Annotated in this window: 50 protein-coding genes, 2 tRNA genes, 1 pseudogene and 1 riboswitch (1 of these 54 only partly in view); of the genes and pseudogenes, 26 read left to right on the top strand and 27 right to left on the bottom strand. The window is 53.2% G+C overall.

Annotated elements, in window-relative coordinates:
• From hcp to TDIS_RS02335, 9 genes are all read left to right on the top strand, one after another.
• Window positions 1-1163, top strand: the 3' portion of a protein-coding gene (gene hcp / locus TDIS_RS02375) for a hydroxylamine reductase (RefSeq protein ID WP_068668931.1). 451 nt of this gene lie to the left of the window's left edge; the window shows 1163 of its 1614 coding nt (coding positions 452-1614); the start codon falls outside the window, past its left edge; its stop codon occupies window positions 1161-1163.
• An 84-nt stretch (window positions 1164-1247) separates the two neighbouring features.
• Window positions 1248-1334: transfer RNA gene (locus TDIS_RS02370), tRNA-Leu, on the top strand.
• 136 nt (window positions 1335-1470) lie between these two features.
• Entirely contained in the window at window positions 1471-2712 is a 1242-nt protein-coding gene (locus TDIS_RS02365; RefSeq protein ID WP_068668929.1) for an OmpP1/FadL family transporter, read from the top strand.
• A 5-nt stretch (window positions 2713-2717) separates the two neighbouring features.
• On the top strand, window positions 2718-4472 hold the full coding sequence (locus TDIS_RS02360) for an AMP-dependent synthetase/ligase (RefSeq protein ID WP_068668927.1): 1755 nt from the start codon (window positions 2718-2720) through the stop codon (window positions 4470-4472).
• A gap of 4 nt (window positions 4473-4476) precedes the next feature.
• The gene (locus TDIS_RS02355) at window positions 4477-5502 is read left to right on the top strand and encodes an aspartate-semialdehyde dehydrogenase (RefSeq protein WP_068668925.1); all 1026 of its coding nucleotides are present in this window, start codon (window positions 4477-4479) and stop codon (window positions 5500-5502) included.
• Window positions 5499-6611 (top strand): SPL family radical SAM protein, encoded by a 1113-nt coding sequence (locus TDIS_RS02350; protein WP_244147465.1) that lies wholly within the window; start codon window positions 5499-5501, stop codon window positions 6609-6611. The genes TDIS_RS02355 and TDIS_RS02350 overlap by 4 nt, the downstream gene beginning before the upstream one ends.
• Window positions 6599-6895: a hypothetical protein gene (locus TDIS_RS02345; protein ID WP_068668921.1), complete on the top strand. Its 297-nt coding sequence runs from the start codon at window positions 6599-6601 to the stop codon at window positions 6893-6895. The genes TDIS_RS02350 and TDIS_RS02345 overlap by 13 nt, the downstream gene beginning before the upstream one ends.
• Window positions 6896-6958: 63 nt before the next feature.
• Window positions 6959-8263, top strand: coding sequence for a cytochrome c3 family protein (locus TDIS_RS02340; RefSeq protein ID WP_068668919.1), 1305 nt, complete (start codon window positions 6959-6961; stop codon window positions 8261-8263).
• The gene (locus TDIS_RS02335) at window positions 8244-9404 is read left to right on the top strand and encodes a class I SAM-dependent rRNA methyltransferase (RefSeq protein WP_084270910.1); all 1161 of its coding nucleotides are present in this window, start codon (window positions 8244-8246) and stop codon (window positions 9402-9404) included. The genes TDIS_RS02340 and TDIS_RS02335 overlap by 20 nt, the downstream gene beginning before the upstream one ends.
• 1 nt (window position 9405) lies before the next feature.
• On the opposite strand, the gene TDIS_RS02330 is transcribed toward TDIS_RS02335, so the two are convergent.
• Window positions 9406-10569 (bottom strand): P-loop NTPase, encoded by a 1164-nt coding sequence (locus TDIS_RS02330; RefSeq protein WP_068668917.1) that lies wholly within the window; start codon window positions 10567-10569, stop codon window positions 9406-9408.
• A gap of 17 nt (window positions 10570-10586) precedes the next feature.
• Window positions 10587-10928 carry a DsrE family protein gene (locus TDIS_RS02325; RefSeq protein WP_068668915.1) on the bottom strand — a complete coding sequence of 114 codons (342 nt, stop codon included), beginning with the start codon at window positions 10926-10928 and terminating at the stop codon, window positions 10587-10589.
• Window positions 10929-10993: 65 nt separating this feature from the next.
• Here TDIS_RS02325 and holA point away from each other — a divergent pair, with 65 nt between their 5' ends.
• Window positions 10994-12115, top strand: a complete 1122-nt coding sequence (holA, locus tag TDIS_RS02320; protein WP_068668913.1) for a DNA polymerase III subunit delta — start codon at window positions 10994-10996, stop codon at window positions 12113-12115.
• Here the strand turns inward: holA and TDIS_RS02315 are convergent.
• The 3 genes from TDIS_RS02315 to TDIS_RS02305 are packed head-to-tail and all read right to left on the bottom strand — an operon-like array spanning window position 12042 to window position 14246.
• On the bottom strand, window positions 12042-12956 hold the full coding sequence (locus tag TDIS_RS02315; protein WP_068668911.1) for a ParB/RepB/Spo0J family partition protein: 915 nt from the start codon (window positions 12954-12956) through the stop codon (window positions 12042-12044). The two genes, holA and TDIS_RS02315, sit on opposite strands and share 74 nt — an antisense overlap.
• Entirely contained in the window at window positions 12956-13849 is an 894-nt protein-coding gene (locus TDIS_RS02310; RefSeq protein ID WP_068668908.1) for a phosphoribosylaminoimidazolesuccinocarboxamide synthase, read from the bottom strand. Before TDIS_RS02310 ends, TDIS_RS02315 begins: the two co-directional genes overlap by 1 nt.
• 4 nt (window positions 13850-13853) lie before the next feature.
• Entirely contained in the window at window positions 13854-14246 is a 393-nt protein-coding gene (locus TDIS_RS02305; protein WP_244147464.1) for a Rho termination factor N-terminal domain-containing protein, read from the bottom strand.
• A gap of 81 nt (window positions 14247-14327) precedes the next feature.
• On the opposite strand from TDIS_RS02305, the gene TDIS_RS02300 reads away from it, so the two are divergent.
• Window positions 14328-14630: a DUF2250 domain-containing protein gene (locus TDIS_RS02300; protein ID WP_068668906.1), complete on the top strand. Its 303-nt coding sequence runs from the start codon at window positions 14328-14330 to the stop codon at window positions 14628-14630.
• On the top strand, window positions 14627-17017 hold the full coding sequence (gene lon / locus TDIS_RS02295; RefSeq protein ID WP_068668904.1) for an endopeptidase La: 2391 nt from the start codon (window positions 14627-14629) through the stop codon (window positions 17015-17017). The genes TDIS_RS02300 and lon overlap by 4 nt, the downstream gene beginning before the upstream one ends.
• Window positions 17018-17077: 60 nt before the next feature.
• On the opposite strand, the gene hemB is transcribed toward lon, so the two are convergent.
• A complete protein-coding gene (gene hemB, locus TDIS_RS02290; protein WP_068668902.1) occupies window positions 17078-18055 on the bottom strand; it encodes a porphobilinogen synthase in 978 nt (325 codons plus the stop codon).
• 219 nt (window positions 18056-18274) lie between these two features.
• On the opposite strand from hemB, the gene TDIS_RS11450 reads away from it, so the two are divergent.
• From TDIS_RS11450 to TDIS_RS02255, 7 genes are all read left to right on the top strand, one after another.
• Window positions 18275-18409 (top strand): hypothetical protein, encoded by a 135-nt coding sequence (locus TDIS_RS11450; protein ID WP_279614530.1) that lies wholly within the window; start codon window positions 18275-18277, stop codon window positions 18407-18409.
• Between the two features lie 140 nt (window positions 18410-18549).
• Window positions 18550-19158: a type II secretion system protein gene (locus TDIS_RS02280; protein WP_068668898.1), complete on the top strand. Its 609-nt coding sequence runs from the start codon at window positions 18550-18552 to the stop codon at window positions 19156-19158.
• A 146-nt stretch (window positions 19159-19304) separates the two neighbouring features.
• On the top strand, window positions 19305-19934 hold the full coding sequence (locus TDIS_RS02275) for a hypothetical protein (protein WP_068668896.1): 630 nt from the start codon (window positions 19305-19307) through the stop codon (window positions 19932-19934).
• Between the two features lies 1 nt (window position 19935).
• A complete protein-coding gene (locus tag TDIS_RS02270) occupies window positions 19936-21873 on the top strand; it encodes an aconitate hydratase (protein ID WP_068668894.1) in 1938 nt (645 codons plus the stop codon).
• A 290-nt stretch (window positions 21874-22163) separates the two neighbouring features.
• A complete protein-coding gene (locus TDIS_RS02265) occupies window positions 22164-24830 on the top strand; it encodes a UPF0182 family membrane protein (protein ID WP_068668892.1) in 2667 nt (888 codons plus the stop codon).
• Window positions 24827-25690: a lytic murein transglycosylase gene (locus tag TDIS_RS02260; RefSeq protein ID WP_153303729.1), complete on the top strand. Its 864-nt coding sequence runs from the start codon at window positions 24827-24829 to the stop codon at window positions 25688-25690. The genes TDIS_RS02265 and TDIS_RS02260 overlap by 4 nt, the downstream gene beginning before the upstream one ends.
• A gap of 7 nt (window positions 25691-25697) precedes the next feature.
• Entirely contained in the window at window positions 25698-26831 is a 1134-nt protein-coding gene (locus tag TDIS_RS02255; protein WP_068668888.1) for a M24 family metallopeptidase, read from the top strand.
• Window positions 26832-26927: 96 nt separating this feature from the next.
• On the opposite strand, the gene def is transcribed toward TDIS_RS02255, so the two are convergent.
• From def to TDIS_RS02235, 4 genes are read right to left on the bottom strand one after another with little or no spacing between them, the layout of a single operon-like run.
• Window positions 26928-27446, bottom strand: coding sequence for a peptide deformylase (gene def / locus TDIS_RS02250; protein ID WP_068668886.1), 519 nt, complete (start codon window positions 27444-27446; stop codon window positions 26928-26930).
• Entirely contained in the window at window positions 27425-28363 is a 939-nt protein-coding gene (locus TDIS_RS02245) for a branched-chain amino acid ABC transporter permease (protein WP_068668884.1), read from the bottom strand. The genes def and TDIS_RS02245 overlap by 22 nt, the downstream gene beginning before the upstream one ends.
• Before the next feature lie 4 nt (window positions 28364-28367).
• Complete coding sequence (locus TDIS_RS02240) at window positions 28368-29243, bottom strand: branched-chain amino acid ABC transporter permease (protein WP_068668882.1); 876 nt, start codon at window positions 29241-29243, stop codon at window positions 28368-28370.
• A gap of 12 nt (window positions 29244-29255) precedes the next feature.
• Window positions 29256-30401, bottom strand: coding sequence for an ABC transporter substrate-binding protein (locus tag TDIS_RS02235; RefSeq protein WP_068668880.1), 1146 nt, complete (start codon window positions 30399-30401; stop codon window positions 29256-29258).
• Between the two features lie 160 nt (window positions 30402-30561).
• On the opposite strand from TDIS_RS02235, the gene iorA reads away from it, so the two are divergent.
• Together iorA and TDIS_RS02225 are read left to right on the top strand one after the other, a co-directional pair.
• The gene (gene iorA, locus TDIS_RS02230; protein ID WP_068668878.1) at window positions 30562-32244 is read left to right on the top strand and encodes an indolepyruvate ferredoxin oxidoreductase subunit alpha; all 1683 of its coding nucleotides are present in this window, start codon (window positions 30562-30564) and stop codon (window positions 32242-32244) included.
• A 13-nt stretch (window positions 32245-32257) separates the two neighbouring features.
• Entirely contained in the window at window positions 32258-32848 is a 591-nt protein-coding gene (locus TDIS_RS02225) for an indolepyruvate oxidoreductase subunit beta (protein WP_068668876.1), read from the top strand.
• A 1-nt stretch (window position 32849) separates the two neighbouring features.
• Here the strand turns inward: TDIS_RS02225 and TDIS_RS02220 are convergent, their stop codons facing one another.
• The 7 genes from TDIS_RS02220 to TDIS_RS02190 are packed head-to-tail and all read right to left on the bottom strand — an operon-like array spanning window position 32850 to window position 39495.
• On the bottom strand, window positions 32850-34115 hold the full coding sequence (locus tag TDIS_RS02220) for a phenylacetate--CoA ligase family protein (protein ID WP_068668874.1): 1266 nt from the start codon (window positions 34113-34115) through the stop codon (window positions 32850-32852).
• Between the two features lie 2 nt (window positions 34116-34117).
• Window positions 34118-35305, bottom strand: a complete 1188-nt coding sequence (locus TDIS_RS02215) for a pyridoxal phosphate-dependent aminotransferase (protein ID WP_068668872.1) — start codon at window positions 35303-35305, stop codon at window positions 34118-34120.
• On the bottom strand, window positions 35302-36024 hold the full coding sequence (locus TDIS_RS02210; protein WP_068668870.1) for an ABC transporter permease: 723 nt from the start codon (window positions 36022-36024) through the stop codon (window positions 35302-35304). Before TDIS_RS02210 ends, TDIS_RS02215 begins: the two co-directional genes overlap by 4 nt.
• Window position 36025: 1 nt before the next feature.
• On the bottom strand, window positions 36026-37054 hold the full coding sequence (locus TDIS_RS02205; RefSeq protein WP_068668868.1) for a histone deacetylase family protein: 1029 nt from the start codon (window positions 37052-37054) through the stop codon (window positions 36026-36028).
• Window positions 37051-37689 (bottom strand): MarC family protein, encoded by a 639-nt coding sequence (locus TDIS_RS02200; RefSeq protein WP_161939456.1) that lies wholly within the window; start codon window positions 37687-37689, stop codon window positions 37051-37053. Before TDIS_RS02200 ends, TDIS_RS02205 begins: the two co-directional genes overlap by 4 nt.
• The gene (locus TDIS_RS02195; RefSeq protein ID WP_068668866.1) at window positions 37682-38554 is read right to left on the bottom strand and encodes a lysylphosphatidylglycerol synthase transmembrane domain-containing protein; all 873 of its coding nucleotides are present in this window, start codon (window positions 38552-38554) and stop codon (window positions 37682-37684) included. Before TDIS_RS02195 ends, TDIS_RS02200 begins: the two co-directional genes overlap by 8 nt.
• Entirely contained in the window at window positions 38551-39495 is a 945-nt protein-coding gene (locus TDIS_RS02190; RefSeq protein WP_068668864.1) for a glycosyltransferase family 2 protein, read from the bottom strand. The genes TDIS_RS02195 and TDIS_RS02190 overlap by 4 nt, the downstream gene beginning before the upstream one ends.
• A 108-nt stretch (window positions 39496-39603) precedes the next feature.
• On the opposite strand from TDIS_RS02190, the gene rbr reads away from it, so the two are divergent.
• From rbr to TDIS_RS02170, 4 genes are all read left to right on the top strand, one after another.
• A complete protein-coding gene (gene rbr / locus TDIS_RS02185; RefSeq protein WP_068668862.1) occupies window positions 39604-40179 on the top strand; it encodes a rubrerythrin in 576 nt (191 codons plus the stop codon).
• A gap of 50 nt (window positions 40180-40229) precedes the next feature.
• Window positions 40230-40305 (top strand) — tRNA-Ala (locus TDIS_RS02180).
• Between the two features lie 301 nt (window positions 40306-40606).
• Complete coding sequence (locus TDIS_RS02175; protein WP_068668860.1) at window positions 40607-41293, top strand: haloacid dehalogenase type II; 687 nt, start codon at window positions 40607-40609, stop codon at window positions 41291-41293.
• A gap of 19 nt (window positions 41294-41312) precedes the next feature.
• Window positions 41313-42086 (top strand): prenyltransferase/squalene oxidase repeat-containing protein, encoded by a 774-nt coding sequence (locus tag TDIS_RS02170; RefSeq protein WP_068668859.1) that lies wholly within the window; start codon window positions 41313-41315, stop codon window positions 42084-42086.
• Here TDIS_RS02170 and TDIS_RS02165 read toward each other — a convergent pair.
• The 3 genes from TDIS_RS02165 to TDIS_RS02155 form a co-directional block, all read right to left on the bottom strand.
• Window positions 42070-42864: an ABC transporter permease gene (locus TDIS_RS02165; RefSeq protein ID WP_068668857.1), complete on the bottom strand. Its 795-nt coding sequence runs from the start codon at window positions 42862-42864 to the stop codon at window positions 42070-42072. The two genes, TDIS_RS02170 and TDIS_RS02165, sit on opposite strands and share 17 nt — an antisense overlap.
• Complete coding sequence (locus TDIS_RS02160; protein ID WP_068668855.1) at window positions 42851-43597, bottom strand: ABC transporter ATP-binding protein; 747 nt, start codon at window positions 43595-43597, stop codon at window positions 42851-42853. Before TDIS_RS02160 ends, TDIS_RS02165 begins: the two co-directional genes overlap by 14 nt.
• 186 nt (window positions 43598-43783) lie before the next feature.
• Window positions 43784-45223 carry a WD40 repeat domain-containing protein gene (locus TDIS_RS02155; RefSeq protein WP_068668853.1) on the bottom strand — a complete coding sequence of 480 codons (1440 nt, stop codon included), beginning with the start codon at window positions 45221-45223 and terminating at the stop codon, window positions 43784-43786.
• A 66-nt stretch (window positions 45224-45289) separates the two neighbouring features.
• Between TDIS_RS02155 and TDIS_RS02150 the strand changes: the two genes are divergently transcribed.
• Entirely contained in the window at window positions 45290-46147 is an 858-nt protein-coding gene (locus TDIS_RS02150) for an MBL fold metallo-hydrolase (RefSeq protein ID WP_068668851.1), read from the top strand.
• Window positions 46148-46151: 4 nt separating this feature from the next.
• On the opposite strand, the gene TDIS_RS02145 is transcribed toward TDIS_RS02150, so the two are convergent.
• The 7 genes and pseudogenes from TDIS_RS02145 to TDIS_RS02115 form a co-directional block, all read right to left on the bottom strand.
• Complete coding sequence (locus tag TDIS_RS02145; RefSeq protein ID WP_068668849.1) at window positions 46152-46988, bottom strand: energy-coupling factor transporter transmembrane component T family protein; 837 nt, start codon at window positions 46986-46988, stop codon at window positions 46152-46154.
• On the bottom strand, window positions 46985-48355 hold the full coding sequence (locus TDIS_RS02140) for an ABC transporter ATP-binding protein (RefSeq protein WP_068668847.1): 1371 nt from the start codon (window positions 48353-48355) through the stop codon (window positions 46985-46987). Before TDIS_RS02140 ends, TDIS_RS02145 begins: the two co-directional genes overlap by 4 nt.
• Window positions 48352-50115 (bottom strand): hypothetical protein, encoded by a 1764-nt coding sequence (locus TDIS_RS02135; protein WP_153303727.1) that lies wholly within the window; start codon window positions 50113-50115, stop codon window positions 48352-48354. Before TDIS_RS02135 ends, TDIS_RS02140 begins: the two co-directional genes overlap by 4 nt.
• Window positions 50112-51308, bottom strand: coding sequence for an adenosylcobinamide amidohydrolase (locus TDIS_RS02130; protein ID WP_068668843.1), 1197 nt, complete (start codon window positions 51306-51308; stop codon window positions 50112-50114). The genes TDIS_RS02135 and TDIS_RS02130 overlap by 4 nt, the downstream gene beginning before the upstream one ends.
• Window positions 51305-52981, bottom strand: a complete 1677-nt coding sequence (locus tag TDIS_RS11370) for a cobaltochelatase subunit CobN (protein WP_153303726.1) — start codon at window positions 52979-52981, stop codon at window positions 51305-51307. The genes TDIS_RS02130 and TDIS_RS11370 overlap by 4 nt, the downstream gene beginning before the upstream one ends.
• Window positions 52982-53048: 67 nt before the next feature.
• Window positions 53049-54785 (bottom strand): annotated as a pseudogene (locus TDIS_RS10775) (cobaltochelatase subunit CobN); the annotation flags it as partial.
• A gap of 215 nt (window positions 54786-55000) precedes the next feature.
• Window positions 55001-56920: a TonB-dependent receptor plug domain-containing protein gene (locus TDIS_RS02115; protein WP_068668839.1), complete on the bottom strand. Its 1920-nt coding sequence runs from the start codon at window positions 56918-56920 to the stop codon at window positions 55001-55003.
• 139 nt (window positions 56921-57059) lie between these two features.
• Window positions 57060-57381: riboswitch (cobalamin riboswitch) on the bottom strand.
• Window positions 57382-57459 lie beyond the last annotated feature (78 nt).

Genomic DNA, 57459 nt, shown 5'->3' with positions numbered 1-57459 from the left:
TTGCGGCCTATGCCTATCATTCGGCCAGGCTCGGAAAGGAGGACGACGAGGTTTACCGCTATATGAAAGAGGCCTTGGTCAAACTTTACCGTGACGATCTTACCCTTGAAGATTGGGTAAATATGGCTCTTGAGGCCGGAAAGATCAATTTGCGCGTGATGGAGCTTCTTGATGCCGGAAACACCGAAACCTTTGGTCATCCCGTGCCCACCAAGGTGCCCTTGGGCCATAAGGCCGGAAAGGCCATTCTGGTTTCCGGACACGATCTCAAAGACCTCTATGAGCTTCTCAAGCAGACCGAGGGCAAGGGCATCTATGTTTACACCCACGGTGAGATGCTTCCGGCTCACGGATATCCTGAGCTCAAGAAGTTCAAGCATCTTTATGGTCACTACGGGACCGCCTGGCAGAACCAACAAAAGGAGTTTGCGGAGTTCCCTGGTCCTATTGTTATGACCACTAATTGTCTCATGCCGCCTAAGGAGAGCTACAAGGACCGGGTCTTTACCCTTGGGCCGGTAGGTTTTCCGGGGGTAAAGCACATACCGAACGAGGATTTTTCTCCAGTAATTGAGATGGCCCAAAAGATGCCTGGCTTCACCGAGGATCTGACCGGAAAAGAGGTTATGACCGGTTTCGCTCGCAATGCCGTTCTTTCCGTGGCGGACAAGATTGTCGAAGCCGTAAAGAGCGGGGCCATCCGGCACTTCTTCCTAGTGGGTGGTTGTGATGGAGCCAAGCCTGTACGGAACTACTACACCGAGTTCGTGGAGAAGGTCCCTAAGGACTGTGTGGTGCTCACGCTTGCCTGCGGTAAGTTCCGTTTCTTTGACAAGGATCTGGGAGACATCGGTGGCATCCCGCGGCTCCTTGATATCGGCCAGTGTAATGACGCTTACAGTGCCGTGCAGATTGCGCTGGCCCTGGCTAAGGCCTTCAACGTAGACGTAAACCAATTGCCTCTTTCTCTTATCATTTCCTGGTACGAGCAGAAGGCCGTGGCCATCCTGCTGACGCTCCTTTACCTTGGAATTAAGAACATCAAGCTCGGCCCTAGTGTGCCGGCTTTTCTAACCCCAAACGTTTTGAACTTCTTGGCCGAAAAGTACAACCTCGCGCCTATCTCTACTCCCGAAGAAGACCTCAAGGCCATCTTGGGTTAAGTTCGTTGGGGGCCGGAAGGATTCCGGCCCCCCAATTTTTATACTCTTGACGAGCCACGGCTCTCGGTTTATGTAATTAGTAACGCCGAGGTGGTGGAATTGGTAGACACGCTGTCTTGAGGGGGCAGTGGGCGTAAGCCCGTGCGGGTTCGAGTCCCGCCCTCGGCACCATCTCTAAAGCACCATTCTCTAAAATAGTTCCTCTCTTTATAAACTTTCCAAGTTAATCCTCTCTCCTCTCTAAACTCTTGTCTTTTCTCAGTTTTTCGGGTATCTGGGATAGGATTTCAAGGGAGGAGGTTTGGTTATGCGTAAACGTCTTATGATTCTACTAATGCTTTGGATAAGTTGTACGGGAAGTCTCTGGGCGGCAGGTTTTCAACTTTTTAACGAGGGGTCAGCCCGGGTGATGGGGCTTGGGGCGGCGGTGACCGGTAGGACCGATATGGTAGAGGCCGTCTGGTATAACCCCTCGGCTACGGCCTTCTTTAAGGACCCGGAGGTCATGACTGGTCTGGCTCTGGTCATGCCCTCCGTGGAGTTTGAGAGCGACAGCGGGCGAGACTACGAGATGACCGACATGGTGCATCCCCTGCCTTTCCTTTACGCCGCATATCCCTTGAACGACCGGTTTACCCTGAACTTTTCCTTCAACGTCCCCTACGGGCTTACTACTGACTGGGACGGCGACTGGGAGGGGCGCTACGAGGCGGTCTATACTAGCCTACGTTGTTATTTTTTCACGCCTTCGATAGCGGTAAAGCTGACGGATCGCCTTTCTTTTGGTTTTGGGGCCCAGGTGGTTTACGCAGATGCGGAATTGAGGAAATACCTCGTTCCTGGGACACCAATTAAAACCAAACTCACCGGAGATGATTGGGCTGCGGGTTGGTTGGTTTCTCTCACTTATAAAATTCGTGAAGACACTGCGATAGGAATTATTTATCGTTCGCAAATAAATTTACATCTTGAAGGAGACGCTAAATACTACAATACAGAGGGTATTTTCTTAGGTCCTCTTCCTGCTTCCAGCCTTTTCATTAATGGCGATGGAGAAGTGCTGCTTGACCTTCCGGATACCCTTTCGGTGGGGATCACCACCCGCGTCATTCCCCGTTTGACTTTAAGCTTTGATCTTTTATGGAGCGGTTGGAGCACCTATGACCAACTCAAATTCAAATACGAATATGAACCCGGGGAATTTCCTGCTAAACCAGGTTCCATAATCCAGCCCAAAGACTGGGACGACGTGCTGGCGGTGCGGTTCGGGGTGGAGTATGCCCTGAGCGACACCTGGACTCTCCGCTTCGGCTACGTCTATGATCCCTCGCCCATTGACGACGACACCCGCGGGGCCGAGCTTCCCACCGACGACCGGCAGCTTTTTAACTTCGGTATGGGCTACCGGAAAGGGAACTTGGGGGTGAACTTCGCTTACACTTATCTTACCATGGAGGACTCCCATCCCGGAGAGGAGACCTCCTATCTCCGTGGTACTTATGAGGGCGAGGCCCACATCGTGGCCTTCGACCTGAGCTACAGGTTCTAGGGACGATGCGGACGCTTAAAGTCTTTCGGGAACACCGGGGTATTGCCTCCATACCGGAGGTCTTTTTCAAATCTGTGAAGGATTACGGGCCCCGTCCGGCACTTTCGGTCTTTCGGGACGGGGCCTATCAACATTTGACCTACGACGAGCTAGGGCATCGGGTGAGGTGGCTTTCCTCGGGCCTAATGGCCCTTGGGCTTTCTCGGGGTGACCGTTGTGCTATTTTGGGGCCGAATTCCCCGGAATGGGCCCTGGCCTATCTCTCGATTCTTTCGGCCGGGGGAATCTGTGTGCCCACGGATTCCCTTCTCAAAGGCTTCGAGTTCCGCCACATCTTCGAGGAGGCCGGGGTCAAGTTCATTTTCGTGGCTCCGAAGTTCCTTGAGACCGTGCTCGAGATAGACGAGGAACTCGGAATTTTCAAAAAGATCATCCTTTTTGAAAAAGTTTCCGGCGATTATCCCAAAAAGGTTACCTTCCTACCGGAGGTGATGGAAAAAGGCCGGAAACATCCCAAAGAACTGCGCTTTCCGAAGCTGGAGGAGGTAGCCGCCATCATTTACACCTCCGGAACTACCGGCAAGGCCAAAGGGGTCATGTTGACCCACCGGAATATCATCTCCGATGTGGCAGCCTGCTATCAGAGCCTGCCCTTCGATCATCGGGATCGGTTCCTTTCGGTGCTTCCCATGCATCACACTTTCGAGTGTACGGCCGGGTTTCTCCTTCCCCTTTATGCCGGCTGCCACATTACCTTTGCGCGAAGTTTAAAATCTCGGGATATCCTGGCGGATCTGAAGGCCTGCCAGGCCACGGTCATGCTAGGGGTTCCTCTGCTTTTTCAAAAGATGTATGAAGGTCTTGAGAGGGCCATCGCCAAGGCCCCTTTACTGAAAAAGGCCCTGTTTCGTTCTCTTATGCGTATGGTGCGGGCTTCGGAAAGGTTCGGACGGGAGGAAGAAGCCGGAAAGCTTCTTTTTCGCAGCCTCAGGGAGAAAGCTGGGCTCGGAAATATCCGCTTTTTCGTTTCCGGGGGAGCCCCGCTTCCTCCGCATCTTCCGAAGGCCTTTCGCAGATTGGGATTGAAGCTCCTTCAGGGCTATGGCCTTACGGAGGCCAGTCCGGTGCTTACGGTGAACCCTCCGGAGGCCCCCAAGGATGAAAGTGTGGGGCTTCCTCTTCCAGGGGTGGAGGTCAAGATCCGGAATCCGAACGAGGAAGGCGTAGGGGAGCTCTGTTTCTACGGTCCCATGATCATGAAGGGCTATTACGAGAACCCAGAGGCCACTAGAGCTACCTTTGATGAGGAGGGTTTTTTGCAGACGGGGGATCTGGGATATATTGATGCTGAGGGCTATGTCCACATCTGCGGTCGGGCGAAAAATCTGATTGTGACCCCGGCGGGCAAAAACGTTTATCCCGAGGAGGTGGAGGCCGAGCTTGACAAGAGTCCCTACATCCTTGAAAGTATGGTTTTTGGTTTTCCGAAAAACGGAGGAGAAGAGGTCTGGGCGGTGATCGTGCCGGACTATGAGACCATTGAGCGGGAGTTTCACGGAAAACGCCTTAGCGAGGCCGATGTGGAAAGGCTTATCGCCCGGGAGGTTCGTTCTCGGATGAACCGGCTTGCGGATTACAAAAGGGTCAAAAAATTCATCATTCAGGATGAGGAACTGCCCAAGACCTCAACCCGCAAGATCAAAAGACACCTTGTCATCCCAAGACTTATATCCGATTTCGAGAAACGGGAAAGGAGGTAGGACGATGGCCAAGGAATTCAACGTCGCGGTGGTGGGGGCCACGGGAGCCGTGGGCCGGATGATGATTCGGGTCCTAGAGGAAAGAAACTTCCCGGTGAAAAACCTTAGGCTCTTTGCCTCGGAGAGATCTCGGGGGCAAAAACTGAAGTTTCGGGGGGAAGAGATCCCGGTGGAAGTCCTCTCTGAGACCCCGAATTTCAAGGGGATTGACATCGCCCTTTTTTCGGCCGGTGGAAGCCGCAGCCTGGAGTATGCCCCCCGTTTTGCCGCGGACGGAGCGGTGGTGGTGGATAACTCCAGTGCCTGGCGCATGGATCCCGAAGTGCCGCTGGTGGTTCCGGAGGTCAATCCGCATGCCGTAGCCGGCTACAAGAACAAGGGTATCATCGCCAACCCCAACTGTTCTACCATTCAAATGGTGGTGCCGCTAAAACCCCTCCATGACTATGGTCGCATCAAGCGTATCGTGGTTTCCACCTATCAGGCGGTCTCCGGGGCCGGACAGAAGGCCATAGACGAGCTCACCGCCCAGGTCAGGGCCTGGTGCGCCGGGGAGACTCTTCCTGAGCCCAAGGCCTTTCCTCACCAGATCGCCTTCAACTGTCTGCCCCACATAGATGTCTTCCTTGATAACGGCTACACCAAGGAAGAGATGAAGATGGTAAATGAAACCAAAAAAATCATGGAGGACGAGAATATAAGGGTTACGGCCACCACGGTGCGGGTGCCGGTCTTTTTCGGGCATGCCGAGGCCGTGAACATCGAGACCGAAAAGAAGATCACGCCGGAGAAGGCTCGGGAGCTTCTTTCAAACTTTCCGGGGGTGGTGGTCGTAGACGATCCCGAGAACAAGGCCTATCCTCTGCAGATCCAGGTGGCCGGAAGAGATGAGGTCTTCGTGGGGCGCATTCGGGAGGACGAGTCTATCGAGAGTGGTCTCAACCTCTGGATCGTGGCGGACAACCTGCGCAAGGGGGCGGCCACCAACGCCGTACAGATTGCCGAAATCCTGGCCCAGGAATATCTGTGATCTCGGAAATTTTCGTAGAGGAGGGGGCCCTCGGTTACGAGCTCACCCGGGAGGTCCTCTCCCGGGCCAAAGGCTTACCGGTAGAAGTCATCCCTTCCTATAAGGATTATCCCTTTCCCTTTAAACCCTGGCCGGAGCTTCTATCCTGGGGGAAAAATAGGCTTTTCATTTTGCGCTATGCGGGCAAGTTTTTCCGTGCCTGTCCGGGGACCACGGCTTATCTCTGCTGCGGTTACCTGATTTTTCACTTCGGGGAAGGTTGCCCGCTGGACTGTTCCTACTGCATCCTGCAGGCCTACCTCAATCGTCCCGGACTTAAACTCTGGGCCAATCTTTTTGAGGATGGACTTCCAGAGCTTAGGGAAGCCTTCGGTTCTGCCAGGGCTTCTGGTCGAATCCTCCGGATAGGCACCGGGGAGTTTGCGGACAGCTTAGCCCTTGAGCCTTATTGTGGGGTGGCCGAAAAACTCGTACGTTTCTGGGTGGAAGAGGATCCTCCGGCAGTCCTCGAACTTAAGACCAAAGTGGCTCCTGCCGATGAATGGCTAGCCAATCTCCCTCGCACTTCCAAAGTCGTCTTTGCCTGGTCGGTAAATACCAGAAGGATGACCGAGGAAGAGGAGATCGGGGCCGCCAGGCTTGAGGAGCGTCTTCGGTCCGCCCAGAAGGCCGCGGAGCTCGGTTTTGCGGTGGCCTTCCATTTCGATCCCATTGTGCTCTTCCCAGAGACGATCGAGGCCTATCTCGAAGTGGTGGAGGCCATCTTTGAGGCCGTGCCGGCGGAAAGGATCGTCTGGATAAGTCTGGGGACCTTGAGATACATAAAGGAACTCAAGGAAATCGCCGAGGAGCGTTTCCCGAAGACCAGGATCTATGCCGGTGAATTTGTGACCGGACTCGATGGCAAGAGTCGTTATTTTCGTCCCCTAAGGGTGGCCGCGTATCGAGCCCTCTATCAAAGGATAAGGGATTTCTCCTCCGAGGTGTGTGTATATCTCTGCATGGAAAGCCCGGAGGTCTGGCAGGAGGCCTTCGGTTTCACACCACAGGAGCTGGGGGGGCTTCCGCGGATGCTCGATGAGGCTGCTCGTAGGGTTTGCGGGCTTTAGCCCTCTTCAGCCGGAGGAAGGTTGGCGTAAAGCTCGGAGAGCTTGATTCCCGTATTCAGACATTCCAACCGCACTCGGTCTTCAAGATCCGTATAAAGCTCCTCATCCCAGTCGCGAGATCGGCGATAGACCAGAACTTCAGGCCGATCTTGGGAGAGGATCAGGTACTCCTTGAGGCTTGGAATTTGCGTATAAATAAAAAACTTTTAGACGCAGATATTCCTCTACCGAGAAAGGACCGGGCAGAATTTTCCCTTCATATCCGGGAAAGATGGCTTCCATAAATTCACTTTATACGTCCGAGAGAGAGAAGGCAACTCATAGATTTTGAGGTATGATTAGTTACTATGTGGCTTCTGGTGCTGATCTTTTTTGTTCTACAAACCGGGGGTTTGGGTTGGGCTTCCTCCGGGTGTATCAAATGTCATCCGGTAAAACTGGATACGGCCCATTCTTTTCCTTGCGTCCGTTGTCACTCTGGGAACGATAAAGCTTCCCGAAAAGAGACCGCTCACCAGGGGCTGGTTTCCAAGCCGGCCCATCCCTCAAACTGGATGGCGGCCTGCGGAAAGTGCCATGGGCAGGAAATCGCCTCTCTGGAACATTCCCGGCACTACACCCTCTCCGGGGTGGTTAACAACGTCCTTATGGCCTTCGGTCTTCCACAGGTAAAAGACTTTATCGAGATACCTGAACCTGATCGGATCAAGACCAAAAGCGATCTTCTCTACGATCTTATGCGGCGCCGTTGTCTCAAGTGCCATCTATTTTACGAGGGAGAGGACTATCCCGAGGCCAGGCGGGGGACGGGCTGTGCGGCTTGCCATTTACCCTATGCCGGAGGGGAGCTTGTAGATCACCGCTTTGGGAAACCTTCTCCTCGCAACTGTCTGCACTGCCATTACGGAAATCGGGTGGGCTGGGACTATTACGGCTTTTTCGCTCATGATCTTCCCTATGCCTTCCGTACCCCTCTGGTGGAGGGCGATCTTCCGGCCAGGCCCTGGGGCATTGAGTTTCACGAGATGACTCCAGATGTGCACGCCCAAAAGGGGATGGGCTGTGTGGACTGCCACGGAAAAGAAGAACTCATGGAAGGCCGTACGAGAAAAGATTGCCTTTCCTGTCATGAAAAAATCCTCGGCCGGAAACCCTTTCACACCCGGGAAGTTCTTGGAAGGGTGAGGTGTAGTGTCTGCCATGCGGTCTGGATGGCAAGGGACGAAGGTCTTTACCTTACCCTTTACGAAGATCCTGACTGGGAGGAGTGGTCGGAATTCTTCGTGCAAGAAGATGCTGAGGTGGAAGACCTCTTTTTGACTTATTTTCAGGGGAAGACCCCTGTGCCCAAGATGAAGGACACAATCTCTGGCCAAAGTCGTGCGGGGGTCTGGTTCCTGACCCTTAAACGCCGGAGTTTCGAGGAAGTAGTTTTGGGCTTCGACTCTCGGGGGCGGTTGAGTCTCATGCGGCCGATACTTGATATCCACCTCTCTTATGTTAAGGCCGATGGAGAGGTGCCGGTGGATGACTGGCATCCCAAAGGTCCGGTGGAATTGCCCGTGAGTCCCCATACCATTGGGCCTGGGGACACCTTCCGTAGCTTTGAAATCCTGAAGAAGATTCGCTTACGTGAAGATCACAAGCCTTAAACTTACGGAAAAAGGCCTGAAGACCTTCCTTTCGGGAAGACTCTGGCTTGAGAGGCCGGATCTTGCCGTGTGGCCGGAGGAGACCCCTGGAACGGAAGTAAGGCTCGTCTCTCCGGAGGGATATTTCCTAGCCCGGGGATACTTCCATCCCGAAAGCCGGATCCCGGTAAGAATCTTTTCCAGGGAAGATGAACCTCTCGGACGGCCTTTTCTGCTAAAGGTCTTCAGGCAAGCCCTTGAATTGCGTCGAAAGCTTTATCCCAAGGAAGAGGCCTTCCGTCTGGTGCATGCGGAAGGGGACGGCCTTCCGGGCCTTACGGTGGATATCTATGGACGAGTGGCTGTGATCCAGATCTCAACCGCCGGGATGGAGAGGGTGAAAGAAGAGATCGTGGCGGCGTTGAGGGAGCTTCTTTCACCTTCCACGGTGGTTTTTAAAAACGATCTTCCGGTAAGGCGGGAAGAGGACCTGGAGCTTTACGTAGAGGTGCCTTTTGGAAATCTTTCCGGGCCCGTTGAGATTCAGATGGATGGCCTGCGGTTTCTGGTAGATCCTCTGGATGGACAGAAGACAGGTTTTTTCCTGGATCAGAGGGAAAACCGGAGGGTAATAAAGAAGCTCTCCCAGGAGGCCGTGGTGTTGGATCTCTTTTCCTACACCGGGGCCTTTGGTCTCTATGCCCTTTCCGGAGGAGCCAGAAGGGTCTTTGCCGTGGATCGGTCGGAGAAGGCCCTTGAGCTGGCCGAGGAGATGGCCCGGCTAAACGGCTTCTGGGATCGGCTTTTCCCGATTAAGGCCAGAGTGGAAGAATTCCTGCGAGACGCCCCTGACGCCAGCGTAATAATCCTTGACCCCCCAGCCTTTATCAAGAGCTACCGCGCTCTTGAGGCTGGTCGTAAGAAGTATCGGGAAGTTAACCGTATGGCTATCAGAACCCTGTCGAGAGGGTTCTTTTTTACCTCCTCATGTTCACAATTTCTTACGGCCGATGACCTCTATCGCATAGTAAGATCTGCAGCCAAAAATAAGAATTTACGTCTTCTGTTTCGTCATTTCCAGGCCCCGGATCATCCTGAAAATCCGGCCCACCCCGAAACCCTGTATCTCAAAGGTTTCACCTTTTGGGTGGAGGAGCGTTAATCTATTTTAGAATGCCGGAAAGGAAGTCTTGCACCAAAGTGTCCGGTCCCATATCCGGGGCGCCTCCTAGAACCACGCGTATGCGGGCGGTCTCAAGCCTTTCTTTCCATTCCGGTGATAGATCTAAGGCCAAAAGATGGGTGGCCACCTGCTCCTTGAGGAAGGCCTCAAGATCTTGATCTTCCGGACGCCTTACCACGTCCTTTACCCGGACCTTGCCAGCTTCGATGTCGTAAACGGCAAAGAGATCGGTTGCGAGCGGATCCTTGGCCAGGTTCGTTCCTGATACCGGAACCGCTACCCGCATGTAGCGACCTTCTTCGACTTCGCGCCACATTTCCTCCGTGGCGGCCACCACATTGCGCACCAGTTCTTCGAAGGCCTGGGCTGTGATGGATTCGGGATAGGCCGCAATCGCAGGTTTTCCAGCGTCTCCGGCTGCCACCACTCGGGGATCGACCGGAATTCGTCCCAGGAAGCGAATGCCCATCTCCTCGGCCAATCTTTCGCCTCCGCCCCGCTTGAAGATGTCCAGTTCTTTCCCGCAGTGCGGGCAGATGAAACCGCTCATATTTTCTACCAGACCCAGTATACGCATCTTGACCTTGCGACAGAAGTTGATGGACTTCTGGACGTCGATGAGAGATACTTCCTGAGGGGTGGTTACCACTATAGCATAAGCGTCGGGAATGGTCTTGGCTACCGTAAGGGGCTCGTCTCCGGTTCCCGGAGGGGCGTCTATTATAAGGTAATCCAATTTGCCCCAGTCAATATCGCCGATGAACTGTTTGATGGCCGATATCTTGAGTGGCCCTCGCCAGATGACGGCCGCATCTTCTTTGGGAAGCAAAGGTTCAATGGAAAGGAACTTGAGGTTAGGGGAGTAACTTATGGCCCCCAGACGGCCGTCCGGCCTCCGGGGCAAACGTTCCCGTCTTACTCCCAGCATTTTGGGAATGTTTGGACCGTGTAGATCTACGTCTAGAAGACCTACCATGAAGTCCTGAAGGGAGAGTCCTACGGCCAAGTTCACCGAGACCGTGCTCTTGCCCACTCCGCCTTTGCCGGACATCACGATGATCTTGTGCTGGATGCGAGAAAGTTGCTCCCGGACCTTCTTTTCCTGCTGGTCGAGAAGAATGTTCTTTTCCTGTCCAATGGCCATATTTCCCTCCCCGAGTTTTAAGCTCGCACGTACCGATAGCCTTCATTCTGCCACTCTACCAGGACCCTGATGCCCGCGGGAACGGTCTTTCCGTTTTCGGGAACCAGCGCCGGGTCCACGTCAAAAGCTCGCATGGCGTTTTCACAGAAATAAACCGTCACGCCGTCCTTTACGGCTTCACGATAGAGGTCTTCTACCTCACTAAAACGTTTGAGGATGGTTATTCCCTCGGCGTTTACCAGAATACGTACTGAGAAATTCTCTCCGCTCATGGCCTTGATAAAGTTGCGAGCTACTTTTAAGGCCACCTCGAATCTCCCTGACTCCGGAACGTGTAAAACCAGTTTCCAGTCCGCCATATTGCACCTCCTTTAGGCCCTTTTCTAGTTCCGAAAGTTTACCACAGATGTTAGAATTATCCAGCATGCCGGTTTTTCCCTCTCAACATCTCAAACGTCTGGTAGATCTTGCTCGCAAGGGACGCGTGGCTCCGCTCTACCTCTTCGTAGGAGATCCGGAAGAGGCCTATGCTAAGGCTAGCAAGATTGTCTCGGTACTGGTAGAAAAGGGGGCCCTCTATGAGAGTTTCGACCTCCAGGAAGCCTCTTTCGAGGACCTCATGGCTCTTCTTTCGGAGGCCGCTCTCTTTGGACCTCTAAAGGTGGTCTTGGTGAAACATGGAGAACGGCTGGCCGGAAAGAAGGATATCGTTTCTCGCATACTCAAAAGCCTGGCTCCGGGATCGCGGTCCCTTTGCCTGCTGGCCGAAACCTATCCCGAGGAGGACGAACTTTATCGCTACGCCCTTGAAAAGGGCGTAGTAGTGCCCCTCAACCTTCAAAAAGGCCAGGCCCGGTTTCTCTCAGACTTGCCCCATCTTCTTTCCGAAGCCGGCAAAAAGATGGATAGAGAGGTGGCGGAATACTTCCTTTCTCTTCTAGGCGAAGATTATGCCCGTTTCCGGAACGAATTGGAAAAGCTTATCCTTTACACTGGAGATCGGGAGATCATCACCCGGGATGACGTGGAAGCCGTGGTCTCTCCGGATGAAGAGGCTGCTCTCTTTCTTCTCGGAGATGTTCTTATGGAGAAGGGGCCTGAGGTTGCCTGGGGAATACTTCGGAGACTCCTTGAAGGCGGAGAGGTCCCGGCAAGGGTGCTTAAGGCCTTAACCACCTTTTTCAAGCGTCTCTGGCTCCTTCACTACCTCTTGAGTTCCAAACCGGAACTTTTGAGGATCAATCGTTTCGATGCTTTTAAGTCTGCCTATGAGAATTTGCTTAAAGAGGTTTGGCCGGAAAGGCCGCCCGCAGTACTGACCAAACTCCATCCTTATGCCGTTTTCCGATTAAAAAGACACCTTCGGAAGTTTTCGTCCGAGACCTTTCCAAAACTATTTTATTATCTCTGGGAACTTGATTTGGCACTTAAGAAGGACTTTCGCGATCCGTATCGGGCCTTCTATGAGTTCTTTATTCGGGTCTTTGAGCTTCAAAGGAGGGGTATGTTTCAGAAAAGTCCTCAAGTGCTCGAATCTTTTGGATAAGTTCTTCACGAGTCTTGAAATCGAAGCTTATCTTAAAGCGGTCTTTTTCATAAGCTTGGGTAGCTTCAAAGTGGATGCCTTTCTTTAAAAGGACTTTTTGGGTTCTTAAAAGATCTTCTTCGAAACGATGGACTTGAGGTTTGAGAAGTCTTCTCAACTTTTTGAGGAATCCTTTTCGATCTGCCATTTCCGAAAATTCCCGGGCCACTACTTCCTCTATTTCAAGGTCATACCTTTTGGAGAGATCAAGGAGACCGATAAGGACTTCCCTCTGTTCCGAAAAAGTGAAACGGAAACGCTGAAAGAGCGCCAGGAAAAAGAGTTGTCTTTCCGAAGGGAACTTGGTCAGGGTTTCGGCTACTTTGGGGTTCAAGGTTTCTTTTGCCACCGCCAACTTGATTTCCTCTGGACTCTCGGAGAGCCGCTTTAGAAAAAAATACCAGCGTGGATTCTCCGGAATACCCAGACGGGGAAATATCTTCCGACTTACCTCTTCCGGAGGTAGGTAACGTTCAAAGCGAGATACGACCTCGGCCTTCTCGGCCAGATTGAGTCCCCGGAAAAGGTTGCTCTCCAGCGAAAGATGGAGGGCTTCAAGGGGGGCTAGTTCACGGAGTATGAGAACCTCTATGGTAGTCATTCCCAAGGTTTTCGCGGAGAGCAGGCGACCTTCGCCACATATCGGAAGCAGGCCCTCCCGGTTCTCCAGTACCACCGGAGGCTCGATGATGCCGTATCTTCTTATGCTTTCAAGAAGTAGGTTATCTCTTTTGGGGAGGGAAAAGACGAAGGGTCTTTCGGAGAACTCGATCTCATCGAGCTTGATCCGGGAGAGGGACATCAGAAAAGGCTCTTTCCAGTAAGCCTTTTCAAGGCCTCAAGATATCTCTCTCTAGTCTTTTCTACGATTTCGGGAGGAATTTGAGGGGCAGGAGGTCTCTTGTCCCAGCCGATTTCTTTGAGCCAGTCCCTTATGAACTGCTTGTCGAAACTCTTTTGCGGGCGTCCGGGTTCATACTCCTCCTTGGGCCAGAAACGGGAGGAGTCCGGGGTGAGCACTTCATCCACCAGGATGAGCTCACCGTCTATCAAACCGAACTCGAATTTGGTGTCCGCAATGATGATTCCCCGGCTTTCAGCGTATTCTGCGGCTTTACGGTAGAGGGCAAGCGAGATCTCTTTCACCTTTTCTGCGGTCTCTTCCCCGATAAGGCGCACGCATTCTTCAAAGGTGATGTTTACGTCGTGTTCCCCCTGTTCGGCCTTGGTGGAAGGAGTGAAAATAGGTTCCGGAAGACGATCCGCTTCCCTGAGCCCGGAAGGGAGTTTTATTCCACACACAGTTCCCTTTTCCCGATACTCCTTCATGGCCGAGCCCGTTATGTAACCCCGTACGATACATTCCACCGGAAGGACCCGGGCCTTTTTGACCAGCATGCTCCTTCCGGAAAGGATGTCTCGGTAAGGTTGGGTTTCTTCGGGATATTCCGAAGGCTCGGCGGAAATCAAGTGATGGGGGACGACCTCTTTCAGGAAGTCGAACCAGAAAAGGGACATCTGGGTGAGGATACGGCCTTTGTCCGGAATGGGCGTGGGCAGAACCACATCAAAGGCCGAGATCCGGTCCGTGGCTACAATGAGGAGTTTGTCTCCAAGGTCGTAAATGTCCCGAACCTTCCCCCGAGAAAGGAGCTTTAAGTTCTCAAAGTCGGTTTTGAAGAGTGCAGTACTCATGGTTCTAAGCCCTCGCTCTGGCCAGTTTCCGAGTGCGCTTTTTGAAACGAGAAGCTAGCTTCCGATAGCGTTCGTAACGCTCCTGGTCCCCTTCGGCCTTGGCCTTTTCCGCAAGCTCCTTAAACTTTTTGATCTTGGCCTTGAGTTCCCGCATGGAGCCGCCAACCTTTCGCGGGGCCTCTTCAATGCCATAGACCTTCTTTAAGGCCGAAATCAATTCCTCTTTGTTCATGCCGTGGACCCCGGAAATTTCCGGGATCTGAAGGGCAATCTCCCGTAACTCCTTAATGGTCATCTTTTCCAGCTTTTTGGGAAGCGGTGGAAGTCCTCCATCACCAGCTTCGGCCTGAGCCTGCGTCTCTTCCTGGACCTCCTCCTTTACCTCTTCGGCCATCATTCCCCTCCCGAAAATTTTTTGGAAAACATAAACGGTTTTTAGGTCTTCTTCAAGAGCCAAAACCCGGATAAAATTCTAAAAATGGCGCTTCCTTGGGGCATTCTTGAAGAGAAGGACTGGTTAATCTTGCGGGATCTCTATGCCCTGGCCCCTGATTGTGCTAAGTTTCTTTCCCGGCGTTTGCGCCTTGATTTGGAAGAGACCATGCAAAGATTAAGAAGATTGGAAAATCTGGGTTTCCTCGAACGGGTCAAGGGGAGATTCCTGAAAAAGAAAGGGCTTAGACGTCCTAAACACATGAACCATACTTATTACGAACTTACCCGAGAGGCTAGGCTTTACCTAAGGCAAACCCTTTTCGAAGACCGCGGAGGGCATTCATGATCGAAGAAGTTTCCTTTTCCACTTCCGAACTGATGGAAGGAGAAAGCATCGAGGTCCCCGAAATTCTTCCTCTCATGGCCATAAGGGACATCGTACTTTTTCCTGGGATGGTCATCCCCCTTTTCGTGGGGCGAGAGAAGAGTCTTGAGGCCGTTTCCGAGGCCCTGGCTGGGGAAAAACTCCTAACTCTTGTTACCCAGAAAGACCCTGCCGAGGAAGACCCCGCACCGGAAGCCCTTTTTAAAGTGGGGGTCGTAGGGCTGATTATCCGGACCTTCAAGCTCCCGGAAGATCGTCTCAAGGTCTTGGTTCAGGTTTTGGCTCGGGTGGAGGTCAAGGAGTTCCTGCAACTCCAACCTTTCTTCAAGGCCCGAGTTCTTCCGGTAAAGGAGAAGGAGCCCGAACATCTCTCCGTGGAGGCCGAGGCCCTTCTTAGAAACGTGCGAGAGACTGCGGAAAAAGTCCTGGCCCTGAGGGGGTTGCTTAATCCGGATCTTTCGGCCATGTTCAGTTCCGTAGATGAACCCGGAAGACTAGCGGATCTGGTAGCTGCGCACGTACGCTTTAAGGTCTCGGAGGCTCAGGAACTTCTTGAAACTTACGACGGCCTCGAACGACTACAGAAGATAGCCCGTTATCTTCATCGCGAACTTGAAGTAGCTACCCTACAGGCCAAGATCCAGAGCGAAGCCCAGGAAGAAATGGCTCGTTCTCAGCGGGAGTATTTCCTTCGGGAACAACTGCGGGCCATCAAACGGGAGCTTGGGGAGACCGACGAGCTCGAGGCCGAGATCGAGGAGTTGCGAGAAAAGATCCAGAAGGCCCGAATGCCCAAGGAGGTGGAGAAGGAGGCCCTAAAGCAACTTTCCCGCCTTGAAATGATGCATCCGGATACGGCGGAGGCCACGGTTATCCGGAACTATCTTGACTGGCTCATCGAACTCCCCTGGCGCAAGAGTACCAAGGATAAGCTTGACCTCAAAAGGGCCAAAGAGATTCTAGACGAAGATCATTATGATCTCGATAAGGTTAAGGAGAGGCTGCTTGAATATCTTGCGGTCAAGAAACTCAATCCCAAGGCCAAGGGCCCTATCCTTTGTTTTGTAGGTCCTCCGGGAGTAGGAAAGACAAGTCTTGGGCGCTCCATCGCCCGGGCCCTGGGGCGCAAATTTGTGCGGGTCTCCCTAGGTGGCGTCCGGGACGAGGCCGAGATCCGGGGGCATAGGCGGACTTATGTGGGAGCCCTCCCGGGCCGGATCATCCAAGGACTGAAGCAGGCCGGGGTCAATAATCCGGTCTTCATGATAGACGAGGTGGACAAGCTCTGCTCGGACTTTCAGGGGGACCCGGCCGCGGCCCTCCTTGAAGTTCTCGATCCGGAACAGAACCGGGAATTTGTGGATCACTACTTGGGAGTCCCCTTTGATCTTTCCAAGGTCATGTTTATTGCCACCGCTAACATGACCGATCCCCTTCCTCCGGCCCTTCTGGATCGTATGGAAGTGATCTATCTTTCAGGTTACACCCCGGAAGACAAACTGATGATCGCCCGTAGGTATCTCCTCCCGCGCCAGCTTAAGGAGCATGGTCTTTCCGAGAAGGATCTGCATCTTTCCGATCAGGTGATTTTTAAAGTCATTGCAGAGTACACGGCCGAGGCTGGGGTGCGGGAGCTCGATAGGAAGCTCGCGGCCCTCTGTCGCAAGGTAGCCCGCAAGCTTGCCGAGGGGGAAAAGGGACCTTTCCGCATAACCGCGGGTAATCTCCACAAGTATCTCGGCCCTCCGGAATACGTGGAGGAGCTTTCGCAAGAAGAGGACGAGATCGGGGTGGCTACTGGCCTGGCCTGGACCCCTTACGGCGGTGAGGTCCTCTACATCGAGGTCACCGTGATGGAGGGGAAGGGCAACTTGATCCTAACCGGCCAGCTCGGTGATATCATGAAGGAAAGCGCCCAGGCGGCTCTATCCTATATCCGAACCAAAGCTAGGGAACTAAAAATTCCAGTAAGATTTTATGAAAAGTACGATCTTCATATCCACATTCCTTCCGGGGCCATTCCCAAGGACGGGCCGAGTGCCGGGGTAACTATGGCGGTGGCCATGATTTCGGCCTTGGCCAAACGTCCGGTCTCCAAGGAAGTGGCCATGACCGGAGAGATCACCCTCAGGGGAAAGATTCTCCCGGTGGGCGGTATCAAAGAAAAGGCCCTTGCGGCCTTACGTAAAGGGATAAAAAAGGTCCTCCTTCCGGAAAAGAACCTAAAGGACCTCGAGGACATACCGGCAGAGCTTCGCCGGAAACTGGAATTCGTGCCGGTCAAACACTTGGACGAAGTCCTGGAGATAGCTCTGGTCAAGAAGCGGAGAGGCCAGAAGAGGAGCTAGCTTCGGGCCTTGGTTCCTCTTTCTGGCCTCATATATAGCCCATATTACAAAAGCCATGAATTATAATGACTTCAGTTTTTTGGCCACCTCTTTGGCGAAATAGGTGATGATGATATCCGCCCCGGCCCGGCGGATGGAGAGCAGGCTCTCCAGCATAACTCTTTCCTCGTCAAGCCAGCCTAGGCGGGCCGCAGCCTTGATCATGGCGTATTCCCCGCTTACCTGATAGGCCGCGATGGGGTGGTTGAACTCCTCCCTCAGGGCCCGGATGATGTCGAGGTAGGGCATGGCCGGTTTTACCATGATGATGTCTGCGCCTTCCTCTATGTCTAAAGAGGCCTCCCGCAGGGCCTCACGGGCGTTGGCCGGGTCCATCTGGTAGCTGCGCCGGTCGCCGAACTGCGGGGCCGAATCCGCGGCCTCTCGGAAAGGTCCATAGAAGCTCGAACAATACTTCACGGCGTAGGAGAGGATGGCCACGTTTTGAAAACCGGCCTCGTCCAGGGCCTCGCGGATGCGGGCCACCCGGCCGTCCATCATGTCCGAAGGGGCCACGATGTCGGCCCCGGCCCGGGCGTGGGAGACCGCTGTGCGGGCAAGCTGCTCGAGCGTGAGGTCGTTGTCCACCTCGCCGTTTTTGATAATACCGCAGTGGCCGTGACTGGTGTATTCGCAGAGACATACGTCCGTGACCACGATGAGCTCGGGTACTTCCTTTTTGATGGCCGAGACGGCTTTTTGAACGATTCCTTTCTTGGCATAGGCCTCGGAGCCTAGCTCGTCCTTTTTTTCAGGGATGCCGAAGAGGATGACCGCCGGAAGACCTAGCTCGTAAACCTCTTTGGCCTCCCTTACGGCTTCATCCACTGAGAGCCGAAAGACTCCAGGCATGGAGGACACTTCCTCGCGCACCTTTTTCCCTGGGCAGACGAAGAGGGGATAGATCAGGTGCTTTACGGAAAGCTCGGTCTCCCTCACCATGGCCCGCAGGGCCTCGGTGCGCCTGAGACGACGGGGACGATATTCGGGAAAGAACATACCTCACCTCCTGCAATGTTTGACAATTTACTATACCCTTTCTAAAATCTTTTAGAAAGAATTAAAGTTTTGCAGGGCTTTTCCGGATTTAGGGCGTGAGAAGGTGATGAGGCTGGTGAATTTTTCGGAGTGGGCGGAGGGCCGAAAGGCTGCCACAGCGGAAAAGGTCAGGGTCCGGAAGTAAACATGAAAAAGATCTCGTTGGCGGCGGTTTGACTGATGACGATCTTCGTCGGGACTCTCCGGGCCGAAGTGACCAACGAGATGATTTACCGGAAGCTCCTTTTTCTGGATCATTACTGGAATATTTGTGACGCTTACGAGGGTGATGATAAGTTTTCCGTTCTGGGATAGGAGGACGACCATCAGGCGGGCGAGGGAGGAAGCGATGGAGAGAGGTTTTTCCTGTTCTTGACAGAAAATTTTTTTCAATTTTAGAATATGTTAAAAAGTTGATTTCGTAAATCCAAAAAAGTTAACAAGGAGGTGCAGTTATGTTGAAAAGAGGCACGGGAGCAAGGACCGGGGGTTTCACCCTGGTGGAGCTGGCCATCGTTCTGGTTATTATCGGTTTGCTTTTGGGAATGGCCTTGAAGGGGCGGCAACTTATCAAGTCGGCTAGGGAAGATGCTTTTTATAACAAGCTTCAAAAGATTTCTGCGGCTATAAATATTTTCTATGAAAGATATAATAGATTGCCGGGAGATGGATGCACTAATAATCCTTCAACTGGATTATGTACTACTTCTAATACCTATTTGAATGGAAGGATTGATACTACTACGGAACAAGCTGCTTTCTGGAGTGAGTTAAGGAATACGGGATTATTGACGGAGGCTGATAGAAGAGAACCTTTTACTGGAAAGTTGTTGGTTTTTTCAAATTACAGTTCTCCTCCTTATGACGGAATCTGGCTAGAAACAGCATATAACGAACCAGCATCAGCTATATGCAGAGTAGATCAGAAGTTTGATGATGGTAATGCTGCTCCTAGTTCTGGAGGAATTATCTTTACTGATGCCGGTAATGAATATGACCCAGATACTGATTGTGATAGCTTAACAGGAGTTGTTGAAGGTAATTTTAATGTTTATCGGTATTAAAGAACTTAACAAAACCATTTTGCCCCGGAGGCTAAGCCCCGGGGCAAAATGGAATTTCTCCGCTAAGGTTTGGTTTTATTTGAAACCCGAGGGAATGACCATCAGGCGGTTTTGACTCCCCCCGCTGAAGCGGTTAAAATGCGGGCGTGGCGGAGGCGAGGCTTTCTCTTATTTCAGAGAAGGAACTTCCGGAGGGGCTCCGGCCCCTGGTGCTGGAGGTTCAGGCCCGGAGTGAGACTCCGCTCTTCAAGCTCTTCGAGCGCCTACCGAGGGATCTTTCCACCGACCGGCTTGACCGCCGCCGTTTTCTGATTTCGGGGACAACCGAGGCCTTTCGGAACCTTATCCGCGAAAACTTCGACCTCAAGTTTGCCAAGGGGCTCCTCATTTTCCTTTCTGAGTGGGAGCCGGCTTTGGTTTCGGACCTCATTCCTAAGCACGGTCTCATTCCTCCTCAGGACCTGGCTTTTGGGGTTCTGACGGAGGAAGAAGTTTACCGTCTTTCCCCGGCCCTTAAGGCTCGTCATCTTTATTTCGGGGTGGAATACCAGGGGCCGGAATCTCTGGCCGTGGAAGTCCTGCGCAGCCGGCTTCCCTTTGTGCTTGAGGGGGCCCCAGGGGAGGATCGACGTATCATCGTCTCTGCAAGCCTTGCCGATCTCCTGATTTATCTGTTAAAACCCCTGGAGGATTTGGAAGACCTCAGGGAGTACGTAGAAAGGATCTTGAAAGAGCTGAAGAAAAGACATCCAGATTGTTTCGGAGAAGGAGGGTAAAATGGGTCTCACGGTTGCGGAGAAAATCATCGAAAGACACCTGGTTTCGGGAAGCCTCAAGCGTGGCGAGCCCATTGCTATCCGTATAGACCAGACCCTAACTCAGGACGCCACCGGTACCATGGCCTATCTCGAATTCGAGGCCATTGGAATTGACCGGGTGCGGACCGAACTTTCGGTCTCCTATGTGGATCACAACCTCCTTCAGACCGATTTTCGCAACGCCGACGACCACCGGTTTTTGCAGACCGTGGCTGCCCGCTATGGCCTCTGGTTCTCTCGTCCCGGAAATGGTATCTGCCACCAGGTGCACCTCGAGCGCTTCGCAAGGCCAGGGCGCACCCTCCTTGGTTCGGATAGCCACACCCCCACCGCCGGAGGCTGCGGTATGATCGCCATCGGGGCCGGGGGATTGGACGTGGCCATGGCTATGGCCGGCGAACCCTTCCATCTCATCATGCCCAAGATCTTGGGGGTTCACCTTACCGGCAAACTCCCGCCCTGGGTTTCGGCTCGGGATGTGGCCCTCTGGCTTCTTCGGAAACTTACGGTAAAGGGTGGTCTGGGTAAGATCCTGGAATATTTCGGTCCCGGGGTTAAGGAGCTTTCCGTGCCGGACCGGGCTACTATCGCTAATCTTGGCACCGAGATGGGGGCCACCACCAGCGTGTTCCCCGCAGACGAGGTTACCCGGGCCTGGCTTTACGCTCAGGGGAGGGAAGGAGATTTCGAGGAGATCCTCCCGGACGAGGACGCCCGTTATGACGAGGTCATTGAGCTCGACCTCTCCAGCCTTGAGCCCTTGGCGGCCTGTCCTTCCTCGCCGGACAACGTGAAGCCCGTGGCCGAGATCGCCGGAAAACCCGTGGCCCAGGTCATCATTGGCTCCTGCGCCAATTCGTCGCTTAGAGATCTTCTGGTGGTGGCTGAAGTGCTCGGACGCCACCCTGTGCATCGGGATACCTGCCTCGAGATCAATCCTGGCTCCCTCCAGGTGGTGGAAAACCTCGAGGCCCTGGGAAAATTCCAGTCCCTCGTTCATGGCGGGGCCAGAATACACCAAAGCGGGTGTCTCGGTTGTATCGGTATGGGGCAGGCCCCACCCACAGAGGCCATTTCTCTGCGCACCTTTACTCGTAACTTCCCCGGCCGGTCCGGGACCCGGCCGGATTACGTCTATCTGGTCTCTCCGGAGACGGCGGTAGCTTCGGCCGTGCGCGGGGTGATCACCGACCCTAGAGAACTAGGGGATTATCCCGAAATCAGCCTTCCTGAAAAATTCATTCTGAACGATACCCTGCTTGTCCCTCCACTTCCAGATGAAGAGGCCCTCAAAGTGGAGATCCTGCGCGGGCCGAACATTGTGCCCCTTCCGAAGTTCGATCCCCTGCCTGAGGACCTGGAGGGAGAGATTCTCCTCAAGGTGGGGGACAACATCACTACCGACCACATTATGCCTGCTGGGGCCAAGATTCTTCCGCTGAGGAGTAACCTTCCAGCCATAAGCGAATACGTTTTCTCGGCGATCGATCCGGAATTTTCGAAAAAGGCCTTGGCCCTTAAAGAAAAGGGCACGGCGGTGGTGATTCTAGGCGGGGAAAACTACGGGCAGGGTTCTTCAAGAGAGCATGCGGCCCTGGCCCCGAGGTATCTTGGAGTAAGGCTGAAGATTGCCAAGAGCTTTGCCCGCATTCATAAGGCCAACCTTATAAATTTCGGTATTCTTCCCGTGGTTCTCGAAAATCCGGAGGATTATGACCGCCTTGCCGCTGGGGACCGCATCCGGGTCCCAGATATAAGGAAGGCCCTTTCGGAGGGAGCCGAACGCCTCCGCATAGAGGTTCCCGGAAAGGAAGAGATCTGGGGCCGTCTGGAACTTACGGAAAGGGATCGAGAGATCATTCTTTCCGGTTGTCTTCTAAATATGGTTAAGAAATAAACAGGGAAGACGGCGTAATTTCGGAAAACTTTGCTGGATATCGGAAAGTATGTCTTTACGGTGGGCATTCCGGAAGGACTTCTCGGTGATCGTCTGAAGTTTAAATTGGGCTTGTTTTTATTTGGAATAGGCTTTACTTTGTTAATAGTGGATTTTTTATATTCCACCGGATGAGGGATAAGGATGGAAGGCATCTATGTTCTGTTAGGTGGTTTGTTACTTGTGGCGCCTTTGGGAGTTTTGATAATTATAAAAGACGCCCTCAAGGCTAGAAAAATTTCATAAGTTCTATGAAGTTCCGCCTAATTATTCTCCTCTTTGCTCTTTTGGCCCTGGTTTTTCTCTTTTTTAACCCTTTTGTAGGGTTTTACACCGATTATCTCTGGTACAAGGATTTGGGGTATCCTCAGGTCTTCCTCACCAGATTCAAGGTTCAGGGGGTTCTATTTCTCTTGGTGGCCTCTTTTACGGGATTGGTGTTTTACTTTCACGGATATCTGGTCCATAGAGTGGCCTCTCGGGGCGCCTTCTGGTCGCAGTATCTTGATCCCCGCTTCACTCGTTTTCTCTCCGAGAAATTTCGCTTTCTTCTGAAAGTGTTCTCTATCTTTCTGGCCTTTTCTTTTGGATTGGCTGCTAAAGAATTCTGGCAAGATTATTTGCTGTTCGTCCATGGAAAGGCTTTCGGCCTAAAAGACCCTTTGCTTTCGTTGGATATCGGATTCTATGTCTTTAGACTTCCCTTTCTGCGCTACCTGGGGGACTTGGCCTTTGCTCTCTGGACCCTCTTGTTTTTAACCGGAACTCTTATTTTCGTGGGACTTGGCCACTTGGAAAGGGGCGGCCGGCTCGGGATACGACTCACTTCGGCCTTTCGCCGCTACTTAGCCTTGATGGTAGCCCTCTTTTTCCTGCGTTTGGCCTATGACCTTTTCCTTGACCGTACGGATCTTCTTTTTGACGAGCGGGGGGTAGTGTTCGGGGCAGGTTACACCGAGGCCCGGGTGGTGCTTCCGGCCTTAAACGCCCTTATGCTTTTGTCATTGGCCGCGGCCCTCCTTTCGGCGGTCTTCATCCTGAGGCCCAGAAAAGAGATTCTGTTCGGCCTCGTGCTGGGCTATGGCTTGCTCTATTTTATAGGACTCAAACTCCTTCCGGGTGTGGTGCATCGGTATGTGGTGCAACCAAACGAACTTGATAAAGAAAAGCCTTACATTGCCCACGAGATCCGTTACACTCGAGAGGGCTTCGGCTTGACCTCCGTTAAGGAAAAATCTTTCACTTTTGGAAAACCCCTGACTTACAACGACCTCAAACGCAACGCCCTTACCATCAAAAACATAAGGCTCTGGGATCATCAGCCTCTACTCGAAACTTACAGCCAAATCCAAGAGATTCGCACTTATTATCGTTTCGTTTCGGTGGACAACGACCGGTATGTGCTCAACGGAGAACTTCGCCAGGTCATGCTCTCGGCCCGGGAACTTTCCCATGCTGACCTGTCCAGTAAATCTTGGATCAACCTTCACCTGGTCTATACCCATGGCTACGGCCTTACCCTGGGAGTGGTTAATCAAGTTTCCCCGGAAGGGTTGCCGGTGCTTCTGATCAAGGACATCCCTCCCAGATCTTTGGTGGACCTTAAGATCACGCGTCCAGAGATCTATTTTGGAGAACTGACGGACACCTACGCCGTAGTGAATACCCGGGTTAAAGAATTCGATTACCCGGCTGGTGAAAAAAATGTTTACACCACCTATCGTGGAAAGACCGGGGTTAGGGTAGGGGGCCTTTTCCGTCGGACACTTTTCGCCTATCGTTTCGGAACTAGCAAGTTTCTTTTCTCCCAGGATATCCTCTCTGAAAGCCGTGTTCTCTACTATCGAGAGGTCCGAGAACGGGTTAGACGTTTGGTGCCTTTTCTGTTGGTAGATGGTGATCCCTATCTAGTTATCGGTAAGGATGGTCGCCTTTTTTGGTTCTTGGATCTTTATACGGTTTCAAACCGTTTCCCCTATTCTCGTAGGGTAAGAGGCCTAGGAAACTACGTGCGGAACGCGGCCCTAGCGGTAGTGGACGCCTATCATGGGACGGTCGACTTTTATCTCAAAGATCCTCGTGATCCTATCATTCAGACCTATCAGGAAATTTTTCACATGTTTAGGCCTCTTTCGGACTTAAGGGCCGATCTTAGAAGTCACATTCGCTATCCTCATCGTCTATTTTCCCTGCAGGCCAGGCTCTACGGTCGCTATCACATGACCGATCCCCGAGTATTCTACAACCAGGAGGACCTCTGGGAGATCCCCAAAAGTCCGAAGGATCCTAGGCGATACATCCGGGCTTACTACACCATCATGAGACTACCGGGACAAGATATGGCAGAATTTATTCTCATGGTGCCCTTTACCCCGGCCAAGAAGAACAATCTTTCGGCCTGGATGTGTGTACGATGTGACCCTGAAAATTACGGGGAAATACTGGTCTATCGTTTCCCTAAACAAAGCCTGGTTTACGGCCCACAGCAAATCGAAAGCCGCATCAATCAGGATCCGGAAATCTCACGCCAGCTCTCTCTCTGGGACCAGCGGGGAAGCCGGGTCATTCTGGGAACCCTTCTGGTGATCCCCATAGAGAACAATCTCCTCTATGTACAACCCCTTTATCTCAAGTCCGAGACCGGACAGATTCCCGAGCTCAAGCGGGTTATCGTGGCCTACGGCAATCGGATTGCCATGGCTGAAACCCTGGATAAGGCCTTGATGGAGATTTTCGGTTCAGTGGAAGAAAGAATTAAAGAGGCTGGCCGCCAGATACTTGAAAAGATGAAACCACGGGTGGAATCTGGAAAAGCTTATCTCAGGGGACTTTACCAAAGGGCTGAAGAGGCCTTGAGACGTGGAGATCTCGAAGAATTCGGTCGTCTCTGGAAAAAACTCGGGGAGGCTCTGAGGTGAGGCTTACTCTTGGGGTATGCCTGATATTGACCGTGGTCTTGACCGTCTGTCCGGCCAGGGCGAAGGAGGATACCGAACTTTTTGCCGAGCTTAAGAGCCGGCTGATGGCAGAAGGTTTTTCCCCTGCGGAAATTGACAAAGTCTTCTCCGATCCCCGGGTGAAGTTTTTGCCGCAAATCATGCCTCGCAAACTCACCTGGGACGAAAGTAAGCTACCTTACAAAAGGTTTTTGCGACCGGAAAGAATCGCCCGGGCCCGAAACTTTATGAAAGATTACGCCCCACTGCTTGACGAAATCGAAAAGACTTACGGAGTGGAAAAAGAGGTCTTGGTGGCTTTGCTTCTCGTGGAATCCGATCTCGGAAGGCACCATGGCCGCTACGAGATCTTCAATGTGCTGGCCAGTATGGCGGTGTCTTCCGATTGGGAGAGGGTGAAACCCTACCTTGATCGGGAGCTTTCCCCGGAGGAAGAAGCTCGTCTGAAAAGTATTATGGCCCGCAGGTCCCGGTGGGCCTATCGAGAATTGGTGGTGCTTCTTGAAATCTCCCAAAAATATGGTCTTGATCCCTTGGCCTTAAAAGGCTCCATTTTTGGGGCCTTCGGCTATCCCCAGTTCATACCGAGCAGTTTTAGAAGTTACGCGGTTGATGGCGATGGCGATGGGCGCATAGATCTCTATACCCTTACCGACGCCCTGGCCAGTGCCGCCAACTATCTTAAACGTCACGGTTGGCGTCCGGGCCTTTCCTGGGAGGAAAAAAAACGCGTGCTGATGACCTACAACCACAGCGAACCCTATGCCGAGACCATTCTTGAAATTGCCAAGAATCTCCATGATTCCGAAGACCGAAATTGAAAGGAGGTTGTCTTCTTTAAAAGAGGCTTTGCGAGAGAAAGCCCTTGATGGAGCCCTTATCACCTCTCCTCTGAATCTTTATTATTTTACCGGGGCCTTTGCCCTGGGGCATCTTCTGGTTACCGAAAGGGAAGTAAGGTTTTTAGTCTTTAGGCCCTTTTCCCGAGTGCTTTCTGAAAGTCCACTTCCGGCTGAACCTTTACGTTCTTTAAAGAAGCTTCCCGGAATTCTAAAAAACGCGGGTATAAAAGTTCTTGGGCTTGAATATGCCGGCCTTACCCATGATAGATTTTTGCTCTATCGAAAAATTCTTTCCGAATTCGATCTGCAAGATATTTCCGGAGCTATTTCTCATATCCGTACAATTAAGTCCCCTTACGAGGCCGAGTGTCTGAGGGAGGCCGGAAGACGTCTTGCGGAGGCGCTTTTCGAAGGTCTTCCTAAGATAAAACCCGGTATGACCGAACTTGAGGCCATGGGACTTATAGAATACGAACTTCGGAAGCGGGGGCATCCCGGTTTCGTACGGTCTTTCCGAGGAAATGAATTCCCAACCGGGCTTCTGATCTCCGGCCCAGAGGGAGTAACTCCTGGATACATGATTGCCGGAGAGGGAGGTTTGGGAGTGCCTGGTTTTTCGAGTGGAGCCAGTCTCAAAAAACTTCACTCCGGTGAACCTATTTTATGCGACTTTTCGGGTTTTTATGCCGGTTATTACGTGGATCAGAGCCGTATGAGTTCTCTAGGGGGGGTGTCTCCAGAAATCCGTGACCTCTTCGAGATGGCCGAAATACTTATGGATTCTGCGGAAAGGGCCTTAAAACCAGGGATACCTGCGGAGGAAGTCTTTTTCTCGGTGTTGAAGGAGGCCGAACGCCTAGGAGTGGAAAAATATTTTATGGCTAACGGAGAGGAAGGCGTGAATTTCGTAGGGCATGGGGTAGGCCTATGTATAGATGAAGAGCCGGCCCTGGCCCCGGGAATGAAAACCGAACTTCTTCCCGGCATGGCGCTGGCCCTTGAGCCCAAACTCCATGTTCCGGGGATAGGGGTAATTGGTCTCGAAGATACCTTTTTTTTGAAAGAGGATTCTTTAGAAAGAGTGACATCTTATCCTAGAAAGTGGCAAGTTTTTTATTAAATTTTTTATAAATCTATAAAAACAATCATAATAGAATTTGAAAATCGGACAAATTTTGGTAATAATGTCTTAGGTATCGTTTGAGGGTAGGGACGATTATTTTTTTGAGGAGCGGTGCTTTTTCCACCAGCGTTTAAAAAGCTTTTGTCTTAATGGAGAAAGATAGTCTATATAAAGGATACCATTTAAGTGGTCTAGTTCGTGTTGCACGGCCCTAGCTCCTAAGCCTTCGAGTTCCATTTCAAAGGGTTTGCCCTCACGATCAAGGGCCTTAACCAGGACTCGGGCCTTTCTTTTGACCTTGGCAGAATATCCCGGAATACTTAAACAACCTTCTTCTTCGTATATTTCACCCTCTGCCTCCATAATTTCAGGGTTGATAAAGACCAATAGTCCATGGGGGAGTTTTTCTCCTTCTCTTTGAGAAAGATCCAGCACGAAAAGCCTTTTAGAGACAGCTACCTGATTGGCAGCTAGTCCCAAACCCTTGGCGGCGTACATGGTCTCGGCCATGTCGTCTATAAGTTGCTGGAGATCACCGTCTATTTCGGTAATCTCTTCGGCTTTTTCCCTTAAAATCGGATGTCCCAGGACTACGATTTTGCGAAGCGCCATAGTCTTCTCTCCAGTCCGGAGATGAGTCCTTCCGGAGTGAATATCATCACCAATATAAGGATCATTCCAAAAATAACAACCTCGTAATCCTCGAAATGGGATAGGACCTCCGGGAGGATAGAGAGAAAGACCGCTCCGCCGAGAGCCCCCCAGAGACTGGCGATACCTCCTATAACCACCATGGTCACAAAAGCTACTGAATGGAGAAAGGTAAAGCTATAAGGACTGATAAAGGTTACGAAATGGGCGTAAAGGGATCCGGCCAGGGCCGCAAGGCTGGCCGAAAAGAGAAAGATTCCAAGTTTGAGGCGGTGAATGTTGTAGCCTAGAGATCTCAGGGCGGGTTCGCTATCGTGAAGGGCTAAAAGGATTCTTCCTATGGGGGAGTGAACCAGATGGAGGGCTAATAAAAGAAAAAAGAGAAGCACGGACCATACAAGGAGATAATAGCCCTTGAAAGAAGTGAGAGTATAAGTACCAAGACTCAAAGGAGCTATGCCCACTAGACCTGAAGGGCCTCCGGTAAGGTTTACAGACTCCTTAAAAATGACCTCTACAATCACACCAAACCCCAAAGTGGCCACGGCCAAATAATGTCCCCGAAGTTTGAGAGATGGAAGGCCTATGAGGAAGGCCACGGTCAAGGTCAGTCCTTGAGCCAGAAGGATTCCCCAAATGGGAGAGAGTCCGTATTTGGCCGAAAGGATACCGGTAGTATAGGCTCCCAAGCCGTAAAAAGCGGCGTGTCCCAGAGAAACCTGACCGGCGTATCCCATGAGAAGGGAGAGTCCTAGTACTACTAGGGCCTGGAGGCCAGTCATGGTGAGGACGTTAAAGATATAGTCATTCCGAACCCAAAAAGATACGCCCCATACCACAAGTGCCAGAACCAAGATTTTGAGGTATTCCCATCTCATCGCTTTACAGTTTTTCAGCGGTTTTGAGACTTAACAGACCCTCGGGGCGCACAAAAAGCACCATAAGAAGCAAAAGAAAAGCCACAGCGTCCTTGTAAGCCGAAGAAAGATAGCCTGCACTCAAGGTTTCGAGAACTCCAAGGATTAGACCACCACAGAAGGCTCCGGCCGCGGAGCCCAAACCTCCGAAAACGGCGGCACTGAATCCTTTGAGTCCCAACATGGTTCCCATGTCATAAGTAGCAAAGGTCAAGGGAGAAATGATGATACCTGCCAGCCCGGAGAGGGCAGCACTAAGAGCAAAAGAGATACAGGTGAGATTGGAAATGTTTATCCCGATTACCCGGGCCCCTAAACGGTTGTAAGCACAGGCCCGCATGGCCTTTCCCCAGAGCGTAAATCGGAAAAAGGCCTCTGTTGTCAGAAAGGCCAGTACCGTTACCAAGAGGATGAGGACTCCCTGGGGCGGAAGAGTAGCTCCTAGAAAGTGATAAGGACCACCGGGTATGAAGGCCTTGACCGGCAGAGGGTCCTTCCCCCAAACGAACATGGCCAGGCCTTTGAGGAGGATGGACACCCCGATAGTGATGATAATGAGGATGAGGGGGCTGGCCTCCCTTGCGGGATAAATAGTGAGCCTTTCGGTAAGGGCCCCTATGAGGGCCACGAATACGAGCACTATCGGAAGCATTAGCAATAGAGGAAAATGGAATTTTCCGGTAAGGGAGGCCGTTAGCATGGCTCCCAACATGACAAATTCGCCCTGGGCAAAGTTTATTACGCCGGTAGCGTTGTAAATGATCATGAAGCCCAGGGCGATCAAGGCATAGATAGCCCCGTTTACCAAACCGGCGAAAAGAAATTCCAAAAAGTTTTCCATAGGAGTTTTTTACTATTCTTTAAGAAGGTGGAAGTCTCCTCCCCGGATTTCTACCAGGACAAAAGCTTCCTTTTCGCTAAGACCGTTGTGATCCTGAGGAGTCATGTTGAATACGCCGTGAATGCCCTTTAACCCTTTTATATTTTCTAGCGCTTCCCGGATTTTGGCCTTGTCGGCTCCGGCCTTGATCAGGGCCTCCTTAAGGAGGAGGAAGGCGTCATAAGCGTGCCCACCGAAAGAAGAGGGAGCCTTTCCATAACGGGCCTTATACCTCTCGATGTAGCTCAAAAGCAGGGCCTTTTGGGGATCAGAGTCCGGGAGTTCATTGGCCACGATGAGTTTCCCGGCTGGAAGGATGATGCCCTCGGCGGCCTCTCCGGCTAGCTCAATGAAACGTTTGGAGGCCACACCGTGGCTCATGAAAAGTTTCTGTTTCATACCGAGCTCACGCATGTTCTTGGCCACGATGGCCGGGCCGGGATTGGTACCCCAGCAGATGATGGCCTGGGCCTCAGTTTTACGGATTTTGATCAATTGCGGTTTCATGTCCACGTCTTTGGGACCGAAGAGCTCATCGGCTACAATCTCGATACCATATTGAGGAGCTAGGCGTTTGAGTTCTTGGCGACCACTCTGGCCGAAACCATTCGAGACCGTGAGGATGGCTACCTTTTTGATACCCTGTCGCACACAATAGGCGTAGATTTTTTTGACCGCCAGCCGATCACTCTGGGCGGTCTTGAAGACGTAAGGTTTTACAGGCTCGACTATTTTGATTCCGGCCGCACAGGAAATAAGCGGCACCCGATAGCGCTCGGCCAAAGGAGCTACCGCCAGGCTTGTTCCGGTACGGCTCGGACCAATTACTGCCAGTACCTTGTCTTGGACCACAAGCCTTACAAACTTTTTGACCGTAAGAGTTTCGTCCCCCTGAGTATCATAGAGGTAAAGCTTCAGGGGATGACCGTTGATGCCCCCGGCCTTGTTGATCTCGTCTACCAGCATTTCCAAGGTCTTCTTTTCTGGATCACCAATGAAGGAAGTAGGACCAGTTACCGAGAAGAGGGCTCCTATGCGATAAGGTTCTTTGGCCAAAGCCTGAAAACTGAATAAAAATAAAAAGATCCCCAAGAGAAAAAGCAGAGCTATTTTGCGCATGGCGACCTCCTCATATTTAAGTTTGAAATGGATAATGCCAAGAGCTTACCTTTTTGTCAAACGATATTAGGGAATTCACGGCTTAGAGGTTCACTAAGGGCGGTTGTCAAAAGAAAAAGTTTAGATTAAAAAAGGCCCAAATCCAGAGGAGGCCTGATTTATGCATCCTTTACTGGCAATCAAACCGGGAGACAAAAGGCTTCTCATGGGTAACGAGGCTATTGTGCGCGGGGCCCTTGAGGCCGGGTTGAGAGTGGGAGCGGCCTATCCTGGGACCCCTTCCTCAGAAATAGGCAACCATCTTTTTTCTATTTCTCAAGAACTTTCAGGGCTTTATTTTGAGTTTTCAACTAATGAGAAGGTGGCTATGGAGGTAGCCGCCTCTGCTGCGGCCTGTGGCCTTAGATCCCTTACCTGTATGAAACACGTAGGCCTTAATGTGGCCGCAGACACCCTCATGACCCTGGCCTACGTGGGTGTGCGCGGTGGTATGGTCGTCGTAACCGCGGATGACCCATCCTGTCACTCCAGCCAGAACGAACAGGACAACCGGTACTATGCCCGTCTTTCCGGGCTTCCCATGCTTGAGCCGGCTACTCCCCAAGAGGCCCTGGAGATGACCCGGGAAGCCTTTGAGCTTTCGGAAAAGCTTGAGATCCCAGTAATCCTGCGCACTACTACCCGGGTCTCGCATGCCCGTGGGGTGGTTGCCTGCGGAGAGCTCCCTGACTATAGCCGCTTTGAGAAAGGGCGGTTTGAGAAGGATCTCAAACGCTGGATTCCTGTTCCGGCAGTGGCCCGTGAGCGGCACAAGGTTCTTTTGGAACGCATGGCGGAGGCCGAGGGCCTGGCCTCAAAGGCTCCCTTCAATCGCGTGGTCAAAAAAGGGCCTTTCGGTGTGGTAGCGTCTGGGGTTTCGGTGGTCTATGTGCTGGATGCCGTAAAAGAACTCGGGCTCGAAGAGGAGGTCTCTCTTCTTCTCCTCGGCTTTACCCATCCTTTCCCGAGGACCCTAGCCAAGGAGTTTCTCTCAGGGCTTGAAAGGTGCCTAGTGGTGGAGGAACTTGAACCTTATCTCGAGGAGGCCTTGAAGGTTCTGGTGGCCGAGGAGGAATTAAGAGTAAAGGTTCTGGGTAAGGCCGAAGGCTATTTTCCCAGATATCACGAATTTCATCCGGAGATGGTGAAAGCCGCCCTGGCCAAGGCTTTCGGTAGAGAATATAAGGCCCCGGAGGCTCCTGATACCTCATGGATCCCGGAACTTCCGCCGAGACCGCCTACGCTCTGTCCTGGTTGTCCCCACCGGGAAACCTATAAGGTGGTTAAGGAGGCCCTTCAGGAGCTTGGCGAGGAGGAAAACACGGTCTATCCCACGGATATAGGGTGTTACACCTTGGGGCTTCTACCACCGCTCAAGATGGCCGACTACCTCCTCTGTATGGGCTCAAGCGTGGGATCATCTTGTGGCTTTTCGGTGGCCACCGACCAGCGAATCGTCTCTTTTATCGGGGATTCCACGTTCTTTCACGCCGGTATCCCGCCCCTCATAAATGCCTATTATCAAGGGCACCGGTTTACCCTGGTGGTTCTGGATAACGAGACCACGGCCATGACCGGACACCAGCCGGTTCCCTCTCAGGAGATACGACCCGAGGCCCTGAAGGAGCGTCCGGTAATCTCTATCACCCGCTTCTGCGAAAATCTGGGCCTCCCCACCATTCAGATCAACCCTTACAAAAAGGAAGAGGCCAAAAAGGCCGTGCGGGAGATGCTGGCCTCCGAAAGGCTCGGGGTAATCGTATCCAAGGCTCCTTGTGTACTTTACAAGGTGAAGGGTAAATAAGGGAGGTCTGAAAATGACGGGCTTTAGGATTCTTGCGGTAGGAGTTGGCGGACAGGGTATACTTCTTTTCTCAAGGCTTCTGGGAGAGGCGGCCCTTTCGCAGGGCTATGATGTGGCTATGAGCGAGGTCCACGGTATGGCCCAGCGAGGCGGGGTTGTGGAGAGCAATATTGTTCTTGGAGAGGTTAAAAGCCCTTATATTTCCCCGGGAGAGGCTGATATCCTAGTGGCCCTTGAGCCGGTGGAGGCCCTAAGGGCCCTCGGACGCTGCCGAAAGGAGGCCACGGCTCTTGTGAGTTCCGATCCCGTGGTGCCCCAGATCGTAAAGGATGGCCTGGCCACTTACCCCGAGGTAGAGCCGTTACTTGAGAAGATGAAGGAAGTTTTGGGTAAAGTTCATATCTTTTCCGGGGAGAAGCTCGCCCGAGAAGCCGGGTCCGGAAAGGCCCTCAATGTGGTCATGCTAGGGGCCCTCGCAGGGACTGGTATCCTTCCTATACCGCGGGAGGCCTACCTTGACGCCATCCGTCGGGTGGTCAAGCCCAAATTTCAGGACTTAAACCTCAAGGCCTTTGACCTGGGCTACGAGGCCGTGAAGGCCTAAATTATTCCTTTACCTTTTCCACCCGCTTAGCCTTGCCCTCCCGGCGGGGGAGTTCACCCTCTTTGAGTAGGATTACCTTGGCGTGGAATCCGAGGTAATTGTAGATCTCCTCCGCCAAGCGCTCTCGCAGGGTTTCGTCCTGGACCTTGCTTTCTACCAGAATCTCTATAAAGTCCTTCCCGGCGCGCTTGCCGAAACGAATGAGGTATTCCGGGGTGGTCTCCGGGTGCCGCATGAGGATTTCTTCTACCTGACGGGGATAGAAGTTGACTCCCTTGACCTTGAGCATGTCGTCCGTACGGCCTTTTATGCGGGCTACACGTAGCATAGTGCGGCCGCAGGAACATCGCTCCCGGGATATTATCCTAGTTATGTCCCGCGTGCGATAACGGATGAGAGGTAGTCCCTCCCGGGTGAGGGTGGTGACCACCATCTCGCCCTCTTCTCCATCAGGTAGGGCCTTGCCGGTCTCAGGGTCTACGATCTCCACCAGATAATGATCCTCCCAGACATGGAGACCTTCGTGAGCCTTACAGTCTATGCCCAGACCCACTCCACCAGTCTCCGTCATGCCAATGATGTCGAAGGTCTCTATACCCATAGCTTCTTCGATGTACTTGCGCGTCTCGTCGCTCCAGACCTCGGCTCCAAAAATACCCACCCGCAGGCGGGTTTCCCGAAAGTCGAAGCCTTCCTCCTTGGCGACCTCAATGAGCCTCAGAGGATAAGAAGATATGGCTCCAAGGGCCGTGGTGCCGAAGTCCTTCATAAACTTGAGTTGCATGAGGGTGCGTCCCGGGCCAATAGGCACCACGAAACAGCCGATGCGTTCGGCCCCATAATGGAAACCGAAGCCCCCGTTGAAAAGACCGAAACCCGGTGTGATTTGCAGGACGTCCGCATGGGTGACACCCGCGGCCGAAAGACAGCGGGCCATAATCTCCGCCCATTGTTCCACATCCGAGCGGGTGAAGGGGTTTACCACCGGGGTTCCGGTGGTACCGGAGGACATGTGAAAGCGAACAAAGGCCTCCTTTGGGGCGCAGGCCAGCCCGAAAGGATAAGCCTCTCGCAGGTCATCCTTGGTGAGGAAGGGGAGTTTTTCAAGGTCGGAAAGATCTTTAATGTCCTCAGGGTGGATTCCGCCCAAGCGTTTGTGGTAGTCGGGATTACGATCCCTGATATGGGCCAGGGTTCTTTTAAGGCGTTCGAGCTGGAGTTTGCGAATTTCTTCCTGGGGCATGGTCTCCAGTCTCGGCTGATACACGGCTAACTCCTCCTTTCTCTAGCTTTTTGAACAGCTCGTATAAATCCCTCTCGTGAGCGTTCAATAATACTCTCGTCTACGCAGAAGGCCAGCCTTATATGTCCGGGGCCGCCAAAGCCGCGTCCTGGCACGGCCAGGATCAACTCTTCCTGAAGAAGCTTGCAGAATTCGACATCATCGATGGGGGTTTTCGGAAAGAGATAGAAGGCCCCCTCGGGTTTTACATACTCCAGACCGGCCTCATCCAGGATCTCGCAGAAGAGATTCCGACGCCTCTCGTAAATGGAAACATCAACCAGAGCCAAGGCGCATTTGGCCGCGATTCGCTGGGCAAAGGCCGGAGCATTTACAAAACCGAGGATACGGTTGGCCAGGATCAGGGCCGCAAGTATCTCGTTTTTGTTTTCCATATCCGGATGCACGGCCACAAAACCGATCCGCTCTCCGGGAAGGCTCAATTCTTTAGAAAAGCTTGAGACTACGAAGGTGTTTGCGTAATGTCTGAAAACGGAGGGGGTTTTTAGGCCATCAAAGACCAAGTTGCGATAGGGTTCATCCGAGATGAGGTATACAGGGCGACCGAAGGCCTGGCTCTTTTCCCGTAGAAGAGCGGCGAGATCCGCAATATCCTTTTCCGAATAAAGCCTTCCGGTAGGGTTATTGGGTGAATTGATCAGAATAGCCTTGGTTTTTTCGGTTATGGCTTGATCCAGGGCTTCAAAGTCTAGAGAGAAATCCGGTTTAGTAGATACAGGTTTGGGGACTCCCTGGTGATTTTCTACGTAAAATCCGTATTCCACAAAAAAAGGGGCCGGGAAAACCACCTCTTCTCCGGGCTCAAGAAGGGCCTTGAAGATGATATTGAGTCCCCCGGCAGCTCCGCAGGTGAGAATTACTTCCTCGGGGGAGACCTTGAAGTCTTGCTCGCGGGAAACCTTTTCCGCCATAGCCTCACGGGCAAATGGGAAACCGGCGTTGGGCATATAGGCGTGTAGCTCCGGCCGATCCTCCGCGAGGATCTCTTTCAAGGCTTCGGATACTTCCGGCGGAGGAGGAACATCCGGATTGCCCAGGCTGAAATCACAGACTTTGTCCGCACCATGTTGGGCCTTAAGCTTGGCCCCTTCCTCGAACATCTTCCTTATCCAAGAAGCCCGTTCCAGATAGCCTTTTACTTGAGACGCTATCATACCGGTCTACCTCCTGTGTTTCGGTGCTCTTTTACTACAAAAAAGAGAAAAAATAAAGAAGAAAGACCGGCGGAAGAAAAGATCAGGGCCATGATAAGGATTTGATATTTGACTGCCAGAAGCGGTGAGACTCCGGCCAGGATCTGGCCGGTCATCATGCCGGGAATGGAAACCAGGCCGGCGGAAAAGAGATTGTTCAGATAAGGGATGAGAGCGGCCTGATAGGCCTGGCTTCGGGCCTCCTGAGGATTGGCTCCTAGGTTCTGGGCTGCGAAGAACCTCTCAGCCGCAAGACTTACACCATTTAAGGCTGCGGAGAAAGTCATACCGGCTAACGGCAGGATATACCGGGGATACCACCAGGGCGAAAGGGAAAGTACCCCGAAAACCGCAAGTGAAAGACTGCTCCCGGCTCCAAGAAGGATGCTCTTCAGGGCCGTCCAAAAAAGTTGTAGACCACGTTTTTTTAAAGGACCTAAAGCTATCCAGGCCGAGGAGGAGACCATTACGATCATGGCTGCGAGTACCGGATAGGGACTTTCTATTCCGAATACAAACACCAGAAGATACCCCAAAAGGGTTAGCTGAATAGTCATACGTAAAAAGCCGTAAATGACTTTCTTTCCACCGGAAAACCACTTTTCCCGGAAAAAGACGATTAATCCTATAGGGATCCCGAAAAGCAAAAGAGCCCAGGGCGAGAAAATTTTAGGAGTCATCCTAAAGCTTCCAGTACTTTGAGAAAAATTTTCTGGCCTGAGAGACCAGCTCTTGACCTAAGCCGGATGGGGGAGGGGAGGCTTGCGGCTTTTTCGTCCCGGCGAGCACTTTTATGACTTCGGCTATGCTTTCGGAGAGCCCGGTGAGGCTGTAACCTCCTTCCAGGGTAAGGAGTATACGCCCCCCGCAAGTCTCCTCCGCTATCTCTTGGATGATTCCGGCCAGGGCTCCGAAGCCTTCAGTCGAGACCTGCATACCCCCTAAAGGGTCTTCCCGGTAAGGATCAAATCCAGCCGAGATCATTACGATTTCTGGGCGATACTCCAGGGCAATAGGTTTCAGTACTTCTTTAAAAATCAGGAGATACTCCGCATCTCCACAGCCTGCGGGCAAAGGCACGTTTATGGTAAATCCTTCACCCTCACCGTGGCCCACTTCTTCCATCCTGCCGGTACCGGGATAATAGGGAAACTGATGGGTGGAGAAATAAAGGATCTCTGAAGTATGATAAAAGGATCTCTGGGTGCCGTTTCCGTGGTGGAGATCCCAATCTACGATAAGGACGCGGGAGAGTTTGAGGACTTTGATGGCGTAATGCGCAGCCAGGGCTACGTTGTTGAATAGACAAAACCCCATAGCTTGGTCGGTTTCGGCATGATGCCCGGGAGGTCTTACCAGGCAGAAAATCGCTTTATAGTTTTCCTTGAAAATTTCATCCAGAGCCACGAACTGGGCCCCTACGGCGTAAAGGGCGGCCTCAAAGGAATCCTCCGAAGTGGCGGTATCGGGGTCAAGCTGCACAGCCGTCTTGCCGGCGGTGGCGGCTACCCGTTCGTAATGGGATTCGCTGTGATTCCAGAGGATTTCTTCTTTTTTAGCCTTCCGCGGTGAAAGATATTCTGTAAGGGGGGACACGTCTTCTTGGGCAAGCCTTTCTAGTGTCTTAACGAGTCTTTCTGGACGCTCAGGATGATAGGAACCGGGATGGTGTTTTAAAAAGATTTCGTCGTAAACGATGCCTACTTTCATGGACCACCTCCTAAAATGGGAAAGAGTTCTTTTAGTCCTTCTACTATGTATTCCACCGCGATCACAGAAAGGAGTAAACCCATAAGTCTCACTAGAAGATTGGCCCCGGTCTGTCCTAGAAGATGGGCCATCCTTGAGGCCTGAGAGAAGATCAAAAAGGTTAAAATGAAAGTCAAGGCCGAGGCCAGAAAGACCGTAAGTTTTATGCTTAAAGGTTCACCTCCGGCGAGTACGATTACCGTGGTAATGGCTCCGGGACCGGCCAATATGGGTACCGCCAACGGTACCAGGGCCACGTCTTCTTTGGTTCGGCTCTCAGCTTCCTCCGGAGGGGTGCTCTTGGTGCTCCGGGGTTTGGCCTGAAGCATTTGAATAGCGATCAGAAATAAAAGAGCTCCTCCGGCTACCCGAAAGGAACCCATAGAGATTTGAAAAAGGGAGAGAATTTTCTCTCCGAGAAATATAAAGACGGAAAGCACTAAAAAAGCTGCCAGCGAGGCCTTAAACGCCGTCATGATCCTTTCCTTTTCCGTTTCGTCGGCGGTAAGGCTTAAAAATAAGGGAATTCCTCCTACAGGATCAACGATTACAAAAATGGCCACTAAAGTTTTGATAAAAAAACCGGCTTCAATCACGGACCCGCCCTTTAAGGTAGAGAATCCCTCCGGGGATGGCCCCCACAAGGACCGTGGAATAGATCAGAAATCCGAGAAGAAGACCTTTTTCCTGGGGAATGCCTTTTAATCCCAGAAAATAGACCAGGCTGGCCTCCCTTACCCCCAGGCCTCCCAGACTTATCGGCAAGGAGGCCAAGAAACCGGTTACCGGAACAATGACCAGAAAGTCCTTGAAACTTACGAAAAGGTCAAGACCTCTGGCCATGAGCGCAAACTGGAGGACATAAAGTATTTGGACAGAGAAACCATAGGCGAAAAGCCCCAGCGAGGTGGGCCACTTCAAAGGCGAGAGCAGTTTTTTTTCGCGGAAGGTGGCCACCAAAGATACTGCGATACCTCCTAAAATAATGCCCAAAGCGGAAAGCAGGATGAAAACGTAAACTCTGGGAGGGAGAAAATCTCCCCAAAGAGGAAGGGCCCAGAGAAGGATAAAGCACAGCCCGAAAAGCCCGGCCCCTCGATCAAGGATTACGCTGAAGGAACCCTCTTTCAGTCCGAAGCCATCCTTTGCCAGATAGTAACTTCGAATGACGTCCCCTCCCATGAGTCCGGGCAGTAGAGTATTGAAATACATATTTATGAGGTAGAGTCGGGCGAAATAGGGGTAATTTTTGTCAAACCCCAAGGCTCGGCATATATACTGCCAACGACAGACACTCAAGGCCTGAAAGGCGATGTAAACCAGAAATCCTACAAGCCACCACAGGGGAGAGTAAGCTAGGAAGGCCTCCTTTAAGGCTCCAAAATCCGTGCGTTTTAGGAGATAGACGAGGAGCCCGAGGCTTATTAGGAGCCTAAAGACAAAACTTGCCAGCTTTTTCAAGCCACGATCTCCCTTATCAGATATATTTTCCGGCCACTGCTTTCGTAATAGGTCCGTATGATGAGTTCGGCAAGCAGTCCCGTTCCGATGAGATTTATTCCGGTAATAATTAAGAGGACTCCTAATATAAGTAATGGTCGATGCCCGATTTCCTGGCCGTAAAGAATCTTGAGAGCAGAGAGATAAAGTTCGATTAAAAAGCCGGCCGCAAACATAAAACCCCCGGTGAACCCGAAGAGATGCAGTGGCCGGGTGGCAAAACGCTGAAAGAAGAACATAAGTAAGAGGTCGAGAAGTACCCGATAGGTTCGGGAAAGTCCGTATTTACTTTTGCCAAAACGTCTGGGATGGTGTTTGACCGGGATTTCGGTAATGCGCGCTCCCCGAAAGTCAACCAGTACCGGGATGAAACGGTGCAATTCTCCGTAAATAGGGATACCTTGAATGACCTCTCGGCGATAGGCCTTGAGGGTACAGCCGTAGTCGTGAATTTTCACCCCGGTGATCTTACCGATGAGCCAGTTGGCAATCCTGGAAGGAAGTTTTCGGGAAAGGAAAGGATCCTTGCGATCTTTGCGCCATCCAGAAACTACATCATAGCCTTCCTCAAGTTTGGCCAGAAGACGCGGAATATCTTCAGGGTCATTTTGAAGATCGGCGTCCATCATTACCAAAACTTGACCTTTGGCGTGATCTATGCCTGCCGTAAGAGCCGCACTTTGACCGAAGTTCCTCCTTAGGATAATGGCCTTTAGCCAAGGATATCGCCGACTGGCCTCTCTAAGGATATCTGGGGTAGCGTCTCTTGAACCGTCATCCACTATGATAACTTCAGCCGGCTTCCCAATTTTAGGGAGGACCTGCCCAAGTTTTTCCAAAAGAAGAGGGAGGTTTTCTTCTTCATTGTAAGCTGGAATTACTATGGACACATAAGGCTCCATAACTTACACCTTATACCTAGGCCCTGAGGTTAATGCAAGGAAGGTTATTAGGGGCTTGACAAATATTAAATTATTTCTAATTTAATAAAAAATTCAAGGAGGTTTTAGATGAAAAGTTTGAAAGGGACTCGTACTGAAAAGAACCTGCTTACGGCCTTTATAGGAGAATCCCAAGCCAGGAACCGCTATACCTACTTTGCTTCTCAGGCCAAAAAGGAGGGTTATCATCGCATTGCACATATCTTTCTTGAAACGGCTGAGCAGGAGAAGGAGCACGCAAAGAGGCTTTTTAAATTTCTGGAGGGAGGCGAAGTTGAGATTACGGCAAGTTTTCCGGCCGGAAAGATCGGTAACACTATTGATAATTTGAAGGCGGCAGCGGCAGGTGAAAATTACGAACATTCTCAGATGTATCCCGAATTTGCCAAGGTGGCTGAAGAAGAGGGGTTTCCTGAGATTGCGGAAGTTTTAAGGGCTATTGCCGAGGCCGAGAAGTTTCATGAAAAGAGATACCAGGCTTTGCTTGAGAAGCTTGAGAGCGGAACCCTCTTTAAAAGGGACCAAGAGATCGTATGGCGCTGTCGTAATTGCGGCTATATTCACGTGGGCCCTGAAGCTCCGGAAGAGTGTCCGGCCTGTGCCCATCCGCAGGGGTATTTTGAGCCGGTCTGTGAAAACTGGTAAAAGGCTTGACAGGCGTTCGGCTTACGGTTAACTTTGTACCCGTTACGGGTGGGGCCGTAGCTCAGTTGGGAGAGCGCGTGAATGGCATTCACGAGGTCGCGGGTTCAAGTCCCGCCGGCTCCACCAAAGCCCGCCTCACGGGGCGTACCAAGGGTTATTACCTCCGTTCTGCCCTCAAGACGCTGAAAAAGCTCGATCCTAAAGATGTTTGGCGCATCTTCTGAACCATGCGCAGGCGCTCCCCGTAACGCATGTTCGAACGAAAGGGCTAAGTTAAGGAAGTGAGAACCCGAAGCCCTTGGGGAGCTTACGCAGGAGACTTCTTAACTCCCAGACACACTTGACGAAACAATATGAGATTGGCCTCCCCTCCAGAGAGGGTATCGTCTATGTTGATGGTATAATAAAGTGATTAAATCGTTTTACGATGAACAAGAGGATCTTTTCCTGGATAACCTTCGATTGTTACGGCACCCTGATCGACTGGGAAACGGGTATACTAGAGACCATCGCCCCTTTGCTGGAAAGGTCTGGTCTTGAACTAGAGTCCCTTAGCGTTCTGCGGGCTTACGGGAAACTTGAGAGTCGGTTCGAAAGAGAATACCGTCCCTATCGAGAAGTCCTTTGTCTGGTTCTCAAAGGTCTGAGGGAGAGACTGGGGTTTGATCTTCAGCCAGGCGAGGAAGAATTGCTGGTAAAGAGCCTTCCGGAGTGGCCTCCTTTTCCGGAGGTGAACTTTATTCTTCGTGAACTCAAGAATCGGGGCTTCAGGCTTGGCATCATCTCTAACATTGACCGTGACCTCATGGCTGAAACCCTTAAACACTTCGTGGTAGATTTTGACCTGGTGTTGACTGCGGAGGAGGCTCGGACTTACAAGCCGGATCCGAAGATTTTCGAACTGGCCTTTGAAAGGATTGGGGAACCCCGAGAGCGTATTCTCCATGTAGGGCAGAGCCTCTTTCACGATATTGCCCCGGCTAGAAAGCTGGGGCTTAAGACTTGCTGGGTGAAACGTCCCGGACGCGACCCTTATGGGGCCACACCTCCGACTGAAGTCGAAACAGACTTGGTGGTTTCGGACCTTTCGGGATTGCTTGCTCTACCATTGTGAGAAGATATCTCCTTAAGAGATGCCCACAGTGGAGGGAAGACCTTTACTCTTTAAAGAACTCATCGTCGGGGCCGAGAGATTCATCCTTTCCAGGAGGAAGGAAACTGGAGGATTCGGATCTACCCCTAGACTTCCGGCCACGGTAGAAGACACCTATTTTGCCCTTGCAGGTTTAAAAACTTGCGGGGGATTAAGATCCGATGTTCGGACTTTAAATTTCCTTCTCGAGCAAGATTTCCGGCGAATGTCGCCGGAAGTTAAGGTAAAGTGGCTCAAAAGCCTCCTTTGGCTCGGAGGAAGTCCTCCTGGAGATTTCAAAAGTCAAATAAAAAAGTGCCTCAAGCGTCCTCCCCAAAGACTTTCTGCGCTGGCCGCCCTTGCGGAAATAGAAAGACTGCTGGGGGCGGAACCAGGGGAACTTTTGAGTTTGAGAATTTACGTTCGAAGGCTGACCTTTCGGACCTTAAGAGATCTCTATTATCTCTTCAAAATCTTAGAAGAGGATACCTTTTCCGCAGAAGTTTGTAATACTATTATCGGATCTCAAAACCCGGATGGCGGTTTTGGATTTTTTCAGGGCACTACCTCATATCTAGAGAATACCTATTTTGCCTGTCGTCTGATGAAGGCCCTGGGACTAAGGCCACGAGATCCCGAAGGGCTCAAGTTTTTCGTCCTCAACACCCACCGAAAGGACGGAGGCTTTGCTCGGGCCCCTGGAGGGGTCTCCTTTCTTGAAACCACTTATTATGGCCTCTGGATACTGCTTCGCTTCCCTACTCTCCTATCTTAGGAATGGTTCCTTTCTCGCGGGCATATTCGTACTGGCGACGCATGAACCAAGCCCCGAAGGAGAGATAGGCGAGGTTAAGCCCCGTGGCCCAGATAAGGTGTCTCAAGGGGATGGTGCCATTTTCGATTACGGCCCGCATGCCCTCAAAGACATGGGCCGAGGGAGTAAACCAAGCTAGATCCCGGATAATGGGCGGAAGCACCGAAAGCGGATAGAAAACTGCCGAGAGCGGCAGAAACACGAAGGCCAAAGCCCAGGCCAGGATCTCGGCTTCCTGCCCGAAACGGAAGATAAAGCCTATGGTCACAAAACCTATGGCCCAACCAAGGGCCAAAAGATTCACCACGAAAGGTATGAGGCTTACCCCGAGCTTAAAGATGTTGAAGCCGTAAAAGAGACCCGCAAGCGAGGCCATGATGGTGAAGGCTAAAGAGACCTTGATTAGGCTTACGGTGATAAGACCGAGCATGTATTCCGTAAGGGTTAAAGGGGCCACCATAAGGTTGAGGAGATTACGGGACCAGATGTCCTCAAGGAAGGATACCGAGACCGCAATCTGGGAACGGTAGAGGATGTGCCAGAGGATGAGGGCCCCCAGGAAGAAGGAAACAAAACGGGGAAGATGGAGGGTTCCCCGTTCAAGGTAAAGGGTAAGAAAACCCCAGAGAAGGATGTCCATGGTGGGCCAGTAGAAGAGATCCAGGATTCGGCTGAAGCTCCGTCGATAGAGAAAGACCTGTCTGGCCACTACTCCGAGAATCCTTTTAGCCCTCAACATTCTCGGCCTCCCAAAGATCTAGGGCCTTGAAGAAGGCTTCCTCAAGATTCTTAGCCCCAAAACGGCGGCAGAGTTCCTGCGGTGGGCCCTCGGCGAGGATCTGACCTTTATTGAGGAGGATCACACGATCCGAGAGTTCTTCCATTTCGTGTAGATTGTGGGAGGTGAAGATGACCGCAAGGCCCTTTTCTCTTTGATAAGCCTTGATTAATTTGCGGACCCTTTCGGCTATCTCCGGGTCAAGTCCGGCGGTAGGTTCGTCAAGGAGCAGCACCTCTGGATCGTTCATCAGGGCCTTGGCCAGACATAGACGCATCATCTGACCTGAGGAGAGATGACGGGTCTTCTGATTCCGCATTTCCCACAGTCCGAAAAGCTTGAGCAACCGCTCGGCTCGGGCCTTTATTTCCGAAACCCCGTAAAGCAGACCGTAAACCACAAGATTCTCAAAGACGGTAAGGGATAAGGGGAGTCCTACATAGTTTGAGGCGAAATTAATCCTGGAAAGGATATAGACCTGGTGTTTTTCGAGCTCGAGACCGAAAAACCGGATTTCTCCCTTCGTGGGGGTGATCAGGCCGAGAAGGCAGTTGAGGAGCGTGGTCTTTCCGGCTCCATTTGGGCCGATGATTCCCAGAAATTCTCTCCGTGAAAGGACAAAATTTACCCCTGAAAGGGCCCTGTGGCCTCCGAAATCCTTGACCAGGTTCCGGACCTCAAGCACGGTTTCCATGAGGGGGACTTAAACTTTAATGGAAATGGTCCTCGGATGGCAAGAGTCAAATTAATTCCACCGGTGTGAGGATCTTGGATGAGGCTCTGGACCCCTTAGTCTGGTCATCTGGACAGTTTTCTACTTGAGTTCCGAGTCAAGAGGGGGCACTATGGACACACCATAATCGGTCTTCTATGTGAGCCCTTAGGGAGATCGGCGGAGGACGAGGAGGCGGTGTTTGCCGTAAAGGCGGCCGATTTCGTCGCGCCAGGGAGTCTCCACGGCCGCGATGAGATGGCCGTCGGGAGAGACTGCCAGATGGAAGAAACAGGTCCCGGCGGTGGGAAAATAACCCACCAATTTGGAAAGGCCGCCCCCTTCCTTTTTGAGGTCGAAGACCAGCACGCCAAACTGGCGTACCCGTAAAGCCTCTTTGCGGAAGGCTCCGGTGCATACCGCAAGGGTGCGTCCGGTGGCGTCGGAAGAAAGTCCCTGGAGCTTTACGGGTGAGGTGAAGCGCCAGAGGATGGCCCCTGTTTTGGGGTCTACGGCAAAAAGGGTGCGCGCTGCAGGGTGCGGTCCGGCCGGCCGATCTACGGCCAGAGGCAGACCGTAGGGCAGAGTGCTTTCACCGGAGACCACATAGATGAGGCCATCCGGCCCGAAGAGACCATACCCCAGGGAGGCCGAAACCGGAAACCCCCCCAGGATGATCGGAGTGGCCAGGGTGAGGAGGCGGTGGAGGCTCTTCTTCTCTAGGTCAAAGACAAAAAGCCTTCCATCGGTGGTGCCGAGTATAGCGAAGCGTCCATCTCGAGAAACGGCCACCGATTCCCAGGCCGAAACCCGGTCGAAGTAAGGTTTCAAGGGCGAAAGCGTGAAATGAAAGAGCTTTCTTCCGGTTCTTCCATCAAGGGCCACGAAGCTCTGAGGTGGTGGTCCTTTTAAGGAGAGATCTTCCTTATATTCCGAAGGAAGAAGGGCCACCAAGGCCACCCTTTTTCCGGAAGGATCGGAGTCCGCGTAGATGATATTTACCGGGGCCGGACCGTCTGAGGGATAGGCCCAGCGTATCTTCCCTTTAGGGCTTAAGCGATAAAGGCGCGAAAGCCTGCGCCAAATCCGGAGCTTTCGGTCGTACCAAGAGTGGATGCCCAGCACGAGAAGATCGCCGTCCCGTAAGATTTTCAGCCGGTATATGCCGGGAAGCCGGTAAATACCGTAGAGATCCCCTGGGAGAGGAGGCTCCCCCCGCAGGAGGTCCCCGGCGGTGCGGAAACACCAGAGGGTTTTACCGGAAGGAAGCTCAAGGGCACACACCGCGCCCTCTGGGCTCTGCTCTCCGTAGTAGAGGCGCTTTGCGTCTGGAGAAAAGGCCACTCGTTTCACCATGGCCTCGGGTATCTTCTTCCGGAGAACAAGTTTTCCGGTGAGACTTTCAAAGACCAAAAGGTCCCCCTTCAAGGTGCCCACCGCCAGGAGGCGTCCGTCCGGAGAAAACCGTACGAAGGAATCCGGGGTATGGCCGGCCCGCACATGAAAGGAGATGTCGCCCAGGGGGTGTTCCCAAAGAAGGTTCAGCCCAAAGGCCCGAAACCGTTCGGCGAAACTCATACGAGGTAGCAAGAATAGAGCCAGGATCACAATCTTGACGAGGAACCTTCTGAGAGCTTTCCAGAGAACGCTTTTGCGGCTATCCTGATGGGCGTTATGAGGATTGAGGTGCTGGCCTCCGAGAGCCTCGGGGTGCGCTCTATGGCGGTGGAGGTGGAGGCCTGCGGAACGAAGATCCTCATAGACCCCGGAGCAGCTCTCGGTCCGAAGCGCTACGGCCTTCCCCCGGACGAGATCGAGATTGCGAGGCTGGCCGAACTCCGGGAGCTTATTCGGAAAAGACTCCGGACAGCAGAGATCGTTTTCATCACCCACTACCATTTCGACCACTACAGCCCGGACTGGGCGGGAGATCTTCAGGGAAAACTCCTCTTCATCAAGGATCCAGTGCGGAACATCAATCGCAATCAGGCCCGGCGAGCCGGGGAGTTTATTGAGAGACTTATCCGGGCCGGAGTCCGCTGGGAGGTAGCTGAGGGACGGCGAATTGAGCTTCTCGGGGGAGAAATCGTAGTTTCCGGACCGCTCTGGCATGGACCGGAGGCCCGTTTCGGCTGCGTGGTCTCGGTGGCGGTGCGGGAAGGCGGGACGACCTTCCTTCACTCCTCGGATGTTTCCGGCCCGGTACTGGAAGAGGCCGTGGATTTCATTTTGACTCAAAGACCAGATATCCTTTTCGTGGACGGTCCATCTACCTACTTGGGGCCGCGCTTTGGTCTCAAGGCCCTGGAAGTAGCCCGGGCGAACCTTCTTCGCATTCTCCGTGAGGTTTCCCCGAGAAACCTTATCCTTGACCATCATCTCCTCCGGGACCTTTACTGGCGGCGTTGGGCTGAGCCCCTTTTTGAGGCTGCTGAAGGCCGCGGCGTCCAGGTAGTCTCCGGGGCGGAATTTTCCGGAAAGCCGGAGACCCTTCTTGAAGCCGAAAGAAAAAGGCGCAAGCTCCGAAAATAAAGTTTTAAAGAAAGTTGCGCACCAGGGCATAGAGCGGACGCAGGCTTTCAACATAAAGGACCTCCTGGAGATAAAGCCAAAACAAAACCTTGAGAACGAACACCCCTAAACCCAACAACAAAAGGAGTACGGTCAAGATCTTTTCAGGCCTGGGCCAGGGGGAAAGAAAGAGCCTCCTTGAGGGAGACAACGGATCAAAGCCCCTGGTGAGAAGGGCGTCGGCCAAGGAGCGCGAATGCCTCACCGCTTGGGAAAGCAGCGGGTAGATTACTGAAAGCTCTACCTTGATCGTGTAGAGGATTCCCCGTTTCAAGGGCCGGTAACCTTTTAAACGCAGGGCTTTCCTTATCAGTCTGAGGTCCTCAGCTACCGTGGGTAGAAACCTCACGGCCGAGACCGCCATAAGCGTTAGTCCTCTAGGAAGCGGAAGGGCCGAGACCGCTCGGAAGAAGGCCTCCTGCGGGGTTGAAGTCACGAGATAGAGGCCGGCCGAAAGGGCGGCCACCAGACGCAGGGACTGGATCAACCCGTAAAGGAAACCCTCTTTTATGAAACACAAACCAGCGAAGTGTTCTCCCGGGGGTATCAGGCAGAAGAGCACCGTGCGCGGATACTCCTGATAAAAGAGTCCCTGGCTCACCATGATCCCCCAGACGGTAGTCACTGTAAGTAAGAGGTAGGTCTTAAGGATCTGTCGCCCGGGTCTTGAGAGCAGGAGAAGGACAAGGGCTAGGCTGGTCAGGACCGCAAGGGAGAGGGGTCGGTCCAAGATCACCGAGAGTCCGGAGACCAGAAACGAGACTCCGAACTTGGTATAGGGGTGAAGTTTTCTGGTGTTCATTTGTTGACCTCCCTGATCTCCCCATCTTCGAAGCGCAGCACGCGCGTAGCCAGTACCCGGGCCACCTCCTCGTCGTGGGTGGAGAAGATCACGAGATCCGCCGAGAGCGTAGCGAGCAGGCGGGCGGTGTTCCGAGGATCTTGGGCAGTGGTGGGTTCGTCGAGAAGCAAGATGCGGGGATGGCCGGTGATAACCGAGCCCAGGGCTACCCGCAGACGTTGACCCCGGGAAAGGGCAAAGGGAACCCTATCAAGGAAATCGGAAAGGGCCAGCTTTTCAGCTACCAATTTAACCCGACGCTGGATTTCTTTTTCGGAAAGCCCTAGGTTTTCCGGGGTAAAGGCTAGCTCCGCGTATACGCTTTCTCTTATGAGCATGAGATCCGGATCCTGAAGGAGAAGCCCCACGAGAAGGCTTCCGGTTGGGGCTTTAGTTCGGATCTCTATCCGACCGGCGGTGGGCTCTAGGAGCCCGGCCAAAAGATGTAGAAAAGTAGTTTTACCGCAGCCGTTGGGCCCTAAAAGGGCCACCCTTTCTCCGGCACGAAAGTCAAGGGTAATCCCCCGGAAGACCTCGGATTTTCCGGGACGGGCAAAAGCCAGATCCCGCAGGCTTATCAGCACTTCTCCGGGGCGGGCTCGGGGCAAAAGAGGAAATTTTCGGGCCGGGGGGCGGAAATCTTTACTCGGTCCACAGAAGGCCACGCGTCCACCTTCGAGAAAACATACCCGATCGGCAAAGCCGAGGGCCAGGTCTAACCGGTGTTCGGCAAGGATCACCGTGAGGCCATTGTTCGCTAAGGTCCGCAGAATGGTCATCACCCTGTGGGCCGTCTGAGGGTCAAGTTGGGCCAGAGGTTCGTCGAGAAGAAGCAACCGGGGTTTCACCGCGAGAGCCGCGGCCAGGGCCACCCGCTGGCGCTCGCCTCCAGAAAGCTCAGAAAGCCTTCGGTCCTCGAAACCAGAAAGATTCACACTTTCCAGGGCCTCGGCCACTCGCTTCCGAATCTCCAGAGGGGAAAACCCCAGGTTCTCAAGTCCGAAGGCCACCTCGGCAAAGACCGTTTCCGCAAGGAGGTGTTCTGCTGGGTTCTGGAAGCCAACCGCTACCTCTGGAAAGATCTCCCCGGGAGCAACCGGCCACTGGCGCCCCAGCACTTCCACTTTCCCGGAGAACTCGCCCCCGGATTCCGCCGGGATGAGACCACATAGCACGGAAAGAAGGGTGCTCTTTCCGGAACCAGTTTCTCCAGCCAAAAGAAACACTTCCCCAGGCCGGACCTCAAAACTTATGCCCTCAAGGGCCGGACCCGTTCCTTCGGGATAGCGATAAGAAAGATTTTTTACCCTGATCGAAGCCTTCCTCATCGCTCCATTCCCAGGAGGTGTTTCCCCATGCGGGCGCCGAGCCAGGCCCCGATGAGGGTGTAAAGGAAGCCCTTTACGAGAAGCGAAAGCCAGAGGTACCAGCCCGGAAAAAAGAGCCGGTAAAAGGTCATGTGAAGGACGAGAGAGGTGAGGGTGTTTATGGCGTCGGCTATCGCCAGGGCCAGGACCGTGCGCCCGCCCCAGGGTCTGCGGTAACCTCGGAAGAGAAACAGGCACGCCTCGATCACAAATAACCTGGCCCCGAGGAAAAAGGGATCCGTAGCCCGCAAGCCTCCGAAAAGCGTAAGGCCCATGAGGTAATGTAGGAGTCCGGAGAGGGTGGCGAACCCCGGCCTCGGCACCAATACCAGCACCGCGGTGAAGACTGCGTAGTGCACCACCTCGGTGACGAGCCCCCCGACCAGAATGTTGAAAGGACCGAGAAAGGCGTAGAGGATGTTCGAGAGGAGCCCCCCGAGGAAGTCCAGCCCGAAGGCCACGGCCCCGGCCAAGGCCACCAGGGAGAGCTCTCGGAGATTGAAGCCGGAAAGGAGCCGGCGAAGACCGAGGAAAATGGCCCCGCTATAAAGGGCCCCAGTGGCCAGGATCATCAAGAGCCCGGCGGCAAGCCACGGGCTCCCGCGGGTGACTCCTATCCGACGCGCCTTAACGAAAAGGGGTTTTTCCTCTCCCAGGGGATAGACCGCCACCCGGGCCACATACTCGCCTGGAGACACGCCCTCCACGTAAATGGGCAGGACCACCTGCGCATTTCCATGTGGGGGAAGATACACCAGGGCCAGGGGTTTTTTAAAGTGCCCGATCATGCCGAAGCGCGGGGGATAAAAACCTGGAACCGGCTTCCCGGTCTTGGGGTCCAGAAAGTCGGCTTTCACCAGGAGGTTGAGCGGGGAGCCGGTGAGATTTTTGAGGACCAAGGTCTGATAGGCAAAGGGGGCGTAGCGGGAAAATCCCTGAGCCTTTATTCCCAAAAGATAACCCAGACGCTCGAAGAGAGGATTCGGAACCACTAGAAGCCCTTCTCGCCTATACCGTAGGCTATAACCTGACTCTTCGGTGGGCACTCGCCAAGAGACGAGTTTGACCTTGCCTTTGAGATCAAAGACCATTCGTTTGAAGAGCAGGGAAAGACGCCTTTTCCCAGTGATCAGCGTGATCCTACGTGGAACCTCGGGTGCGAGGCAGATCCGGTGGTGAAAAAGGTGCCGATCGAATTCTCCGGAAAGGACAAGGGTTTTCTCGAAGGTTGGAATACGCACCGGAAGTTCAGAAACAAAGGAAGTTATCAGGAAGCCCACCTCCGGGCAGGGGTCTTTTGAGAGGATGACGAACTCCTCGGGCTTAATGGGACCCGTCTCAAAGATCAAAAATCGTCTTCCCGGGCTTCCAAGAGGGGCAAAGACCTCGATTTCGGCTAGGGGCCGTGAATCAGGGCTTTGAAGCCGTAAAGAGAAACTTCCTGCCACAAGGTGGTAGGTTTCACGCGGCTGCCAGGGAAAAATTAGGAGGAGATCCCGGCTAGGAAGCGGAGGATATGCTAGAAGGAGCTTTCCCGAAGTATCGTATAGCTTAACCGGAGTCTTTTCGGGAAGTCCTGAAATTTCCAAGCCCATTGGGCCAAAGACAACCTGTGGTTGGGACTCCGGCCTCTTTCGGCAGGCCCCTAACCCTAAAACCATAAGGAGAGCCAGCCCTACGACAAAGCAGCCCCTTATTGAGAGGTGACCAATTCGTTTCATCCAGGGATCACGCCTACGGCCTGCCCCAGAGGATGGTGCCACTTGGCGGTAAATCCTAGAGCCAGGGCCGCAAGGAGGAGTTTTTTCGGGTCCGCTTTGTGCTGGGCAAGCTCCTTAAGGTATCGGCCAAAATCTCCTCGCCGCTGAGAAAGGGCACAGGCGATAAGGGCCGCCTGGTCCAGGAGGACCTCACCGGCTATCTCGGACGGTATCACGCCGTAGCACACCTGGTCCCAGAGGTGAAGATAGGCCATGAGGTGAGAGACTAGTCCGAGGTCTCCGAAAACCGGACGCACATTGCGAACGAGCCACTCGTAGACCGGAGACGGAAGGTAATCCTTGAGGGCCGCAAGCAAGGCCTCTTCATTCAGGCCATAGCGCTCGAGAAGACGCGGGGCGTAGCGTATGAGGTCAGGGGTAAGTTTGTTCTGAAGGGCCAGGGCTTGAAAAAGGGCCTCGCGCACAGAAAGGGCGATCAGTTCTCCGAGTTTCACATGTTTTCCTGCACCGGAAAGGGGGCGTCTTCCGGACTCAAGGGCCGCCACTGCGATCTGATCCGTGCCGGTACCTGTGGCCCGGCCACAGGAGTAACGCGAAGGCACATGTAGCTCCTCGAGTACCGTGACCTTGGCTTCAGTGGCCATTTTGACCGCGCGCACCAGGGCCCCGGGAGTAAGGGCGTGGTTCACAAAAACCATGAGCACGATGGTTCCACGTCGATCGCAGGCCGGGGCCTTATTTAAGGAAGATTCGTCGGAAATCTTTATGAAACGTCCATCCTCTTCATAGAAGGAGGCCGGGTCCCCGGCCCTTCCGGCGTTGGTCTCCACCCCGGCAGTGGCCGCACAGAAGACGGTAAGGCCCCGAAAGGTCTTCCGCGCGAAGCCCGCTAGAGCCATGTTGGCCGCCGTGCCAAGGAGGGCGGTTTCCTCCGGAGACAGTCCGTGATATTCGCAGATTAGACGGTGATAGCGCTTAGGCTCACGGCTGGCCAGACAGGCCCCGTGCCCGCATTCGGGATGGGGTTTGGGCTCGCAGGCCTGATGATTGGCTACGAACCTGAGGCCGCTCCTAAGACCGCCGTTTACCCGGCAGGTGGAGATCACGGTATGGGGCTTTAAGAATTCCCCGAAGAGGATCCTTTCCCCGCGCTTTATCACCAGTCCTTCGTAGGGTTTGATTACTTCGATCATTCAAGCTCCCTTTCCATCTCTAGCACCAGGTCCTTTAGGCGATTAAGGACTTCAGGATCAGGGTTCTGCCAGAGGCCGCGGTTTGCGGCCTCAAGGAGCCTTTCGGCGATGTTAAGAAGAGCCGCTGGATTATGTTTTCGGAAGAAGCGCTGCATTCCGGGATCCAGGGCGTAGGTTCGGGCCAACTCCTCGTACATGCGGTCCGAGACCACATCGCTGGTGGCGTCCCACTGGAAGATGAGGTCCACCACCCGGGAGAGGTCACCCGCGCCCTTGAAGCCGTGCTGTTTCAGGCCTTCGATCCAGCGGGGGTTCAAAACCTTGATCCGGAAAAGAAAGCGCATTTCCTCCTCGGTGGTGCGTACCACCGGGCGCTCCGGGTCGGCGGTGCTTGCGGAGTAAGAAACCGGTTTGCGACCAGAGAGAGCTTCCACCGTGGCATTTAGGCCTCCATGATAGGCGTTGAAGCAATCACAGGAAAGGATGTCAATCTCCCGAGTATCCTCGTTCTTGTAAGTGACCTCTGTGCGGGAGAGCACTCCGCGGAGGGCCTCCCTGGCTTCGGCTCCGTAAGCCCCTTCTCCGTAAGCGTGGCCCATAGTGGAAAGGAAAACCTCGGCAAGATCCCGCCGACTCTTCCAGGCTCCGGCGTCAAGCACCGTCTCCACCCCGGTGCCGTAAGCCCCCGGAGGTTCGGAAAAAACCCGAAATAGGGCAAGTCTGCGAGCTCTTTCCGGGGAAAGTCCTTGGGAGCAAAGTTCTTCAAGATCTCTTTTAAGGGCCTCCACCAAGGGGTTCATCTCCGGGGGTTCCGGCATAGCAGCCACCTCGGCCACTGCGCGGTCGAAGAGCTCCATCAAGTTCCGAAAGGCGTCCCGGAAAAACCCGCTCACCGTAAGACAGACGTCCACCCTGGGCCGGCCGAGCTCGGAAAGCGGCACCACCTCCACCCCGGAGATCCGTCCGTCGTTTTTCCAGCGGGGGCGAACCCCGAGGAGCCAGAGGGCACAGGCGAAATCTTCGCCCCGGGTACGCATGGTGGGTGAGCCCCAGAGCACCATGGCGAGTGTTCGGGGCACCCGGCCATGGTCCCGCCGATGTCTTTCTAGCAGGGCCTCGGCCTGGCGCACCCCTCGCTCCCAGGCTGTGCGGGTCGGGATCCTTAGAGGATCCACGGAGAAAAAATTGCGTCCGGTGGGTAGCACCTCCACCGCTCCCCTCGTGGGTGCCCCCGAGGGCCCCGGGGGCACGAAGCCCCCGGAAAGCCCATTTACCAGATGCGCCATCTCCTGCGGGATCCCCGAGAGACGCCCCCTCACCTCTTCTCTACTCATTCCGGAATGTTCCAGAATGGCCCGTACGGTTTCCTCCAGGTCTTCACCTTCTGGAACCCTCCCCAACACATGAAGCCCTCGGTTTACATAAGTTCCGGCTACTTCTTCTAGGTAGTCGTGTAGCGCCGAAAGAAATTTCTCCGGATCTCTTTCGGCCTCCTCGGAACCGATTGAAATTTCGCTAAAGATCTCGGTTTCTTTTCCTTTAGCAAGAATCCGTCGCAGGGTTTCCTCGGCCAGGGCCTGGTTTTCCTCCGCAAGCGAGCGGTATTCCTCCAGTAGATCCGCGAGTTCGGCGAGCTCGCCGGAAAGCCCGGCCTGCATCTGCGGTGGGATCATGTGATCTAGAATAGCGGCGTAGCTTCGGCGTTTGGCCCTGTGTGCCTTCCCCGGGATCGTTTACGATGTAGGGATAGAGGTTGGGAAGATCTGCGATGGCAAGCTCTGGAAAACAGCCCTCGGAAAGACCTACGGCTTTCCCCGGAAGCCACTCTAGGGTTCCGTGTTTGCCCACATGGATCACGGCCTGGGCGCCAAATTCCTCCCTGAGCCAGGTGTAAAAAGCCAGATAATGATAGGGCGGCGGGAGGTCCGGACGGTGGATGTCGCCAGCCGAGAGCTTTTCGATCTTTCCCCGCGGGGGCTGAAGTGTGAGAAGCAGGTTTCCATTCCGGATCCCAAAAAAGAGAAATTGTCCTTCCGAGACCAGAAACTTGCCGGGAAAATCTCCCCAGGCCTCTCGAAGTTTTTTCTTTGCTTCTTCCGGAAGCCGTTCGAAATATGGACGAAATCGCTCGACCGGCCACCTGACGAGGGCCCTGGTCAGGAGATCCGTCTCCGAGAGATAGCGGCGGTCGTAAATTTGCCGGGTTCGAAATTCTTGAGCGATCTCTTCGCCTGACTCGTATACTTTTTCAACGGCGTAGTCCTCCTCGGCAAGGCGCCTTACGAGCCGGGCTACGGACTCAAAACTGTCCAGTCCGAAGGCACAGCCCATGCGGTCCTCACGAGGAGGATAATGGTGAAAGACAATGGCTACCCGTTTTTCCCGGTTGGGGACAAGTTTAAGGCGCGCCCAGTTTACGGCGAGCCTCGCAAGCCTGCGCACCCCCTCCGGTATGGTTTTTAGGCGCGGAATGGGGATCCCCAGGATCTCGGAGACCTCTTCCTGATCCCTTCCGGCCACAGGATAGGTGATGAGAGTGCCGTCGAACTCCGGCTGGGCCACGGAAACCGAGACCTCAAGCGGTGAGAGCCCTGCCGGGGATTCCTTCCAGTTTTTGCGCGAAGCAAAACTTACAATCCCCTGAAGCACGGGCACATCGAGGTCAGGATAGATCCTTTCAGTCTCCGGCCAGAGGAGTCGGTGAGAAAAAGGCTGGAGATTGATTAGAGCCTGGATTACGCTGAGGCCTTCCTTTTTGAAGAACTTTTCCACTACCTCGGTCGGCGGAAGCCCCTCGCCTTTGGAGACGAACCTTCGATGGAAGACCGGAAGCGCCCCAGCCGAAAGGCCCTCGATTTCCTGGACGAGATCTTTCACCGGTTCAAGATCCCCGTTTACGAAATAGCCCTGGTAGAACCAGATTCCCACGAGTGGGCGAGGAATTTTTCCAAAGCGCCGCTCTAGGAAGTCGAGATAGGTCTCAAGGTCCGGAAAGAAGCCTCCTTCCGGGTGCCAGATCCCTTCGGTGGGAGACGGAACCGGAGTACCGGCTACGGGCACGTCTTCGCCGAGCTCGGAAAGGAGTTTCAGCAGGAAGTTCTTGAGGTTTTCCGGGCCACCAAGGGTAAGGTAACGGACCCGCTCTCCAAAGGCCTCGTCCTTCGGCCGGGCGTATTTGTCTACTAGCTCAAGATCCGCCGGACTTCCGGAGACCGGTTGCACATGGATGATTTCGCCTTTGAAGCGAGAGACAAGGCCTTCAAGTCCCGGGAGGCTCTCCTCGCCTCCGTGGGGGACAAGTACTAGGGCTGCAGCCTGGGAGGCGAGCTCCTCAAGCTTTTTACGCTCAAGGGTAGCCCTTTCCCGGGTGAAAACTGCAAGCTTAAGGCGTAGGCCTGCGGCCCGAAGCTCAGCTACCGCCCTCTCGAGGGAGGGCAACTCCGTACCGGTTGAAGTATAATATAGGAGGTTTAACATGGTGTTAAAAGGCCTCCTCGGGAAATTTTATTAACTTCCGGCTGATACCAATTATAGGCCTCCATCTAAACGCTCCTTTGTAGCGAAGGGAAAGAAGAAATAGGTTGATTTGGAAAAGCGATGTTAAAAGCCCCCGGAGCAGGGCATGAGACCCCCGCCCCGGGGTAGGAGAGGAAGGGTGGGGCTTGGTGGGGGACTCTTTAATCTTCACGCCTTTAAAAGGTCTTCAGCTTGATACCCGCAAAAAGGTTGAAGCCCGGGGCTCGATAACCAGCGGCCCATTCGTAGTCCACATCAAAGAGATTTTCCGCCCGGAAAAACACTTCAGCATAGTCCGTGACGGCGTAACTCCCGGTGAGGTCCACTCGGCTATAGTCGGCAATCATATGTTTGTGGTCGTAAGCCGGGCGGCGCCCTACGTACTTGTAGTAGAGATTCAAACGTAATTTTTGCCACTCAAAGGAGACCCTGGCCCCTATTTGATGATGCGGCACCAGGGCCAGGTTTTCGGTGTCGTCTTCTTGGCCTTCGGTGTAGGTGTAGTTTAGCCCTAGGGAAAGCCACGAATAGGGCCGACTTTCTATTTCGGTTTCAAGGCCGGTAGCTACTCCGCCTCCAGAATTGTAGTAATGCCAGGTGGCATAGTTGAAGCTTATGCGTTCCTCATAGTGGGTGTTGAACCAGGTGACCGACCAGCGAAGTTTTCCGCCGAAAAGCTCCTGTTCCACACCTATGTCTCCGCCGGTGCTTTCTTCCGGATCGAGATCCGGATTGCCGTAGCGAGGATCATATAGATTGAAAAGGGAAGGTGCCCGAAAACCGGTGGCTAAATTGGCTTTTATCTTCAAGGTATCCGTAAGGAAGTAAGCCATGCCCACCTTATAGGTGAAGTGCGTGCCAAATTCTTCGTGATCGTCCACGCGAGCCCCTAAGTTCACTGCGAGACGCTCATCCATCGGCAATAGGAAAAGGTTGGCAAAATAAGAGGTAGTCGAAACCTCGTCGTCATACTCCTTGGTTCCCCAGGAAGAGGCATTATAAAAGTCTCCTTTTTCTTTGTAATATTCGATGCCAGCCGAGAGGATTACCCAATCCTTGTAAAAGAAGTCGTTTTGAAAGATCACCGGATAGACTTTTCCGCGATAAAGACCATCCATGTAACTATCGGTCACCGGAGAGCCGTCGGCTCTGTAGGCCAGAACCCCGTCGTCCCGGTCAAGATAGTCTCTTTTAGTGAAATGGTAACCTGCAGTTAATTTGCTGTTCCACCATTTAGTAGGTTTTAAAGTCACCGTAAAATGATTGAGGAAGATGATCTGACGGCGTTCGGCATGAGGATCGTTGTAGGCTCTGAAGCTCTTCCAGTCCCACTGTCCGTAATTGAGATACCCGTAAGCGTAGCGGAGAGTGTAGTCGAGTTTGAGGGTCTTCAGGATCCGGTTTGAGGAGTTAGCAAAGGGAGTGAGATTTAGATTAGTGTCTACGGTGGACTGACGGAATTCGGAATCTCGGTAGAGACCATCAGTGTTCACCCCCGAGATTCCTACGAAATAACCGAGGGGCCCGAGGGAGCCTTTTACATGGCCCGTCCCACGCCAAGTATCGTAGCGACCGTAACCGCCTTTGAAGCGGGCCTCAAAGGGGCCTCCGCCTTTCCGGGGAATGAGGTTTACGGCCCCGGTCATGGCGTTGGACCCATAAAGAGCACTTTGGGGACCACGCACAATTTCTATACGTTCGAAATTTTCGGCATCGAACCAGGACCAGAGATCTCCGAAATCATTGGCGGGATAAGAAGGATCATAGAGACGTACGCCATCAAAAAGCACCGCTGTATCCTGACTTTTTCCTCCTCGAAGCCTCAGATAACCCCACTGTCCCAGCCAGCCGTTGTGTTTGATGGATATGGAAGGATAGGTCTCAAGAGCTTGGTATAGCCCTTGGACTTCCCGCCGGTCTATGTCTTCACGGGAGATGACCGTCACCGAGTCCGGAAGGTGTCGCACATCGGTCTCAACTCGCGTGGCGGTTACCACTACCTCCGCTCCTTCCTCCGCGGAGGTTTGAGCCGTAACCGGCGCGGCAAATCCGAAGACCAGCATGCCCAACAGAAACAGAAGAAAACTTCTCGCCATACGCCTCCCCCCTTCGCAAAGTTTTTTTCGAAGGAGGGAGCTTCGAGGAAATGTTCCCGAGGAGGAGAGGCCTCTGGTCCGCGGCCCAGAGGCACGTTCTCCGACTCGGGAACGGAGCAGTTAGCCTCGAAGCTCCGCTCCCTTTCTCGGCCCCCGGGCCGGTATCCCGGCTTCCGGATCGTCCTACTCGCCGCGCCTTCCCAGGGGGCCTACGGACTACCTACGTCCGTGGCCCACCCAGTGGCCTGTCGCCACAGGGCCCTTTGCGACCCCGCGGCCCACCCGGGAACCCTTCGGGTTCACCCCCTCGAGCGCCCGGGCGAGAGGCCGGGCTGTTAGGCCCGACCTCCAGCGGCTTTCGTCCCCGGTCACGGTTGCGGGCCAGCGCCGGATTCTCACCGGCTTCCCGTTTAACCCCGCCGCCTCGAAAGGGGCGGGGCACCCGGAGACCTTTTTGTCTACTTTTTTATATTCTTATAACTACCTAAATTTTTTAGGTCGTCAAGTTCCCTCTCTTTCAATACTCCCAAACTCCCCGC

The organism is Thermosulfurimonas dismutans (assembly GCF_001652585.1).
Taxonomy (GTDB): Bacteria; Desulfobacterota; Thermodesulfobacteria; order Thermodesulfobacteriales; family Thermodesulfobacteriaceae; genus Thermosulfurimonas; species Thermosulfurimonas dismutans.
The sequence above is the reverse complement of the archived record's forward strand: the minus strand, read 5'-3'. Positions and strand labels throughout refer to the sequence as shown.

Coding starts and splice junctions, on each gene's coding strand:
- TDIS_RS02215 (WP_068668872.1), bottom strand. CDS start 35,305: ATGATAGCGTCTCAAGTAAAAGGCTATCTGGAACGGGCTTCTTGGATA.
- TDIS_RS02130 (WP_068668843.1), bottom strand. CDS start 51,308: ATGATCGAAGTAATCAAACCCTACGAAGGACTGGTGATAAAGCGCGGG.
- TDIS_RS02135 (WP_153303727.1), bottom strand. CDS start 50,115: ATGAAACGAATTGGTCACCTCTCAATAAGGGGCTGCTTTGTCGTAGGG.
- TDIS_RS02280 (WP_068668898.1), top strand. CDS start 18,550: ATGTTGAAAAGAGGCACGGGAGCAAGGACCGGGGGTTTCACCCTGGTG.
- TDIS_RS02115 (WP_068668839.1), bottom strand. CDS start 56,920: ATGGCGAGAAGTTTTCTTCTGTTTCTGTTGGGCATGCTGGTCTTCGGA.
- TDIS_RS02355 (WP_068668925.1), top strand. CDS start 4,477: ATGGCCAAGGAATTCAACGTCGCGGTGGTGGGGGCCACGGGAGCCGTG.
- TDIS_RS02190 (WP_068668864.1), bottom strand. CDS start 39,495: ATGGAGCCTTATGTGTCCATAGTAATTCCAGCTTACAATGAAGAAGAA.
- TDIS_RS02205 (WP_068668868.1), bottom strand. CDS start 37,054: ATGAAAGTAGGCATCGTTTACGACGAAATCTTTTTAAAACACCATCCC.
- hemB (WP_068668902.1), bottom strand. CDS start 18,055: ATGTTCTTTCCCGAATATCGTCCCCGTCGTCTCAGGCGCACCGAGGCC.
- TDIS_RS02305 (WP_244147464.1), bottom strand. CDS start 14,246: ATGATGGCCGAAGAGGTAAAGGAGGAGGTCCAGGAAGAGACGCAGGCT.
- TDIS_RS02265 (WP_068668892.1), top strand. CDS start 22,164: ATGAAGTTCCGCCTAATTATTCTCCTCTTTGCTCTTTTGGCCCTGGTT.
- TDIS_RS02300 (WP_068668906.1), top strand. CDS start 14,328: ATGGCGCTTCCTTGGGGCATTCTTGAAGAGAAGGACTGGTTAATCTTG.
- lon (WP_068668904.1), top strand. CDS start 14,627: ATGATCGAAGAAGTTTCCTTTTCCACTTCCGAACTGATGGAAGGAGAA.
- TDIS_RS02365 (WP_068668929.1), top strand. CDS start 1,471: ATGCGTAAACGTCTTATGATTCTACTAATGCTTTGGATAAGTTGTACG.
- TDIS_RS02145 (WP_068668849.1), bottom strand. CDS start 46,988: ATGAACACCAGAAAACTTCACCCCTATACCAAGTTCGGAGTCTCGTTT.
- TDIS_RS02240 (WP_068668882.1), bottom strand. CDS start 29,243: ATGGAAAACTTTTTGGAATTTCTTTTCGCCGGTTTGGTAAACGGGGCT.
- TDIS_RS02315 (WP_068668911.1), bottom strand. CDS start 12,956: ATGTCCCTCTCCCGGATCAAGCTCGATGAGATCGAGTTCTCCGAAAGA.
- TDIS_RS11450 (WP_279614530.1), top strand. CDS start 18,275: ATGACGATCTTCGTCGGGACTCTCCGGGCCGAAGTGACCAACGAGATG.
- TDIS_RS02360 (WP_068668927.1), top strand. CDS start 2,718: ATGCGGACGCTTAAAGTCTTTCGGGAACACCGGGGTATTGCCTCCATA.
- TDIS_RS02270 (WP_068668894.1), top strand. CDS start 19,936: ATGGGTCTCACGGTTGCGGAGAAAATCATCGAAAGACACCTGGTTTCG.
- TDIS_RS02340 (WP_068668919.1), top strand. CDS start 6,959: ATGTGGCTTCTGGTGCTGATCTTTTTTGTTCTACAAACCGGGGGTTTG.
- TDIS_RS02225 (WP_068668876.1), top strand. CDS start 32,258: ATGACGGGCTTTAGGATTCTTGCGGTAGGAGTTGGCGGACAGGGTATA.
- TDIS_RS02325 (WP_068668915.1), bottom strand. CDS start 10,928: ATGGCGGACTGGAAACTGGTTTTACACGTTCCGGAGTCAGGGAGATTC.
- holA (WP_068668913.1), top strand. CDS start 10,994: ATGCCGGTTTTTCCCTCTCAACATCTCAAACGTCTGGTAGATCTTGCT.
- TDIS_RS02170 (WP_068668859.1), top strand. CDS start 41,313: ATGCCCACAGTGGAGGGAAGACCTTTACTCTTTAAAGAACTCATCGTC.
- TDIS_RS02245 (WP_068668884.1), bottom strand. CDS start 28,363: ATGAGATGGGAATACCTCAAAATCTTGGTTCTGGCACTTGTGGTATGG.
- rbr (WP_068668862.1), top strand. CDS start 39,604: ATGAAAAGTTTGAAAGGGACTCGTACTGAAAAGAACCTGCTTACGGCC.
- TDIS_RS02235 (WP_068668880.1), bottom strand. CDS start 30,401: ATGCGCAAAATAGCTCTGCTTTTTCTCTTGGGGATCTTTTTATTTTTA.
- TDIS_RS02310 (WP_068668908.1), bottom strand. CDS start 13,849: ATGAGTACTGCACTCTTCAAAACCGACTTTGAGAACTTAAAGCTCCTT.
- iorA (WP_068668878.1), top strand. CDS start 30,562: ATGCATCCTTTACTGGCAATCAAACCGGGAGACAAAAGGCTTCTCATG.
- TDIS_RS02330 (WP_068668917.1), bottom strand. CDS start 10,569: ATGGCCATTGGACAGGAAAAGAACATTCTTCTCGACCAGCAGGAAAAG.
- TDIS_RS02165 (WP_068668857.1), bottom strand. CDS start 42,864: ATGTTGAGGGCTAAAAGGATTCTCGGAGTAGTGGCCAGACAGGTCTTT.
- TDIS_RS02160 (WP_068668855.1), bottom strand. CDS start 43,597: ATGGAAACCGTGCTTGAGGTCCGGAACCTGGTCAAGGATTTCGGAGGC.
- TDIS_RS02175 (WP_068668860.1), top strand. CDS start 40,607: ATGAACAAGAGGATCTTTTCCTGGATAACCTTCGATTGTTACGGCACC.
- def (WP_068668886.1), bottom strand. CDS start 27,446: ATGGCGCTTCGCAAAATCGTAGTCCTGGGACATCCGATTTTAAGGGAA.
- TDIS_RS02210 (WP_068668870.1), bottom strand. CDS start 36,024: ATGACTCCTAAAATTTTCTCGCCCTGGGCTCTTTTGCTTTTCGGGATC.
- TDIS_RS02150 (WP_068668851.1), top strand. CDS start 45,290: ATGAGGATTGAGGTGCTGGCCTCCGAGAGCCTCGGGGTGCGCTCTATG.
- TDIS_RS11370 (WP_153303726.1), bottom strand. CDS start 52,981: ATGATCCCACCGCAGATGCAGGCCGGGCTTTCCGGCGAGCTCGCCGAA.
- TDIS_RS02140 (WP_068668847.1), bottom strand. CDS start 48,355: ATGAGGAAGGCTTCGATCAGGGTAAAAAATCTTTCTTATCGCTATCCC.